This window comes from Rhodoblastus sphagnicola, assembly GCF_002937075.1.
In the GTDB taxonomy this organism is placed as follows: Bacteria; Pseudomonadota; Alphaproteobacteria; order Rhizobiales; family Beijerinckiaceae; genus Rhodoblastus; species Rhodoblastus sphagnicola.
In genome coordinates this window covers 1-57,169 of the sequence record NZ_NHSJ01000140.1, presented here as the reverse complement: position 1 = coordinate 57,169, position 57,169 = coordinate 1, and the positions used below count along the sequence as shown (strand labels likewise).

Below are 57,169 nucleotides of genomic sequence, written 5' to 3'. Positions count from 1 at the left end.
TCCGCGCCGTTCATTCGATCAAGGGCGGCGCCGGCGCCTTCAAGTTCGAGCGTCTCGTGCGCTTCGCCCACAAGTTCGAAACCGCGCTCGACCGCCTGCGCGACCATCGGATGGAGCCCTCGCCGGGGGTGATGAAGATCATGCTGCGCTCCGCCGACCTGCTCGCCGATCTGGTGCGCGAGGCGCAGGGCCAGCAGGAGGTCGAGGACGCGCGCCTCCAGGCGCTCTCCGCCGATCTCGCGGGACTCTCGGAGGACGAAGCCCCGGCGCCGGCGGCTGCGTCGGACGAAGGCGATTCCTTCGGCTTTCAGCCCCTGACCCTCTCGCTCGACGGTTTCGCGCCCGTCGCGGCGATGCAAGACTGGCGGATTTTTTTCCGGCCCATGCCCGACCTTTACCGGCGCGGCAATGAGCCTGCCCGCATTTTGCGCGAACTGGCCCAACTCGGCGCTGTCAGCACGCGCTGCGACGCCTCCGCGCTGCCCCTGCTCGACGCGTTCGACCCCAACGGCGCCTATCTCGCCTGGACCATCGACCTCGCCACCGCCGCGCCCCGCGACGCCGTCGAGGAGGTGTTCGACTTCGTGCGCGACGATTGCGAACTCACGATCGAGACCGTCGCGGCGGCGTCGGCGGCGAAAGATGAAGCGGCCAACGGCGACGGACTGGATTTCACGCCGCTGACCATCGACCTGCCCGCGCCTGAAGCCGCCGCGACACCGCGCGAAAAACCCAAGCCCGAGATCGCCAAACTCGAAACCGCCAAAGCGGAGGCGCCGGTTTCGCAAACCATCCGCGTCGATCTCGAACGGGTGGACCGGCTGGCCAATCTGGTCGGCGAACTCGTGATCAATCAGGCCATGCTGTCGCAAAGCATTCTCGACGCGGGCCTTCCTCGCGCGTGCAAAGCCTTCGACGATTTGACCTCGCTGGAGCAGCTCACGCGCGAAATCCAGGAAGGCATCATGGCGATCCGCGCCCAGCCGGTGAAGCCGCTGTTCCAGCGCATGACCCGCATCGTGCGCGAACTGGCCGACATGACCGGCAAGCAGGTGCGGCTGAAGACCGAGGGCGAGGCGACCGAAGTGGATCGCACCGTGTTCGAAAAACTGGCCGATCCCCTGACGCACATGATCCGCAACGCCATCGACCACGGCTTGGAATCGCCCGAGGAACGCCGCGCGGCGGGCAAGCCCGATCAGGGCGAGGTGCGCCTCAGCGCCGCGCATCGCTCGGGCCGCATCTTCATCGACGTCAGCGACGACGGCAAGGGCATCGACCGCGCCCGCGTGAAAGCCAAGGCGGTGGAGAAGGATCTGATCGCCGCCGACGCGCAGCTGTCCAGCGCCGAGATCGACAGCCTGCTGTTCCTGCCGGGCTTTTCGACGGCTTCGACGGTGTCGGACATTTCCGGGCGCGGCGTCGGCATGGATGTGGTGCGCAGTTCGATCCAGTCGCTCGGCGGCCGCATTTCCATAACGTCGCGGCCGGGACTGGGCACGACCTTTTCCATGAGCCTGCCGCTGACTCTCGCCGTTCTCGACGGCATGGTGGTGCGGGTCGCCGACCAGACGCTTGTCGCGCCGCTCACCGCCATCGTCGAGACGCTGCGGCCGAAAGCCCAGCAGGTGCATCGTCTCGGCGTCGAGACGCGGGTGCTGGCCGACCGTGGCGTGTTCGTCCCGCTGATCGATGTCGGCCGCGAGATGGGCTATCGCGACGACGAGGCCGACCCCACTTTGGGCGTGGTCATCATTGTCGAAAGCGAGGGCGGCCGGCGCTGCGCCCTGATCGTGGACGCCATCCTCGACCAGCGCCAGGTGGTGATCAAGAGTCTTGAAACCAACTACCAGCACATCCCCGGCGTCGCCGCCGCGACCATTCTCGGCGACGGCCGCGTCGCCCTGATCCTGGACATTGATATCTTCGTCGCAGGCGCATCCGCGCATGCGCAATCGCCGCTGGCCGCGGAGTGAGCCGAGCCATGATCGAACACAACGACAACAGCGCCGGCGTTTCCAAGGAATTCATCGTGTTCCGGCTCGGCGCGATGGAATTCGCCATCGACATCATGGCGGTGCGCGAGATTCGCGGCTGGACTCCCGCCACGGCCTTGCCGCACGCGCCCTCCTACGTGCGCGGCGTGATCAACCTGCGCGGCGCGGTGCTGCCCATCGTCGATCTGGCGGAGCGGCTGGGGTTCCCTCCGATCGAAATTTCCGCCCGCCGGGTGGTGATCGTGGTGCAGATCGGCAGCAGGCTGGTGGGGCTGCTGGTCGATGCGGTGTCCGACATCCTGTCGCAGCCGTCCGAAACCATCCAGCCGATTCCCGATGTCGCGTCCGAGGTGGTGAAACTCTACGTGCAGGGCGTGTTCGCTTTTGACGATCGCATGGTCGGCCTGATCCGCCTCGACCATCTGACGCCGCCCTCGATCGGAGAAGCCGCTTGAGCGCGCTCCGCAAGGGCAATCTGATCGAAGGCGACTACCCGCTCACGGGTGAGGATTTTCGCGACATCGCCGATATGCTCTATGCGGACGCGCGCATTTTTTTGACGGAGAACAAGGCCAGCCTGGTCTATTCGCGGCTGATCAAGCGGCTGCGGGCGCTGAACCTGGAGAGCTTTTCCGATTATTGCGCGCTGCTGCGCGAGGAGGACAACGGCGAGCGGCAGGAAATGCTGTCGGCGCTGACCACCAACGTCACCCGCTTCTTCCGCGAGCGGCATCATTTCGATCATCTCGAACATTCCGTGCTGCCGCCGCTGCTGGCGCGGGCGCGGCGCGGCGAGCGGGCGCGACTGTGGTCGGCCGCATGCTCCAGCGGCGAGGAGCCCTATTCCATCGCCCTGACCGCGCTGCATCTGGACCCGAGAGTGGCCGATCTCGACATAAAGGTGCTGGCGACCGACATCGATCCCCGCATGATCGCCCATGGCCGCGAGGGCCTCTATCCCGAGGCCGCGCTGGTCGAGGACGTTCCGCCCCAGGCCTTGCAGCGCTACTTCGCCAAGGAGGGCGCCGGCCGGCGCGCCGGCGCGGATTTGCGGCGGATGATCGCCTTCCGTCGCCTCAATCTCAACGCCGCCTGGCCGATGCGCGGCCCGTTCGACGCCATTTTCTGCCGCAATGTCGCGATCTATTTCGACGACGCCACCCAGCGCGCCCTGTGGGCGAAATTCGCCGCCATGCTCGCGCCCGGCGGCTGGCTCTATATCGGCCATTCCGAGCGGGTGGACGGACCCGCCGCCGCCTGTTTCGACAGCGCGGGCGTCACCAGCTACCGCCGCAATACCGCGACCGCGCCGGAGGTTTCGTCATGAAGCCGGTGCGCGTTCTCGTGGTGGACGATTCCGCGACCATGCGCGCCATGATCGCCGCGACGCTGTCGCGCGACGCCGGGATCGAAGTGGTCGGCATGGCCGGCGACCCGATCGAGGCGCGGGCGGCGATCAAGCAGCTCAACCCCGACGTGATGACGCTCGACGTCGAAATGCCGAAGATGGACGGCCTGAACTTTCTCGAAAAGGTGATGCGGCTGCGCCCCATGCCCGTGGTGATGGTTTCGAGCCAGACGGCGCGCGGCGCTTCCGCGACCCTCGCGGCGCTGGAGCTGGGGGCCGTGACCTGCGTCGGCAAGCCCACGATCGAACATCCCAACGCCTTCGACAGCCTGCCGGCCTGCGTGCTGGCGGCGGCGGGCGCGCGCGTGGGCGAGCGCATGACGCCTCAATCCCACCTTCGCCACTCCGCCTATCACTGGGATGGCAAGATCGTCGCCATCGGCGCGTCCACCGGCTGCGTCGAGGCCCTGCTCGCCGTGCTCGCCAGCTATCCCGCCGATTGCCCGCCGACCCTGGTCGCCGTGCATATGCCCGGCGCTTTCACCAAGAGCTTCGCCAAACGCCTGAACGCCGCCACGGAGGCGCAGGTGGCGGAAGCCGAGGACGGCGCCCCGCTCGAAACCGGACGGGTCTGGCTCGCGCCCGGCGGCGTCCACATCGAGGCCACCAATGGTTCGCGGCCGGCCTGCCGCTTGCGTCCGGGCGAACCGGGGGATGTGTTCCGCCCTTCCGTCAACGCGCTGTTTCACGCGCTGGCGAAAAATTTTGGCAAAAACGCGGTCGGCGTGATCCTGACGGGCATGGGCGACGATGGCGCGGACGGCCTGCTGGCCATGCGCGCGGCCGGGGCGCGCACGCTCGCCCAGGACGAGGCGACCAGCATGGTCCACGGCATGCCCCGCGCCGCGAAAAAATGCGGCGCGGTGGAAAGCGAGGCGCCGCTGCACGAGATCGGACGGCGCATCCTGGATTTGACTTTTTTGGAAAGGCGATAACATGGGCTCTTTGGCGGAACGACTGGAAGTCACCGTGGTGGACGACACGGCGGTGAGCCGCGCCCTCATCATCGACGCGCTCGAACAGATCGGCATCACGCGCGTCGTCCAGGCCAAGGATGGCGTGCAGGCCTTGAAGGATATCGTGGCCAAGCCGGGCCATCTGGTGATCTCCGACATGAACATGCCGGGCATGGACGGCTTGACGCTGCTGAAGAAGCTGCGCGAAACGCCCTCGACCAGCCGGATCGGCTTCATCCTGGTGACCGGCAGCGCCGACAAGACGCTGATCGATCGCGGCAAGGCGCTGCAAATGAACAATTACGTCGCCAAGCCGTTCACGGTCGAGGCCGTGCGCAAGGCCATCGAGGCGGTGGTCGGACGCCTGCAATGATCGAAGCGCCGCTGATCACGACGACAATCGTCCAGGGGGAGCGCGCCGTCAGCGCCGACCCTGCGACGGTGTTTTCGACGGTGCTCGGCTCGTGCGTCGCCGTCTGCCTGCACGATCCCGTGGCGCTGGTCGGCGGCATAAACCATTTTCTCCTGCCTGGCGAACAGGCCGAGGGGCGCAATCAGCTTCGCACCATGGAGCGCTACGGCGTCTATCTGATGGAAGTGCTGATCAACGACCTCATGCAGATCGGCGCCCGCCGCGAACGGCTCCACGCCAAAATCTTCGGCGGCGCCAATATGGTGCGCGGGCTTTCCAACATCGGCGCCGACAATGCCGATTTCGCCCGGCGCTTCCTGCGCCACGAGGGCATCCGGATCGTCGCCGAGGATCTCGGCGGCACACGCGCCCGGCGCGTGCAATTCTGGCCCGTCTCCGGCCGCGCCAGACAGATCTGTGTCGCGCCGGGGCCGAAACTGGCCGCCACCGAGGCGGCAAAGGCCAGCGCGTTTCCCTCCGCCGCGACTTCCACCGGGGGCGACATGGAGTTGTTCTCATGAAGGCGCGACGGGAAATCAACGATCTGGCGGGCGCGCTGGCGCGGGCCGCCGAAGCCCTGCGCCTGACCTCCTCGCGGCTGTCGCGGGTGGAGGTCGCCGTCGGGGAGATTTTGCGGCAATCGGAAACGCCCCCGGCGGGGCATTTCACCGATGTGCAGCAACTCGACCTCAGCGTGCAGGAGGTCGCGGCCATCGCCGAGTTTATCGGCCAGCTCGCGCGCCAGATGCAGCGCGGGGTCGCCGTTGATCTTGTCGGCGCCACGCAGCCGGTTCGGCTTCACGATCTCGCGGCTTATCTCACCGGGCGCCAGGCGCTTGCGTCGATGCCGCGCGACAGCGCCGACGACGAGGATATTTTCTTCACGTCGGGCGGCTGAAGCCCGTTCGCGTCCAGAGCATCTTCACGTTTCGTGGAAACATGAAAACACTCCAGATTCTTGTTTTAACGCATTTTTTCACGCGAACCGGTGTCCGCTTCGCTTGAAAATGCTCTAACGCCGACAAGATGAGGCCGCCGTCGCATGTCGCGTCCGTCAATCGGCCATGTCTGGAGCGTCGTCGAGCCATGCGTCGAGCATCCGCGCCGGCACGGCCGCTCCGTCCGGGCCTTCGACGCGCAAGACTTCGGCGCCATCCCGGTCAAGCGCGCGCGCATGCGTCAGCGCGCTGCGTTCCGTTGGGCAAGGCGGCGAACGCATCTCCTTGTTCATCGTCTTGTTGCGATAGACCACGAACCAGGGCATGCGAACTCCAATCGTCGCGTCAGGAACCCGTCGCGCGCGGTCGTGCGCCTTGCCGACCGCGCCCATGGCTGTCATACGCCCATTCTCGAGCGAATGCAGCAAATCCGCCAGGGTTCTTTCATTTTCGACGAGTCATGCGCCCAGTTCAAACACATCCAAGCCGAACGACGACCCGTCGCGTGGCGCCATCGTCGACCAGCGGCAGGCCGCGCGGCTCCAGATTGACCTCGCCGTCGATGGAGGCGGAAACGACGCCGCGCTCGACGCCGTCGGGATTCTCGACACGGATTTCGTAGCTGGAGTCGCCATGGCGCAGCGTGACCTCAAAACTGCTCCAGCTTTTCGGGATGCAGGGATCGACATGGAGCGTGTCGCCCTCCCGTCGCACGCCCAAAATGCTTTCCAGGCCGGCGCGCTGCATCCAGGCGGCGGAGCCGGTGTACCAGGTCCAGCCGCCGCGCCCGACATGCGGCGCCACGGTGTAGACATCCGCCGCGACGACATAGGGTTCGACCTTGTAGCGATGCGCGTCCGCCCGCGTGCGGGCGTGATTGATCGGATTGAGCATGGCGAACAGGCTCGCCGCCTTGTCGCCCTGGCCGAGTTCGGCAAAAGCCATCACCGACCACAGCGCGGCATGGGTGTATTGGCCGCCGTTCTCGCGTATGCCCGGCGGATAGCCTTTGATGTAGCCGGGATCGAGCGGGGTCTTGTCGAACGGCGGGGCGAACAGGGGCGCCAGGCCATCGCGCCGACGGATCAGCTCGCGCCCCACCGAAGCCATCGCCTGCGCCGCCCGTTCGGGCGAGGCCGCGCCGGACAGGGCGGCCCAGGATTGCGCGATGCAGTCGATGCGGCATTCCTCGCTCTGGCTGGAGCCGAGCGGCGTTCCGTCGTCGAAGAAGCCGCGCCGGTACCAGTCGCCGTCCCAGCCCTCGCGCTCGAGCGCGGTCCGCAAGGCGATGGCGTGCGCGCGCCATGTTTCCGCGCGCGCAAACTCGCCGCGCGCCTCGGCGAAGGGGGCGAAACGGTTGAGCGCCGCGAAGAGCAGCCAGCCCAGCCATACGCTCTCGCCGGCGCCGCCCGCGCCGACGCGGTTCATGCCGTCGTTCCAGTCGCCGGCGCCGATCAGCGGCAGGCCGTGGCCGCCCAGCTCCAGACTGCTGTCGAGCGCGAGGGCGCCATGTTCGTAGAGGCTGGCGGTCTCTTCGGTGATTGACGGCGTGAAGAAGCCGTCATGCTCCGACGGCTCCAGGCGCCGTCCCTCCACAAAGGAAATCTGCTCGTCGAGAACCGCGGCGTCGCCGCTGACCCGGACATAGTGGGCGATGGCGAAAGCCAGCCACGCCCGGTCGTCGGAAATGCGGGTGCGCACCCCCTGGCCGGAATGCGGCAGCCACCAATGCTGCACGTCGCCCTCGCCAAACTGGCGCCCCGCCGCGCGAAGAATCTGCGCGCGCGTCATGGCGGGGTGGGAGGCCGCCAGCGCCAGGACGTCCTGAAGCTGGTCGCGGAAACCATAGGCGCCGCTGGCCTGATAGAAGGCCGCGCGCGCCCACAGGCGGCAGGCGACGGTCTGGTAGAGCAGCCAGCCGTTGAGCATGATGTCCATCGACCTGTCGGGCGTTTTCACGGTGACCGCGCCCAGCAGGTCGTCCCAATGGCGGCCGACTTGCGCGAAAACCGCGTCGAGATCGGCGGCGCGATAGAATTCGACCAGATGACGCGCCGCCTGGGCGTCCTCGCCCTGGCCGAGCAGGAAGACGACCTCCACGCTGGCGCCGGGCGCGAGGGTGAGGCTGGACCGCAGCGCCGCGCAGGGATCGAGGCCGGCGCCCAGGGCGTTCGACAGGCTGGCGCCGCTGGCGATCGCCGCCGGCTGGCGCAACGTCCCGTTGCGGCCGATGAACTCGCGCCGGTCGCCGGTCCAGTCGGTCTGGCGCCCGCTGAAATCGGCGAAGGCGACGCGGGAGCCAAAGCCAGCGCTCCAGCGATTGCGGGCGAAGATCGCGCCGGAGGAATCCAGCGCGGTCGTCACGAAAGCGACGCCGGCCGAGCGCGACGGGCCGAGCGCCCATTCCACGAATGCCGTGACGCCGAGGCGGCGCACGCGCCCCGTGAGGTTGCGCAGTTTCAGGCGCGAGATCTTGATCGCCCCGTCGGTCGGAACGAATTGCAGCAGCTCGGACTGGATGTCGTGGCTGGTGTGTTCGAACCGGCTGTAGCCGCGGCCGAAGCGGGCGACATAGGTCGCCTCCTCCAGGCGGATCGGCAGCGCCGTCGGGCTCCAATAGTCGCCGTTGTCCTCGTCGCGCAGGTAGAACGCTTCGCCGGAACGGTCGGAGACCGGATCGTTGGACCAGGGCGTGAGCTGGTTCTCCCGGCTGTTGAGCGACCAGGTGTAGCCGCCGCCCTCGGTCGCCGCCTGGAAGCCGAAACTTTCATTGGCGACGACATTGATCCAGGGCGCGGGCGTCGCCTGCCCCGGTCCGAGAATGGTGACATATTCGCGGCCGTCGCGCGCGAAGCCGCCGAGCCCGTTGAAGAATTCCAGGTTTTTCGTGGACGGCGGCGCCGGCGGCGGGGCGAGTTCGACCGGGCGTTTCGCCTTCGCGCCGGCCGGCGGCCGGGCCGCTTCGACAATGCGTTCGAGCTGTTCGAACAGCCCGCCGCGCTGCGCCACGATCACGACGCGCGCGACGGAGGCCAGCAGCGCGGACGTCTCGGCGGGAATGAGATCGCTGCGCAGCACGAAGGCGGAGCCGCCGGACTCCTCGCCGCGCAGCCTGGGCCGCATCTGGCGGGCGCGGATCAGGGTTTCCAGAGCGATCTGAAGGTCCTGCACATAGGAGGACTGGCGCTCGTTGAGGATCACCAGATCGACGGCGAGCTGCTTCATGCGCCAATATTCGTGCGCTTGCAGCAATTCGCGGGCGACGTCGATATCGTCGGCGTCGGAGATGCGCAGCAGCACGATCGGCAGGTCGCCGGAAATCCCCTGCGGCCACAGCCCGGATTGCGCGCCGGCGCCGGCGACGATCGTCGGCGACGGCGGGCGCAGCGTTGCGTTGGCGTAGATCACGGGACTGGCCAGACGCTGGAACAGGCTGGCTTCGCCGGCGGTGACGCCGAGATGGTGCAATTGCACCTGCGCCTGCGTCCAGGCCAGCGTCGTCGCCCGCGCAAAAGCGGCGTCGTCGCGGTGCTTGTCGGCGATGTCGAGCAGCGTTTCGCGCGTCGAGGCCGCCATGGTCCAGAACGAAATGCGCGCGACCGCGCCGGGCGCGATGCGCACGCGGCGGCGCAGCGCGAAGATCGGGTCGAGCACGGCGCCGACGCCGTTCGACAGCCGTCGCCGGTCGCTCATGGCGAACGGCGTCCTTATGCCCTGACCGCGCCCGAGAAAGCGCGCGCGGTCGGTTTCGAACTCAAGCCCGCCGATGGTTTCGCCATCGACGATGGCGAGCTGGCCGACCCAGATTTCCGGCTCGTTGGGATCGCGCCGGCGCCGCGTGGCGACGAGCGCGCCGACATCAGGCAGGAACTCGGTCTCGACGAACAGTTTCGAAAAGGCGGGATGGGCGACGTCGGCCGCCTGCGGCGCCAGCGCCAGTTCGGCATAGGAGGTGATCTCGATCTCGCGCACGCGGGCGCCGCCGTTGGTCACGCTGACGCGCCGCACTTCGGAATTGTCCTCGGAGGACACCACCACATCGAGCGTGGTCGTCAGCGCGCCGTCGCGCCGCGTGAATTCGGCGCGATCCTCGTTGAAGGCGACATGATAGGAGTCGGGCTGGTCGCCGATCGGCTGGAACGCCGCCGACCACACCGCATCGCTGTGAACGTCGCGCAGAAAGACATAGGAGCCGAAATCGTCGCTGGTCGAGTCTTCGCGCCAGCGCGTCAGGGCCTGTTTGCCCCAGCGGCTGTAGCCTGAGCCGGCCGCCGTCAGCATGGTGGAAAAGAATCCGTTGGACAAAAGATGCGTCGCCGGATGGGCCTGATGCGCCGAGAAGATGCGCCGGCCGCCGAGCGGCTCGACATCGCGCCCCTTCCTTGCGGGCGACTTGATTTCCGAGGCCCAGGGATGGGTGACCGCGACATCGCGCGGCATGCGCTCCTGCAACAGAAGCTCGGTGGCCTGCACCATCGGCTCGCTGTGAAACCGCGTCCGCATTTTCGCGTCGAGCACGGCGTTGGCGATGGCGACGATGGTCATGCCCTGGTGGTGGGCCATGAAGGCGCGGACGATGGCGCAATCCTGCCCGAAGGGCACGCGCGCCGGCGTGTAGTCCAGCGCCTCGTAAAAGCCATAGCGGCCGCGCGCGCCGATGTTGGCGAGGCGCTCCAGATTGGCGCGCGCCGCATGGGGATCGACCATGGTCGCCAGCCCCGTCGCATAGGGCGCCAGCACGACGCTGTCCGCCAGTCCGCGTTTCAATCCAAGGCCGGGAATGCCGAAATTGGAATATTGATAGGTCAGTTCCAGATCGCGCGCGTTATAGGCGGATTCCGACACGCCCCAGGGCAGGCCCAGCCTGGTGGCGAAGGCGATCTGCTTGGCCACGACCAGATGGTTGGTATTGTCCAGCAGGCTGCCCGTCGGCGCCCGCATCACCAGCGACGGCATCAGATATTCGAACATGGATCCCGACCACGAGATCAGCGCGGCGCCATGGGCGACCGGGATCGCGGTGCGGCCGAGATGGAACCAGTGTCGGGCGGGCAGATCGCCCTTGGCGATGGCGAAGAAACTGGCGAGCCGCGCTTCGGAGGCCAGCAGATCGTAGCAATTGGCGTCGAGCGCGCCTTCGGGGGCGAGACAGCCGATCGACAACAGGTTGCGCTGGCGGTCGATCAGGAAGGCGAAGTCCATGTCGAGCGCCATCGACCGCGCGGCGTCCTCCAGCGCTTCCAGCCGCGCGTGAAGCGCAGCCAAGGCGGCGGCGCCGCGTGAATAATCGGCGCGATGCGCGGCGATGGCGTTGACGCCGGCCTGCGCCCAGAACAGCATGTCCGCGCCCGCCGCGTCGCCGCGCTCGCTGGCCAGCGCCCTGGCCATGTCGACCATGGTGGCGGCCTGGAGCGCGAGGTTGACGAGGCGGTTGGGGAAATCGTCGCGCGGGCAAGCCGGCTCGCTCAGCGCGCGCGAAAATTCCGCCAGCGCGGTGTCGAGCTGGCGCCAGGTCACGGTCTGCGTCTTCGGCCCGTCGCGCAGGCCGGCGGCTTCCTTGCGCGCCAGCGCCACGGCGTCGCGGACGCCGGCGAGCGCGCGGGCGTCGTCGGCCGGCGCGAAGCGCCATTCGCGGCAGGCGTTGGCCAGCGCGATCAGGTGCCCGGCGAGATTGCCGCTGTCGACGGAGGAGACATATTTCGGATCGAGCGGACGCAGGTCGCCGGTGTCGTACCAATTGTAGAAATGACCGCGAAACCGCGCCATGCCGCTCATGGTCGCCAGCGTCGCCTCAAGCCGCGCGACGGTCTCCTCAAGTCCGATCCAGCCGAAATCGCGGGCGCTGGCCGCCGACAGCAGATAAAGCCCGATGTTGGTCGGCGAGGTCCGCCGCGCCAGTCTTGGCGTCGGATCCTCCTGGAAATTGTCGGGCGGCAGCATGTGATCGGCTTCGGTGACGAAGGTCTCGAAGAAGCGCCAGGTGCGCCGCGCGGTGAGACGCAAGCCGTTGGCGTCTTCCTCCGACAGCGGCGCGCGCGCCGCGATGCGCGGCGGCAGGCTGACCCAGCGCGCGAGAGCCGGCGAGGCCAGCCAGAGCGCGGCGAAGACGCTCGCCAGCAGCGCATTGGCGCCGCCTGCGAAAGCACCCGCGACCAGGGCGAGCGCGGCGAAGACCGAGGCGCCGAACATGCGGCGGTAATAACCGCCGAGGTCGAGCCGGCGCGCTTGCGACGCCTGCGCGGCGGGAACCCATTCCAGCAGGTTTTTTCTGCTGGCCAGCAGACGGTGCAGCGTGCGCAGAATGGCGTCGCCCATCAGCCAGGCCTGATCGGCCAGGAAAGTGATGGTGAGCGCGGACAGGATCAGCGCCAGTTTAAAATCGCCGCCGAGCGCGCGAAAATGGCTCTTGAGCGTGATGCCCGGGCGCGGCGGCGAAGCCGCGGCGATGACCGGAATCATCGGCGGCAAGGCGATGGTCGCAACGACGAACAGCGTCCAGACAAGGGCGGCGGGAAACGGCAGCAGGAAGCCCGCGAGCAGGGCGAAAACCGCCAGGGGCGCCGAAAGGGTGCGGCGCAGGTTGTCGAGCATTTTCCAGCGCCCGATCGCCGGCATGGCGGCGGCGGATTTCGGCGCTCCCGGCGCGCGCGGCCCCATTCCGACAATCCACGGCAGCAACTGCCAGTCGCCGCGCGCCCAGCGATGATGACGCAAGGCCCCGACATCGTAGCGCGACGGAAATTCCTCGACCACCTCGACATCGGAGGCGAGACCGGCGCGGGCGAATATGCCCTCGAACAGATCGTGGCTCAGCAGCATCGAATCGGAGACGCGACCGGCCATGGCGGCCTCGAACGCGTCGATATCGTAAATGCCCTTGCCGGCGTAGGAGCCTTCGCCGAACATGTCCTGATAGACGTCGGAAACGGCGGAGGCGTAAGGATCGATGCCGCTCAGGCTCGAAAAGATGCGCTGGAACAGCGAGCCTTCGCGGCCGACCGGCAGCGACGGCGTCACGCGCGGTTGCAGCACGCCGTAGCCTTCGACGATGCGGCCGGCGGCGGCGTCGAAACGCGGCCGGTTGAGCGGATGCGCCATTTTGCCGATCAGGCGCCGCACGGTCTCGCGCGGCAGACGGGTGTCGCCATCGAGCGTCACGACATAGCGGATGTTCGCCGGCGCAACGGGCGCGACGCCATCGAAGGCGATAAAGCCGGCGCCATCAGCGCCGCGCAAAAACCGATTCAATTCGTGCAACTTGCCGCGCTTGCGCTCCCAGCCGATCCAGCGCGACTGGCTTTCGTTCCAGACGCGCCGGCGATGCAGCAGCAGGAAGCGCGGACCGCCGGGCGCGGGTCCATAACGCGCGTTCAGCCGCGCCACGCCCGCGACGGCGACCGCCAGCAGGTCTTCGTCGCCCTCGACGCTTTCGGCGTCGGCGTCGAGCCAGTCCGACAGCAGCGCGAAATGCAGGTCGCCCTCGGGGCTGGCGAGATGGTGGATTTCGAGACCCTCGATCTGCTCCTCGATCGATTGCGCATTGGTCAAGAGGGTTGGCACGGCGACCAGTGTGCGCAAATGCGCGGGAACGCCCTTGGCCAGCTCCAGAGCTGGCAGCAGGTTGGCGTGGAAGCCGAATCCAACCGCGCGATTGACCAGCGCGACGCCCGCGTCGATGGCGGGGATCGCGCCGAGACACGCCAGAAGCCCCAGCGTTCCCGCGCCGGCGCCGAGCGCGGCGAGCGCCAGCAGCGGCGCGGCGAGCAGGATGAGGGCGGCGCAAGCGATCACGCCCGCGTAAAGGCCGATGCCGTTCGCCCGATGCAGCCGCGCCCGCCACCGGCGCCGGCGCGGGTGATAGCCGATCTCGGTCTCGAAATCCCGGCGCCCCCCGCCGATCAGATGATAGCCGGGATCGCTCTTGCGCGCGTCGGTTTGCTCGGGCGGAAGCGTATCAAAGCGCCGGGCCGTCGCGACGGCCTGGCGGGCGATGTCGCGTTCGGCGCCATCGGAGCCGCGCGCCAGATCCTCGATGGCGGTGCGGTAGAGATTACGCGTCGGGAAATCCATGTCCTTGTAGGCGGCGTGTTCGCCAAGCGCCGCGTCGACGAGGCTGACCTCCTCGAACAGGTCTTGCCAATCGACGTCCGAGATCAGGCGCAGACTGGTGATGATGTTGCGCACGGTGACGCTGGCCGCGCCCTGGCGCCGGTGCACCTCGCGCACCACATCGTTGGCGCTGGTCTTTTGCGCGGCGAGGCGCTGGTCGAGCCAGTTGAGCGCCGGCGTGATCTTCGGATCCTGGTCGCGCAGCCGGTGGATCAACTGGACGGCGAAGGCTTTCGAGCGCGAGTCGTCCTCGTGGTCGGCGAGCACGACTCTTGCCGGCTCCGCTTCCTTGCCGGACACGCCGAGCAGGCGGTCGGCGAGAGCGTCCGCCAGATGGCGCGCCGCCCGTCCCTGGACGATCTCATCGGCGAGGCGCCGCAGGTTCTCGATCATCACGATGCGCAGCGTGATCGACACCGCCCACAGCTCGCCGATGGTCAGCGGCTGCACCTCCTGGTAGGCGCGCACATAGCCGACCAGCATTTCTGAGTCGAAACGGCTGTCGGTGTGGGCGACAAAGGCCCAGGCCATGCCGAACACGCGGGGATAGCCGGCGAACGGCCCGTCCAGGAGCTTTGGCAATTGCCGGTAATAGCCTGCGGGCAGGTCCGAGCGGATCTCGCGGATCTGCTTTTCGATGAGATGATAATTGTCGATCAGCCATTCGGCCGCCGGCGTGACCGCGCGGCCCTCGTCGGCTCCCAGCAGCAGGTTTTTGTAAGCGGCGAGCAGCACGGCGCCGTTTTGCGCGAGGCGGGCGGCGAGCGGATGTCCCTTGATCGGCTCTCGCGTCACGGTTTGCGCGGCCGCGAGGCTGCGCGCGTGCTCCTCGATGCGCTCGGCGCTGAACAACTCTTCGCGAACGGGTTCGGGATTGTCCCAGGCCGAGGGCGCGCGTGCGAACAGGTTGCGGACAAATGTCAAGAAGAGCCTCGAATCGAAGTCGGAACGGGTGTCGCGCCCTCATGCCCCCGCGCGACGACAGGCGTCCTCAAGCGCGAAAACAGGGGGCTTTGGTTGGGGGGCGTGTTGTTCACGCGACCCGGCATTTCCTTGGCTTGAAAATGCAGGCATGTTTGCGAAAAATGGTCCGGGCGTCCGCGGACGCGGACCTTCTCGCCGGACAACAATATGAAATAAAAATGGCGATCGCCCGGTGAACGGGCGTTCGCCGAACGAACCCTGGCGCGGAGTCGTTTTTCGCGCGGGAGCCCCCAAGATCGAGGGGGCCGGACCTTCAAGGTCCGGAGGCGGGCCGCCAGTACATCCGTGGTCGGCTCGCCTCCGGCGTGAAGGTCAGGTCACGATTTCAAGCTTTTCAGCCGACATCTTGCCGGTCCTGCGGTCCGCGACGAGTTCGAAGGAGACCTTGTCGCCCTCCCGCAACTGGCTGATGCCGGCGCGCTCGACCGCGCTGACATGGACAAAGGCGTCCTGACCGCCGCCATCCGGCGCGATGAACCCAAAGCCTTTTTCGAAATTAAACCACTTCACGGTTCCCTGAGACATGGAAACCCCTTTCTAGATAAGCCGGAAATGCGTGCCAGCGCGGTCGCCGGCAGTCGAATTTGCACTTTTTAGCAGGATATGTGTGGGGCGATCGCGAGTAGTTTCCTCGGAAACCATGCCTGAAAGCCACCGTTCGACTTCACCAATTTAGCGAGTCCCGTCAATTTTACAAGTGAAAAGCTATATAATATTTCATGCGCTCATTCATGGATTGCCGATCTGGCCGCGTGCGCGCTAAAACCCCTCCTCGACGCGTTGTCTTTACGCGAACCCACATTCCCTTGCGGTGAAAAGGAGAGTTTCTTGATCACGCTCAGGATCGCGCACAGGACGACCTATCGCTATCGCCACCCGGTGAGCCTGAACCCTCACCGCCTGATGTTGCGCCCCAGGGAGAGCCGCGACCTCCGGCTGATTTCGAGCGAGGTGACGATCACGCCGCCGGCCACGCTGACCTGGTCCCAGGACGTGTTCGGCAACAGCGTCGCCGTCGCCACCTTTTCCAACACGGCCGACACGCTCGTCATCGACAGCGTCGCGCAACTCCAGCTCGCCGACGACCCCTGGCCGATCTTCGACCTCGAGGTTCGCGCCATGACCTATCCGTTTCGCTACGCCGACGACGAGCAGACCGATCTCGGCGCCCTGATGTTCCAGCAATACCTCGATCCAACGGGGCGGCTGCGCGACTGGGCGTGGGCTTTCGTCCGTGGCGTCCAGACCGACACGCTGGCGCTGCTCAAGGATCTTAGCGCGGGCGTTTCCCTCTGGATCCGCTACCAGAGCCGCGAGGACGAAGGCGTGCAATCGCCGGTCGAGACGCTCGATCGCGGCTGGGGATCCTGCCGCGATTTCGCGGTGCTGTTTGTCGAGGCGGCGCGATGCCTGGGTTTTGGGGCGCGGATCGTTTCGGGCTATCTCTTCGTGGCGGAGGGGCTCAAAGGATCGGCCGACGCCGGCTCGACCCACGCCTGGGCGGAAGTCTATGCGCCCGGCGCCGGGTGGATCACCTTCGACCCGACCAACCGGAGCGTCGGCGGGCAAAATCTCGTCCCGGTGGCCGTCGCGCGCGACCTCAGGCAGGCGATGCCCGTCAGCGGCAGTTTTGTCGGCGCCTCCGACGCCTTCCTTGGGCTGTCGGTGGAGGTCGCGGTCACGGCCGAGGCGTGACGCTGTTTCGTTCCCGGAATTGGAAGCGCGCGTCGCGGATCAAGGGAAAGGGTCGAAACTGGCCTGAATCTCGACGCAGGCAAAGTTGAGTTAAAAGGCCGAAATTATATGCCGGTCTTAACCTTGCGCCCGTCAATTCATAAAGACTGACTTGATCTGTGACATACGGATTTCTTGCTTCCTGTGCGAAACTGGCCTTGACGACCGAAAATAACAAGACAATGCGGCGTCACGGGGAGCATGTGAATGGACAGCGAAATCGCGGAAATCATGGAACTGGCGCTCATTCACATGCTTTACGCGCGCGCCGAACTGGAAGTCTCGAGCATGGACGCGGTCGCCCGGCAAAGGGCCCGCGACCATGTCGATGAAGCCGTGAGACAGTTGCAAATGCTGGCGTCGCAAAGAGGACAGTCGCGCCAGGGCGACGCCGCCTGAAAGGCGGAGACCGGCCCGCGCCCGCCGTCGGGGCGGATGCGCTTTGACACTGGACCGATCCGATATACGCTTTGGGCGTGAAGCGCGCTGGAGGCGATCGATTGACGTTTGGTGAGCGGCGGACGCGTCCGCGTTTTGTTGTCTGGCGTTTCTTTGGCTGGCGGCGTCTGCATCGGACGGCGGCCTATCGCGCGGACAAGGCGGCGTGACGGCGCCCCCTCTGACCCACCACGAAATTCTCGGCCTGATCGAACCTTTCACCCGTCGCGGCCGCCATGTCGATCTCTCCGCGAGCAACCGCATCGAGCGGCGCCTCGCCTTCAAGCCGATCGTGCGCGACAGCGCAACGACGGGCTGCGCTGGCGCGAGCGAAATCCTTCAGCTTGAGAACCCACGCCCCCCGCTGTTCAGGCTGATCCGCGTCGTGACCCTTGCAAGCGGCGCGACAGCGAAGCTGACGACGGAGGGCGACGATCCCGGAGAGCTGCTGGCCCGCGTCGAGGCCGTTCCGCTGGAGCGCCAGTTTCGCTGGGTCGCGGATATTCCCATCGCCTTCAGCTACCGGCTGACGCCTAAGCCGGGCGATGCGACGCGGCCGATGCCGATGGCGCTCACATCGGCGCAAACCCGGCTCGATCGCCTCGATCTGGCCGTGAAGGCGGACACCGGAACAGGATATCCGGCGGAGATCGAGCTGTCGCCCCGGCCGGATTGTGCGCTGGCCATGCCGGAAGACTTGCCGGAAGACTTGCTGGCGATTTTAGGCTGGGATTGGCGGGTGCTGCGACCGCGCGGGGCCGGTTGGACCAGCTCCTTGCGCGCGCCGGGCAAGGAGCCCCGCCGCAGCCGCCACATCGAGAGCGCGCTGGAGCGAACCGTGGCGCATCTCGCTCGGACTTTTGCCGAGCCGCCGCGCCAATTCCACGACAGGTTTTTGCGGGCGCGCTGGGCCGTGGTGTTCCGGCGCCTGATCCCCCTGTTGGTGTCCGTCGCCCTGATCGCCGGCGCCGGGGCGCTGACCTTCGCGGGCATCCCCGAGGACTCCCCCTTCCGGTTTCTGATCTTCAACTTTCCGCCGGTGCTGCTTTTCATGCTGTTCGCCATGCGTGAACTGCCGCGTTTCGAAATTCCGCCGCTGCCGCGTCCTTCCAAGGCTCCGTCATGGTTTCCCTTGCCGGACGTTGGCGAAGGTCCGGAAGCGTCGGTTGAACCCCATCTCATCGATGAAGAAAGGGCCTGATGCGCGGCAATCCCATGAACATTCCCCCGATTTCGATCGCGACGGCGAAAGCCGCCTTGATCGAGCAATATTCAGACCCGGTGCTGCGGCGCCGCGCCTCGATGCTGTGGGGCGCGCGCGGCGTCGGGAAGTCGTCCGTCGTCCGGCAGGTCGCGGACCATTTCAAGATTCCGCTGGTCGATTTGCGTCTGACCACCATCGAGCCGGTCGATATTCGCGGCGCCATCTATGCCGACGACGCACTGGCGAAAACCGTGTGGTTCCCGCCTGAATTCCTGCCCTCGCCCGACGCGCACGATGGCATCCTGTTTCTCGACGAACTGACCGCCGCCGATCAACGGCTGCAAATCTCGGCCTATTCCCTGATCCTCGATCGCCGCGTCGGCAATTACGTTCTGCCCGATGGCTGGCAGGTGATCGCCGCCGGCAACGCCAGTTTCCATGGCGCGGTCGGCCACGATATGGGAACGGCGCTGGCCGACCGCATGTTCCACTTCAACGTGCAGACGGTGATCGAGGCTTTTCTCGACCACGCGACCTCCATGAATTTCGCGCCGGAGGTTATGGCTTATCTGAAAATCCGGCCGGACAAGCTCGACGATTCCCAGGCGCAGCTTGCGGGCGACCATCTGATCGGCGCCAGCCCGCGCGGCTGGGAGGACATTTCCAATGTGCTGAAATCCGGCCTGTCCGCCTCGGCCAAACGCGTGTTCGTGCAGGGGCGCATAGGCGCCGCCAATGCGGCGGAGTTTTTTGGCGTGCTGCGCGAGATCCAGGCCGGCGCCGACGTGGTGCGCCTGCTGGCGGCGCGTCCCGGCGCCGAGACCGCCGCCCTGCTGCCGAGATCGCTCGACGCCCTCTACGGCATGATCTACGGGCTGTTGGCCGCCTGCGCCGACGACCGGACTTTTTCGCGCGCGCTTGAGATTGTTGAGCAATTGCCCGATATCAAGGGGGCCACGCCGCTGCCGCTGCGCGAGGCGCAGACCCTGACGATGGAGCTGTTGATGCAGCGCGCGCTCGCCGCGGGGCTGGAGGCCGCGATTCTGGACAGTCCGTCCTACCGACGCTACGCCGAATTGCGCCGCCGGGATGGCGTCGATGCATGATCACCGGGGCGTCCGCGCGATCCAGCGCATGGTGGAATTCGCGCCGTCCACTGGCGGTCTCGCGCTCTGGGTCGGGCACCAGGACATAATCGACGACGACGCGCCCATGGTGATGACCGACGGCGACCGGGTGTTGTACGGCCCCGCCTTCGAGCGCCTCGGCCTGCCCGAACAGACGGGATTTGTCGCGCACGAGGTTCTGCACATCGCGCTGCGCCACCCGCAACGCGCGCTCGATCTGCGGCGCGTGCTTGGCGATCTCGACATGCAATTGTTCAACATCTGCGCAGACGCCATCGTCAACAGCGCGCTTGGGCATCTCGGCTGGCTGCGCCTGCCGGCTTCGTCCGTTTTCCTCGACGAGTTGCTGGCGCAGGCGCTGAATGTGAAACAGGATGTCGAAACCGCTTTGTTGCAATGGGATGTCGAGCGGCTCTACCGCAGCATCGACGATCGCGGCAAGGGCGCGCGGGCGGAGACCGGCGCCAAGGCGCGCGCGTCCCAGGCCGAGGGCGACGGTTCGCCACGCCAGACCGGCGACCCGCTTCAGCCGAGCGCCCAGCCAAGCGCCCAAGATGGCCCGCGCGCGGCGCGGGCGCGCGAACTCGGCGCTCAAATCGCTTACGACCTCGCGCCGAACCTCGACGCGGAATCCGCGCCGGAGCTTGAAACCGAACAGGCCCGCGAATGGAGCGAGCGCCTGTTGCGCGGCCATGCCGGCGACGGCGATTTTTCCATGCTGCGCGCCCTGATCGCCGATCTGCCGCGCACCCGCACCCCCTGGCGCCAGGTTTTGCGCACGCGGCTCGCCAGAGGACTTTCGCGAAAGCAGGCGGTGTCGTGGTCGCGGCCGACGCGCTCCTATATCGCCAACCAGGGACGCGCCGGCCCGAACCGGCGCCTGCCGTTCGAGCCCGGTTCCTGCGCCAACGCCAACGCGCCGCGCATCGCCGTGATCGTCGATGTGTCCGGCTCGATCGACGACGATCTGCTCAAACAATTCGCCACGGAGATCGCGGCGATCAGCCGCCGGCAGGAGGCTGGCCTCATTGTGGTGATCGGCGATGACCGGGTCCGTCGTGTCGAGGTCTTCGAGCCGGGCGCGTTCGACTTGCGCGACATTGATTTGGACGACATTGATTTCGCCGGCGGCGGCGGCACCGATTTCACGCCGCTGCTCGAGCGCGCCGACCTGTATCGGCCGGACATTGGCGTGGTCCTGACCGACCTGGAGGGACCGGCGCGCTTCCAGCCGGAATGGCCGGTGATCTGGGCCGTGCCGGACTCCCACGCGCGCGCCGCGCCGCCGTTCGGTCAAAAGCTGGCGCTGGCGCGGGATTGAGAAGAACGACCGCCTGTCGCTTGTCAGGGAACCAGGGCAATCAGGTGAATGAAGAAGAAGCACGCGCGGTCGTGTTTCCTTCTCCCCAAAGCCCATCGCAAGACGGGCGTCATGCGACGGGCTATGGGGGTCGGATGAGGGGTTCAAACGCAAGAACAAAGGCGTTTTTCCGTGACTGCCGACCCCCTCATCCGTCTCGCCGCCTGACGGCGGCGATCCACCTTCTCCCGCAAGGGGAGAAGGAGTCCCCGCCTAACCGCTATTTGCGTTCACCCGATTGCCCTGGTCAGGAAGCGTCAGCGCATTCTTTCCGGCTTGCTTGCGCAACAAAGTCCATGTTTGAGAAAAACGATCGCACCTCCGCCTCTGTCAGCCGGTCGGCGATGACAATGAGCCGCGAGCGGCGCTCCTGGTCCGGCCAGTCCGGCAGCGGTTCGGGCGGATGCAGGAAGTGTTGCACGCCATGGACGGCGACGGGGCGTCCGTTGAGGTTCAGCAGACCCTTGATGCGCAGGATGGCCTCGCCGTGCGCCTCGGTCAGGTCGCCGACGGCCCGCGCGAACGCCTCCCATGTCACGGGCTGGTCGAACCACAGGCAAAACGCGCCGATGCCGTGGGAATGGTCGTGATCGTGACCGGCGTGTTCGCAGATGGGGCGGGCGGCCCCCGGATCGAACAGCCAGGCGGCGTCCACGGCGCCGTGATTGGCCGTCGTCAGCGGCGCCCAGGGATTGATCTCGGCCAGCCGGTCCCGCAAACGCGTCACCGCCAGTGGCGCGGCGATGTCGCTCTTGCTGAGGAGGATGCGGTCGGCGAGCGCGACCTGCTTGACGCAAACCCGCTGCCTCCCGAGTTCGCGCAGGCCTTGCAAGGCGTCCACCACCGCCACCACGCCATCCACGCGGAACAGACCGGTCAGCTCCGGCGCCTGGACCAGCGGCGCCAGGATCGGACCGGGGTCGGCCAGACCGCTGGTTTCGATCACGACCCGCTCGAACGGTTTTTCCGCGCGCAGCGCGTGCAAGCCCAGAAGGGTCGAGACCACGTCGCCGCCGATGGCGCAGCACAGGCAGCCGCCGCTCAACACGACGACCTGGCCTTCGGTGCGCCCGATCAACGCCTGATCAAGCGGAACCTCGCCGAATTCGTTGATGACGATTGCGAGGCGCCCCGGTTCGGGCTGGCGTAGCAGGGCGGACAGCAGGGTGGTCTTGCCGCTGCCCAGAAAGCCCGTGACCAGCGTGACCGGAATACGCGAATCCGCGCCGCTCACGCCACGGCTTCCAGTTCAGGGCGGTTGGGGCGGGGAAACGCCATGGCGGCGACGAACACTTTGGTAAAGGCGTCGTCATTGGCCAGCTCCACCGCTTCGACCGCGCGCACCAGCCGCGCGAGCGACTCCCGGCTCGGCGCGTGGGTCAGCAGGGCTTCAGCGCCGGTCTGCGAGGTGTTGCCGACATATTCCGCCTTGCCGTCGAATTCGGGCGGGAACAGGCCGATATCCAGCAGGCTGCGCACCGTCAGGTGATAGCCGAACGAACCCGCGATCAGCGCGCGGTCCACTTGCGCCGCGATCAGGCCGTTGCGGCGCAGCAGCACGTCGATGCCGGCGCGCACGGCGCCCTTGGCGAGCTGCACCTGGCGGATGTCGCCCTGCGACAGAAAGACGGTTTCGGTGAGATGAAACACAGGCTTGCCGTCGCGCTCGCCAAAGCGGGCTTGCAGGCCCGGCGGCAGCGCGCCGCGATTTTTGGTGAAGCGGCCGGAGCTTTCGATCACGCCATGCACGGCCAGTTCGGCGATGGCGTCGAGCAGGCCGCTGCCGCACAGGCCGACAGCTGGCGCGTCGCCGATGGTTTGCACGCTGACGTCGCCGCCTTCGAGACTGACGCGCTCGATGGCGCCTTGAGCCGCCCGCATGCCGCAGGCGATGTTCATGCCCTCGAAGGCCGGGCCGGCGGCGGTGGAGGTCGCCTGCAAATGGCCGTCGCGGGCCAAGACCATCTCGCCGTTGGTGCCGATATCGACGAACAAGGTGACGCCCTTGGCCTCGGCGAGGCTGGCGGACAACATGCCGGCGGTGATGTCGGCGCCGACGAAGCCGGAGACGATCGGGGGCACATAGACCAGCCCGGATTTCGAAATCGCCAGCCCCAAGGCCCGGGACGACAGATGGCGGTCGCCGGTCAGCGTCGGCGTGTAGGGATAGCGGCCCAAGGGTTCGGGATCGACCTTGGCGGCCAGATGCAGCATGCAGGTGTTGCCGGCGATCACCGCTTCGTAGATGCGCCGGCGCGGGATGCGGGCCTCGGCGACGAGTTCGCCGATGAGACGGTTGATCTCGCCAATGACCTCGCCCGCCAGCAAGGCCAGCCCCTCCGGCGTCGAGCCCAGTTTGATGCGCGACAGCACGTCCTGGGCATGGTGCGCCTGCGGATTGAGGGCCGAGGCCGAACCAACCCGCGATCCCGTCCCCAGATCGATCAGCGAGGCGACGATGGTCGTGCTGCCGATGTCGATCGCCAGGCCATAGCTGTAGGGCGTGGTGTCGCCGGGCTCCTGCGCGATCACATCCGCGCCGGACAGGACTTCGGTGGCGTTCAACTCGGGCCGGTGGCGTTTGCCGATCCACGGCGCCAGCGGCAGGTCGATCTGCTGGCCGTGCTCCAGAATCTTCAACCCGTGCTCGGCGCCGACCGGCATGTCGAGGGCGAGGTCGCCTTCGACCAGCGTCGTGCAGAGCAGCACGAAACCGTCGCGACGGTCGGCCTCCGACAGTTTGTCGGAGGCTACGATGCGGGCGGCGTCGCGGGCGTCGTCGTCGAGGCGCACCTTGCATTTGCCGCATGTGCCCGCGCCATTGCAGGGGGCGTCCAGCCGGATACGGCCGCGCCGCGCCGCGTCGAGCAGCGAGGAGCCCTTCTCCACTTCAATGCGCAGGTCATGGGAGCGGAAATGAACCTGCGCCATCACGCGTTTCCCTTCACGGTCTCGGTGAGGGCGCGGATGTTGTGCAGGCCGGTCGAGGTGCTCAGGCCGCAGGCCGGCGAGATGATGTCGATGCCGTCGCGCACGAGACGGGCGGTGTTGCGCGACACTTTTTCCGCATCGCCGAATTCGAGCAGGGAGGTGCTGACGTTGCCCATTGTGTTGATCTGGGGGAAGTCCGCCTTCAACTGCTTGAGATTGACCAAAGCGTCGACGCTGATGGCGTCGGCGTGGATCGCGGCGAGCTGGTTGCGGCTCTTGGACATGTCGCCGCAAATATGGACGATCACCTGCTTGCCGTTGGCGTGGACCGCGTCGCACACCTGATTGATGTAGCGCACGGCGAAATCTTCAAAGATGCGCGGTCCCAAAATCTCGCCGGTGGCGGTGGGGTCGCCGATGGCGATGACATCGGCGCCGTTGTCGATGACTTCGCGGGCATATTCCACCAGCAGCCGCGTCACATAGTCGAGCACGCGATGGGCGTCTTGCGGGCGGGTGCGCAATTCCTTGAGAAAGGTCAGCGGCGTCACCACCGATGCGGCGGTGCTGACCGGGCCGGACAGGCTGGCGATCACGGGGGTGTCGGGGTTGCGCTTTTTCAGGTGGTGGGCGGCCTGGACGACGGTGGCGATGCGGCCCTCGCGGATGATTTTCTTCACATCGCGGATTTCGACCGCGCCGCAGGAGGCGAACGCCTCTTCGGCGATTTTGGGTTCGCAGGACAGCGTGCCCGGATCGATGCGGCTGCCGAGAATTTCCGGCTCGACGGTCATGCAGAACGGCACGCCGAGATTTTCGAAGCCGGTGGCGGCGTGGACGCGCTGGGCCAGTTCGGCCATGCCCTCGGCGTCGAAATGCGCCGCCGGCAGGGTCGGGCCGTTTTCGTCCATGACCTGGGTCACGGCGGCGTTCATCATCCCGCCGGTGCAGATCACCGGGGCGCGGTCCACCGGCTGGTTGGCGAGAACGCGACTCAGACGTTCGCTTGGAGCGATGTCAGACATTTGCGACCTCCTGTTCGGGCGATTGGGTTGTTGCGCCGGTCATGGCGCGAATGTTTTGGAGCGGCGTGATGCTGGACATGCCGCAGGTCGGCGACAGCGCGTCGAAGCCGCCGGGACCGGACAGCCGCGCCGCCAGTTTGGCGATCGGCCCCGGCTGGCCCTGGTGCAGCAGGAAGGTGCTGATGTTGCCGACCAGGGCGACATCCGGCAGGCTTTCGCGCAGTTCGGCGGCGGTGAGCGAGGCGTCGGGGATATAGGCGTCGACGCCCAGACGCGCCACGGTTTCGGCCGACTTGCCCAGCGCGTTGCACATGTGCAGCAGGACTCGCCCGCCGGCTTCGTGGATGGCCGCGACCAGCCGTTGCAGATGCGGAAACACCGCCGTCTCAAAAGTGCGCGGTCCCACCAGCGCGGGCGTGGTGGTGTCTTCATGGATGGCGATGGCGTCGGCGCCGGCGGCGATCAACTGGCGCGACCAGGCGATCAGGAAATCGGTGACATGGGCCGACAGCACCGCCGTTTCGCTCGGCCTGGTGCGCAATTCGCGCAAGAAAACGGTCGGCTCGACCACGGAGGCCGCGATGCTGACCGGACCGATCAGATTGGCGATGATCGGCAGGTCGCCGGCCGTCGCGGCCAGTCGGCGCACCGCCTCGACCGTCACTTTTACGCGACTGCGCCGCAACAGGTCGTCCACCGAAGGCACGGTGACGTCCACGATCGACGCGAAGGGCTCCTGGACGATGCGGGCTTCGGTGCGGGCGTCGCCCAGATCGATCTTCACGCCGAACGCCTCGGCCTCGACGGTGACGCACAGCGGAACGCCGACCGATTCAAAGCCGGTGATGCGGGCCGCCGCCAGGGCCAGTCCAGCCATGGCGGCGGCGTCGCAATGGGCTTCCGGCAGGGCAAAACCCGAAAGCGCCACCACGTCCTCTGGGGTCGCGGTCATGCTGCCGCCGGTGCAGATCACTGGCGCGCGGTCCACTGACTGGCGCGCCAGGGCGCGCAAGAACCGTTCCCGACGATCGAGGCCCATCTCAATACCGGCCATAGAGGCGGGCGGCCTGCACCATGGTGCGGGCGCTCAGCAGATTGCCGTTGGGCGGGAACTCGCAGCCGCTGGACAGGATGAACCCGCCTTCGGCGACTTTGAACGTCTCGATCTGCTGGCGGCTGTCTTCCAGCACCTGCGCCTGGGAAAATTCGTGGCCGACCTTGGCGGGATCGGCGACTCCGATGGTGACCACCTTTTTGGCCCAGTTGGCGGCGTGTTCTTCCCAATTGGCCGAGCCATGGGCGGGATAGGCGTGGGAAATGGCGATGGGGTTGATGTGCTCCAGCACGGCGTCGAAATAGACGCCGCCGCCGCAATTGTGCACCAGCACCGGCACGCCGGCGTCGCGAATGGCGTCGGACACGGATTTGAAGATTTCGGCCTCGAATTTGACCCAGGTCGATTTCTTCAAAATGCTGGCCGAGGAATAAAGCGGATCGAGCACGATGGCGTGCGCCCCGGCCTCGATCTGGGCCAAGGCGTATTCGACCAGCACCTTGTTGATGGTGTGCACGGCCTCCAGCACCCGGTCGGGATGCCTGATGATGTCCTTGAACAGTTCGGCATGGCCGCGAATCTGCGAGAGAACGCCGAGCGGGCCGTAAACAAAACCCATGGTCGGCACCGTGTCGCCCTTGGCTTCGACCAGCCCGCGCACGATTTCGATCACCGTGGACATGCGCCGCGACTTGCGCGGATCGACCGCCTTGACCTTGGAATAATCGTCGGCGGTCTTGATGAAGGGATTGTCGAAATTGGGCAGCGCCGTGCTGCGTTCGGGGAAGATCAGCTCCTGGCCGAAATCTTCCGCCTCGACCGACAGATCGACCAGGGTGAGGAAGCCGTCGAATTCGATCAGCTCCTGCGCGGCGACCAGGCTGGCGATGGCGATCCTGGGGTCCTGCGACCAGCGGTCGTAGGAATAGCCGAGCACGCGGCAGGAGGCGCCGCAGACCAGCGGGGCGGCCGGCACACGATCCGGCTTCTTGTATTGCAGCGCGAGCACCACCCGCTCCAGCGAGGAGAGTTCCTCGCTCTGTTCGGTGCGAATGGCGATGGTCATGCCGCGTTCACCAATCCAACGAGACGTTTGGTCAACTCCACCGCCTGAGCGGCTTTGGGCGCATAGCCGTCGGCCCCGATGCGGTCTGAGAATTGCTGCGACAGCGGGGAGCCGCCGACGATCACCTTGAAGCGGTTGCGCACCTGCTCGGCTTCGAGAATGGAGACCACTTCGCCCATGCGCTCCATGGTGGTGGTCATCAGGGTGGAGAGGGCGATGACATCGGCCTTCAAGGCGATGGCGGCCTCGACGAATTTGCGCGGCGGGACGTCGCGGCCGAGGTCGTGAACCTCGAACCCGGCGACCTCAAGCATGATGCGGACCAGATTCTTGCCGATGTCGTGGGTGTCGCCCTGGACGACGCCGATCACCACCTTGCGGTTGAAGCCGCTGTCATGCCCCTTGATGTGCGGGCGCAGGATCGCCAAGCCGGCATACATGGCGTCGGCGGCGATCAGCAGTTCCGGCACGAAATATTCTTCCTCGTCGAACAGCTTGCCGGCCCGGTTGACGCCCGCGAGCAGCCCGTGCTCGACCGCGTTCCAGGCGTCGTAGCCGCGATCGAGCACTTCCTGCGACAGCTTGGCGGCAAGCGCCTCGTCCAGTTCGAAAACGGCGGTCGCCAATCGTTCAAACAATTCTTCCTGGTCGGCGGACATTCATTCACTCCATTGTGGGGCGCGGGACGGGCTGGATTCAGGTGTGTTGGGCTTGCCCTCCGGGAAGACGATGCGGGCGACGCCGTCGTGCAAGCGGATGAAGCCGAATTCGCAAGCGGGGACGCAGGCGCCGCATCCGGCGCAGTTGGCGGCCTCGATCTCGACGCCGCCGCCGGACGCGGCGACGATGGCCTCATTGAAGCAGGCGTCGAGGCAATCGGCGGGACAGGCGTCGCACTGGGCGGCGGAGGGCTGTTCGGTTTGTGTTTGCGATGGGGAGCCGATCATGTTCGCGCCTGATGGTCCTTTCGCAGGTTTTGCCAAGCCGTTCCGCCTATTAGTCCACTAATTCTATAGACGCAATCTTTCTAGAAGTCGAGGAGATTTCTTGCGCGCTTTGAGTCAGTTGAGAAATTGCCGGCGGCGCTTGCTTCCGCCGCTCGGACCTCCCGTTGTTCAGCGGATCGCAGATCGCGATCTCGCGGAAACCGTGTGACAAGACGGGCGCGTTTTTTCGCGGCGCCGCGAGGGTGAAGGTCGCTCAGGTCCCGGTCCAGACCGGCTGGCGCTTGTCGAGGAAGGCGCCGATGCCCTCGCGCGCGTCCCGCGCCTTCAGATTTTCGGCCATCACCTCGCGGGTGAAGGCATAGGCGTCGGCGAGCGGCAATTCCGCCTGACGGTAAAAAGCCTTCTTGCCGATGGCGAGGGTCAGCGGCGATTTCGCAGCGATTTTCCGCGCGAAGGCGAGCGTGGTCGCCTCAAGCTCCGACGGCGGGACGATCTCGTTGACGAGGCCGAAGTTCTTGGCCGTCGGCGCATCGATCAGATCGCCGGAGAGCAGCATCTGCATGGCGTGCTTCTTGCCGACATTGCGCGACAGCGCCACCATCGGCGTCGAGCAGAACAGGCCGATGTTGACGCCCGGCGTGGCGAAGCGCGCGTCCTCGCTCGCGAAGGCCAGATCCGCGCTGGCGACCAGTTGCGCGCCCGCCGCCGTGGCGACGCCATGCACGCGGGCGATCACCGGCTTGGACAGATTGACGATGGCCTGCATCACCTCGGCGCACACGGCGAAAAGTTCGTCCACATAAGAGGGGTCGTAATTTTTCGCGCGCAATTCCTTGAGGTCGTGGCCGGCGCAAAAGGCCGGGCCGGCGCCGGCGATGACGACGACGCGCGCATCGGGATCGGCGTCGATCTCGGCCAGCGCCTCGCGCAAAACCTGCAACAGGCCGAGCGAAAGGCCGTTGCGCGATTGCGGCCGGTTCAAGGTCAGCGTGACGACGCCCTGGTCGTCCGCGCGCAACAGCAAGGGAGCCTCTGTCATGGCTGCATCTCCATCATGGGTGAATGTCTGAAACGGTCACTTCTTGCGCAAGGCGCCGGTCTCATCGACTTTGCGCAAATTGGCCAGTTCGGTCGCGCTCGGCGCGGGAATTTCGCGCGCGTTGGGGGCGACGCGCAAATCCCAGCCGGTGTTGGCCTTGATCTCCTCGACGCTTGAGAACGGAAACCAGCCATCGAGCACGAATTCATTCGCGCCGGGCTCCGGGCGCAAAATGCCGAGCGTGGTGATGATGGCCGAGGGGCCGCCGCCGACAAAACCGTAAGACGCGCGCGCATCGCCGCCGTCGAGATAGCCGGGCGAGCTGATGTAGGTCACCTTCTCCGCAAAACGCTTGGGCTCGTGCGTCACCATGATGAGGAAACGCTTGGCGCCGCAGGCGATGTCATTGGCGCCGCCGGCGCCGGGCAGCCGCGTCTTCGGCGGACGGTAATGCGGGCCGATGTCGCCGTCCCAGACGCCGGTGGTGTTGACATTGCCGAACTTGTCCACTTGCGCCGCGCCGATCACGCCGACATCGCAGCGGCCGGAGGCCACCAGAAAGCCGAGCGCGTCCAGCGCCGAGGTAAAGCTGGTCGCGTTGACGGCGAGGCGGTTGCACTCAATGCCCCAGGGCAGGCCGCCGACCGGCGTCGCGCCGAAAACCCCGCCTTCGGTCATGGTGCGCAGGTTGGGCGCGTGGTCGGCCTGGGCGAAAAAGCCGGCGAGCATGGACAGGCCGACGCCGAAAATCGCCAGTTCGCCGTCGCGGATTTCGCGCCCCGTTGCGATGGCCATCATTTCCTGGCGGGTGTAGTCGAGGACCGCGCTCATGTTGAAAGCCCCTGCGCGGTCAGACTTGCAACGTCCTCGGGCGCAAAAATCCAGCGGCGATAGGGATCGAGCAGGAAGCTGGACCCGCTGGCCGAAAGCGTCTTGATTTTCTCCCGGCCGATCAGATCGAGATAGGAGTCGAGGTCGGAATAGCTCTCGACGAAATCGCGGATGTAGTCCGCCGTTCCCTGTTCGCTCGCCAGCGCCTTGTTCATGAAGAACGTGTGCTCTTCGTCCATGTCGTACATGCCCGGCGAGGAATGCGGCCAGGCGGCGAAGGGCCAGTACACCACCGCCTCCACCAAAATGTCGGGGATGCGGACGAGATTGGGATATTGGCGGATGCAGGCGGGATCGACCAGCGCGTCGGCGATCACCACCACCTTTTTCGCCGCCCGCGACAGTTCGAACCGGCTCCATTCCGTGCCGAGCAGGATGGAATTGCCGTTGGGGTCGGCCAGCGTCACGTGGATGGCGGCGACATCCGGCCTGAGCGGGCTGAACGCGCCGATTTCCCGGCCGCTGAACGGATCGGTCACGCTGGGGATTTTCGACCGCGCCGGAAACTCGTCGGGCGAAAAGGCGCTGCGATATTGCAGGTCGGAGCCGATGTTCACCGTCGCCGGCACGAAGGGCCAGTTCAGCGCGCCGCCGAGCAGGCGCAGGGTCATGGCGAGGTTGGAATAATCCTCCAGCGCCAGCCGGCCGCTTTCGACGGCGCGGCGCAGGCCATTGGCGAAGCCGACCACTTCCAGCGCGGCGAAGCCGCATTCCGCCTTGGTCGCCGCGCCGGCCGCCGCCAGCAGGTTGAGCTGCTGGCCGCTGCAATGGAAGATGGCGTGCAGGTCCTTGCGCTTCTGGCGCAACAGTTCGCGGCCGAACACGATGGCGTCCGAGCCGATCGGCAAGGCCGCGCCGCTGGCGTATTGCATGCCGTCCCAGCTGAAACGGCGGACCGCTTCGGCCAGGGAGATCAGTTTGTTGGGCATGTGGAAATCACCAGGAGTCGTGAAGGCCGAGCAGGCCGAGGATTTCGCGGCGGCGCGCGATGAGGTCGGGATCGTCGCGGTGGCGCGGGTAAGGCTTGTCGATGGCGATGTCGGCCTTGATCGAGGCCGGGCGCTCGCTGAACACGATCACCCTTGTGGCCATCAACAGGGCTTCCTCGACGTCGTGGGTGACCAGCAGCGCGGTAAAGCCGGCGCGCCGCCAGAGGTTGACGATCTCGCCCTGCATCGACAGACGCGTCAGCGAGTCGAGCTTGCCGAGCGGTTCGTCGAGGATCAGCAGGTCGGGATCGTTGACGAGCGCGCGGGCCAGCGCGACGCGCTGCGCCATGCCGCCGGAGAGCTGGTGCGGATAGGCCTTGGTGAAATTCTCAAGGCCGACCAGCCGCAGCGTCTCGTCGATGCGCGATCGCCTGGTCTTCAGCAGGCCCTGCGCCTCCAGGCCGAGCGCGACATTGTCGCGCACATTGCGCCAGGGAAACAGGGTCGGGTCCTGGAACACAACGACGCGCGAGGGGTCCGGCCCCGAAATGCGCCGCCCGTTTTCGGTGATCACCCCGCTGGTCGGCGGCTCCAGGCCCGCGACGAGGCGCAGCAGCGTGGATTTTCCGCAGCCGGAGGGGCCGAGCAGCGCGACGAACTCGCCGCGCGCGGCGGCGAAACTGACGCCGTCGAGCACGGGCAAAGGCGCGCCTTCGAGATCGAAGCTATGGCTGACCTCCTCGACGGCGATTTCCACGCCCGGCTCAAAAGCGGCGCGCTCCCGCGCGGAAGTTTGCGCGAGACTCACCATTGCACGTCGGCCTTCTGGTATGAGAGCAGGCGGTCGCGGACGCGAAACAGCAGCGTCACCAGCCCGGAGCACATCAGCGACATCACCAGCAGCGCCGCATACATGTTGGCGTAGGCCGCCCAGCCCTGCGACCATTGCAGGTAGAAGCCCAGACCAGCCTTGACCCCCATCATTTCGGCGACGACCAGCACCGCGAAGGACGCGCCGAGACCCATGAACAGGCCCACGAACACATGCGGCAGCGCGGCGGGAATGGCGACCTTGAACACCAGGAAGGCGCGGCTGGCGCCAAGCGTGCGGGCGACGTCGTAATAGGCGGAATTCACGCTGGCGACGCCCGACCACGTCAGAACCGCGACGGGAAAGGCCGTCGTCAGGCCGATCAGGAAGATCGAGGCGGACCAGCTCGACGGAAAGGCGAAAAAGGCGATCGGCAGCCACGCGATCGACGGCAGCGGCCCGATCAGCCGCATCACCGGATGCACCCAATAGCCGAAGGCGCTGAAACAGCCGAGCAGGACGCCGATGATGAATCCCGCGCCCGCGCCGGCGGCGAAGCCGAGCAGTTCAAGCTGGGTCGAGGCGACGACGCTGGTCCAGAGCTTGGCCCAATCGTCGACGAACACTTCCAGCAGGGCGTGCGGCGGCGGGAAGAACGGCTGCGGCAGCCAGGCGAATTTGGCGGTCGCCGCCTGCCAAAGGGTGAAGAACAGGCCGAGCGCCAGCAGCCAGGGCGTCGAGCGGCGCAGGCGCGCCGCGCCGCGCGGCCACAGACCGCCGAGAACGCCGGCCAGCGCCAGCGCCCCGCCGAGAATGCCGGCGGCGGCGGCCAATTCCGATCCGTGTCCCCAGTCGCCCTGATCCGGCCAATAGGCGGTGAGGCCGGCGAAAGCCAGCCAGGCGCCGCCGGCGGCGACAGCCAGGGCGACGCGCGCAAGCGTCGCCCGCGATGGCAGGCGATATCGAACATCGGCCTTGTCGGCTCGCGGGGCGTCGAAAGTGAGCAGCGACATGTCCCCTCCTCAGCCGAACACGTCGGCATAGATGCGTTCGGCGAATTTCGCCGGATCGGTCGAAGGCTTGAAGATCGAAACCAGTTTCAGCTCCTCGGCGTAGAGCGCCAGTTGTTTCTTCAGATCGGCGCCGACGGGGTGATGGGCGTGGGTGTGGTATTTGGCCAGGGTCACGAGGTCGGCGAGTTCGACCTTGCCGGGGCCGTAGGGCGCATAGGTCGCGGCGGCCTCCTCGGGATGGTGGGCGGCGAATTCCGCCGCCTCGATCAGCGAGCGGGCGATGGCCGCCGCCGTCGGCTTGTCGTCGCGAATGAGACTCCCGCGCACGCCGATGATGCAGCACACGCGCGAGGCATATTCCCCGTCGAGATTGGACGAGACCTCGCGGAAGGCGCCATCCTTCTGGAACAGGAAGGTGATCGGGTCATTGTCGGCGAGCGCATGGGCCTCGCCCTTCTCGACCGACACGCGCAGCAGCGGGCCGGGAAACTGCTTGAACTCGACGTCCTTCTCGGGGTCGAGGCCGGCCTTCTTCAGGCGGATCGAAAAGAAATTCTTGCCCGGCGAATTCATGTCGCTGACGGCGATGATCTTGCCCTTGAGATCCGTCAGGGTCTTGATGGCGGAAGCGGTGGGCGCGAGCAGGCGCAGGCAGCCGCCATGCGTGCTGGCGATGATTTTCACGTCGAACCCCTGCTCCATCGGCTTGAGCCAGCGCAGCGCCATGCCGGCGGCGGCGTCGGCCTTGCCGGTCGCCAGGGTTTCGAGCAACTGGTCGGTCGAGCCGGAATAATTGACCAGATCGACGTCGAGACCGTTGCGGGCGAAAAACCCCTTCTCCTTGGCGACGGTCACGCTGAGCAGGCAGGGCGCCCCGGCGTTCCAGGCAAAGGAGATTTTCTTGAGCGGCCCGGCCGAGGCCGCCGCGGCGCCGGCGGCGGTCGTGCAGATCGGCGCGTCCGCGAACGGCGCCGGCAGGATTTGAGGAGTCGCGAACACCTTCTGGCCCATCAGGCCCAGCGGGACCGCGGCGCCTGCAGCCGCCGCGCCGGCGAGAAAGGCGCGGCGCGATCCCGGATTATGGCTGTCTTTCATCGTCCTGTTCCTTGTTCGGCGATGGACGGCCCCGGACGCATCGGCGGTCGGGAGACGATCCTCGGAAGTGGGAGCAGGCTATAGTCTATTAGTTTTATAGACAAGATTATTTATTTTGAGCGCGACGGGAGCGCCGATGGGATCCACGCCAAGCCATGCGGACCCCGAGTCCCGCGCCGCGACAGGCGCGCGGCGCAACCGTTTGCGAGGCGTGTGTGTGCGCCGTCTTTTCAAGCCACGACGACGCGCGCACGCTCTTGGCCCAAAGCTTCAAGCGCCTGTTCGAGATCGCCGATCAGATCCTCGACATCCTCGATGCCGACCGACAACCGGATCAATTGCGGCGTGATGCCGGCGGCGCGGCGCAGCGGTTCGGGAATCGAGCCGTGGCTCATCGACCAGGGATGCCCGACCAGGCTCTCGACGCCGCCGAGCGATTCGGCCAGCGCGAAATAGCGCAAGCTTTCGAGCACGCGGATCGTCTGTTCCGGACTGCCCTTGACGAAGAACGACACCATGCCGCCGCCGCTGCTCATCTGCCGGGCCGCCAGATTGTGTTGGGGATGGCTGCGCAGGCCGGGATATCTGACCTGAGCGACCTTGTCGTGGCTTTCGAGGAATTCGGCGACCGCCCGCGCGTTGGCGGCGTGGCGCGCGATCCGCAGCGGCAGGGTTTTCAAGCCCCGCAAAGCCAGGAAGCTGCTGAAGGGATCGAGCACGCCTCCCGTGGCGTTTTGCAGGAACTTGAGCCGGTCGATGAGGTCAGGCGCGTCGCGCACGATGGCCGCGCCGCCGATAATGTCGGAATGGCCGCTGACATATTTGGTCACGGAATGCACGACAATGTCGAAGCCATGCTCCAGCGGCCGCTGCACCACCGGCGAAGCGAACGTGTTGTCGGCGACGGTGATGAGGCCGCGCCTTTTGCCGATCTCGGCAATGCCCGGGAGATCGGCGATGCTGAGCAGCGGATTGCCCGGCGTCTCGATCCAGATCAGCCGGGTTTCCGGCGTGATCGCCGCCTCGACCGCGGCGGCGTCGCTGGCGTCGACATGGGTGATCTTCAGGCCCGCCGTGCGCTCGCGCACGCGATGCAACAGCCGCCACGAACCGCCATACAGATCGTTGGAGGCGATCACATGCGCGCCCTGATCGAGCAGATCCAGCACGGCGGCCTGCGCCGCCAGTCCCGAGGCGAAGGCGAAGCCCGCCGCGCCGCCTTCGAGTTCGGCCAGCGCGGCCTCGAACGCGGCGCGGGTCGGATTGCCGGAGCGGGAATATTCCCAGCCCGAATGCACGCCGGGCGAGGATTGCACGAAGGTCGAACTGGCGTAGATCGGCGGATTGACCGCGCCAGTCAGGGGGTCGGGATGCTGGCGGCCGTGAATCGCCCGCGTCTGCAAGCCGGGCGTCTTCTTGTCCGCAGAACTTTTGGTCATAATTGTTCCTTGCGACGACGGAGATGATTGAGAAGGTCGATGCGGGTGATCAGGCCGAGGAAATTCGGCCCGTCGACGATGACGGCGACAAACCCCTTGTCGAACACCGGGATCAGCGCCTGGATGGGCTGGCTGGCCCCGACCGTCTCGATGTCTTTGACCATCGCGGCGCGGACCAGATCGTGAAAGCCCAGCGCGCGCTCGAACACCGCGAGCAGCAGGTCGGATTCGTCGATCAGGCCGACGACGCGATCGCCTTCGAGCACCGGCAATTGCGAGACGTCGTAGAGCTTCATGCGCGCATAGGCGACCTGCAAGGTGTCGTCGGGGCCGACCGTCACCGACGCGCCCTGGTCGTGACGCCGCCCGATCAGATCGCGCAAATCGCCGCGGCGCGCGTTCTCGATGAAACCCTGGTCGCGCATCCAGTCGTCGTTGAACATTTTCGACAGATATTTGTTGCCGCTGTCGGGCGACAGCACCACGATTCGCTGCGGCTCGGTTTGCGCGTGGGCGAATTTGAGCGCGGCGGCGAGCGCCGTTCCGGTCGAGGAGCCGGCGAGCAGGCCCTCGGCTTTCAGCAGCGCGCGCGCCGCCGCGAAGGATTCGGCGTCGGTGATGGTATAGGCGTGCGTCACGCGCGAGAGATCGGCGATGGCCGGCACGAAATCCTCGCCTATGCCTTCGACCAGCCAGCTTCCCACCGGCCCCGGCGTGCGCTTCTCGACGACGTCCTTGAGGATCGAGCCGGCGGGATCGGCCAGCACGAATTTGGTTTGCGGCGAATGTTCGGCAAAGAAACGGCTCAGGCCGGTCAAGGTGCCGCCCGACCCGACGCCGAGAACGATGGCGTCAACCTTGCCTTCGAGCTGGGCGAGAATCTCCGGCCCGGTTCCAATCTGGTGCGCGAGCGGATTGGCGGGATTTTCGAACTGGTTGATGAAAATGGCGCCGGGCGTCGCCTCCGCGATCTGACGCGCCTTGTCCTGGTAATAGTCGGGATGACCCTTGCCGACGTCGGAGCGGGTCAGCACCACCTCCACGCCCATCGCGCGCAGGTGCGAGATTTTTTCGCGGCTCATCTTGTCGGGAATGACCAGCGTGAGCTTGTAGCCCTTGGCGTTGGCGACCAGGGCGAGCCCCAGGCCGGTATTGCCGGCGGTGGCTTCGACGATGACGCCGCCGGGCTTCAACTGGCCCGCGCGCTCGGCCGCCTCCACCATGGCCAGCGCCGGGCGGTCCTTGATCGAGCCGCCGGGATTGGCGCTTTCGAGTTTCAGGAACAGCCTGGACGACCCGACGTCGAGTTTGGTGAGTTCAACCAGCGGCGTGTTGCCGATCAGCGGCAGCAGCCCCCGCGCGACCGGCGGCGGCGCCGCGATCGGCGAATGAGAAACCGGCAAGGTCATTGGCGCCCCCAAAGTGGAACAGGTCGAAAATCGTCGGCGCCTTGCGCTGCGCGTCTCAAGCCTTTGCCTGCGCTGGACATGGCGCCTCCGATCCCGGTTGACGAATCAACAGCCCCCCAAACGGGGCGTTGTTAGTTAACTTACTCGATAAACTAAATAGTATTCAACGGTCCATGACGCTTTGCCGGCGATTTTGCTCATTTTCGCACAACGTCGGCCGCGCCCGGACGCCCGCGCTCGCGGAATCCGGTGCGGAATCCGCGAGCAGGTGAAACCGGATGCGTCAAGGATTCAGACGGCGTCCAAAGCCTGGGCGAGATCGGCGAGGATATCGTCGATATGTTCGATTCCGACGGACAGGCGGACGTAGCCCTCGGACACGCCGGTCGCCAGTTGGTCTTCCGGCGACAGTTGCGAATGGGTGGTCGTCGCGGGATGGATGGCGAGGCTGCGGGCGTCGCCGATATTGGCGACGTGGTAGAGCAGTTTTAAAGCGTCAATGAAGGTCTTGCCGGCCTCCTTGCCGCCTTCCAGTTCGAAACCCACCAGCGCGCCGTAGCCGCCCTTGAGCACGGCGTCGGCGCGCCGCCTCGGCTCGCCCGTCTGCACGCTGGGATGGATCACCTTTGTCACTTTGGGGTGTTTTGACAGGTATTCGGCGACGGCGAGCGCATTCTTGTTGTGCTCGCGCATGCGCAACGGCAGGGTTTCGAGGCCCTGCAGGGTCTGGAAGGCGTTGAACGGGCTGACGGCCGCGCCGATGTCGCGTTGCAGGATGACGCGGGCGCGCAGGATGTAGGCGATCGGCCCCAGCGGCTTGACGGCCTCGGTCCAGATCGCGCCGTGATAGCTGGGATCGGGCTGGGTCAGCAGCGGGAAGCGTTCGGCGTGTTTTTCCCAGTCGAACTTGCCGGAATCGATCAACGCGCCGCCGATGGCGACGCCGTGGCCGCCAATGTATTTGGTGGTCGAATAGACGATGATGTGGGCGCCATGATCGAACGGGCGGGCGATGATGGGAGCCGAGGTGTTGTCGATGATGAGCGGAACGCCCAGCTCTTCGGCGATTTTCGCCACTTCGGGAATCGGGAACACCTGCAGCTTCGGGTTCGGCAGGGTTTCGGCGTAATAGGCGCGGGTTTTCGCATCCGTCGCGCGGCGGAAGTTTTCGGGGTCCGACGGATCGACGAAGCGGGCCTCGATGCCGAGTTGCTTGAAGGTGTTGGCGAACAGATTCCAGGTGCCGCCATAGAGGTCGGTGGAGGTGACGAAATTGTCGCCGGCCTGGGCCACGTTCAGGATCGAGAAGGTGCTGGCCGCCTGACCGGAGGCGACGGCGAGCGCGGCGACGCCGCCTTCGAGCGCGGTCAGGCGTTTTTCGAGCACATCATTGGTGGGGTTCATGATGCGCGAATAAATATTGCCGAGTTCGGCCAGTCCGAACAGTTTTTCCGCGTGCTCGGTGTCGCGGAACTGGTAGCTGGTGGTCTGGTAGATCGGCACCGCCACCGAGGTGGTGGTGGGATCGCTGCGGTAGCCCGCGTGCAGGACCAGGGTTTCGGGTTTCAGCGTCATGGCGCGTCTCTCTGTTGTTCAGGAGTCAGGGCGGCCGCGAGGTCGGCCAGAATGTCGTCGGCATGTTCCACGCCGACCGAAAGCAGGATGCGGCCGTCGGCCAAAACCGCGACCGAGCTTGTGAGGCCTCCGAGGTCTTCGCCGCGCCCGAACAGCGCAAGCCCGGCCACGAATTTCTTGGGATCGGGGAGGTCGAGGGCGACGAGTCCGCCCTCGGTTTTCAGGCCGGTCACTTCGGGTCTGGACGCCAGAAACGCAGCCGCCTTCGCGGCGTTTTCGGCATGGGCGCGCATGCGCAGCGGCAATGTTTCCAGCCCTTGCAGGATCTCGAACACCGCCATCGGGCTGATGGCGGCGCCGAGATCGCGCAAGATGCCGCCGCGCGCCCGGGCGATCAGGGGCGAGGCGTTCCATTGCTTGACCAGTTCGGTCCAGACCACGCCATGATAGGACGGGTCGGGCGTGTGGAGGGTCGGGAAGCGTTCAGTCTCCCAGGAGAACGTCCCGCCATCGACCAGAACCCCGCCAAGCGACGCCGCGCGGCCGGTCAGGTAAGCGGCGGTGGAATAGACGGTGACGGCCGCCCCCTCCTCGAACGGGCGGACGAGGAAGGGCAGGTTGGAATTGTCGATCACCAGCGGAACGCCCAGCGTCCGGCCCGCCTTCGCGGCGGCGGCGATGGGAAAGCGCTCCAGGCTGGGGACATCAAGGCTTTCGGCGAACCACAGCCGGGTGCGCGCATCGGTGGCCGCGACAAAATCCTCGACCGTGGCGGCCTCGCGCACGTCGATGCCGAAGCGGCGCAACTGGATCGCCAGATCGCGCCCGCCGCCGTCAAGGGTCCGGCGCGCGACCACGATATTGTCCCCGGTCTGGGTCAGGGCCAGCAGCGCGTTGCCCACGGCCGCCACGCCCGAGGCCATGGCCAGCGCCGCCTTGCCGCCCTCGATGGCGGCCACGCGGCGCTCCAGCACGTCGCGGGAGGGATTGCTGGTGCGGGTGTAGGTGTAGCCGACCACCTCCAGGGCGAACAGGCTGCGCGCATATTCGGCGCTGGGATAGTGATAGGAGGTGGTGAAATAGATCGGCGCCGCCGCCGCCCCGGTATGCGGGTCGGCGCGATGGCCGGCGTGCAGCGCCTGGGTTTGGGGATGCAGGCTCATGACGGCGCGCTCCAGACCGAGGGAGAGACGACGTCGCCGCTCCATGTGTAAAGGGCGAGCAACGGTTCATCACCGGCGCGCATGGCGTGCTCCTGGTTGGTTTCGTGAAGGATGAAGGCGCCGGGCGGGCGCCAGTCGCCGCTCCATTCGGCGGCGCCCGTGAGCACATGATAGAGCTCCACGGCGGGATGGCGATGGGCCGGGTAATGGGTGTGGGGGCCGATGAGGGTCAGGCCGAGACAGACCTCGTCGCTGCGCAACGGCGCGGCCGGACCGACGAACTCCGCCCACCCCATGTTGAGATGCAGATCCGGCAGGTCGGCGCGGGCGTCATAGCCGTAGCGCCAGGGCAGGCCTTGGGCGAGCGGGCCAAGCAAGGCGGCGATGTCCGGGGCGTCGCGCTCCAGTCCGGCCAGCGCGGCCGGCAGATGGCGGACCAGCGGATGCGCGCTCGCCGCATAGGGGGCCTCCGCCGACGCGCGGTCGAGCAGGCCGCTCACCTTGGCCGCCTCCGCGCCCGCCCTGCCCTCGGCCCGTGTCAGCCGGCCCCGCAGCAGCGCCACGAGGGCGGCGAGATCGGCGCTCATCTGTTCGGCTCCGACAGCAGCGCCGCGACGGTGTGGCCGATGCGCCGACCCTGGCGCAACCCCGCCAGCGCCGCTTCCGCATCCAGTTGATGCGGGCGCAGGGCCTGTTCGATCGACAGGGCGTCGCGGCCCGCCTGTTCCAGCTCCAGCCCGGCGAAGGCGGCTTCCAGAACGTCCACCTCGTAGAAGTGAAACGGCCCCAGACCCTGGCGCCGCCATTGGGCATAGGACCCGACGATCGCTTCAGGATCGACCTGCGCCTTCCACCAATAGCCCAGGAAACGCGCGACATACCCGGCCGCCTCGGCCATGTCCGTCAGCGCCGACAGCGGCACGCGGGCGCCGATGGTGGACAGCACCGCGCCCCCCGGCCTCAGGAACTCATGGGCCTGGACCAGCGCAACATAGTGCAGCGCCAGCAGCGCGTCGCGCGCCGCCTGGGGAACGGACTCGTCGCGCGGGGCGAGAAACGTCGCGCTGGTGCTGTCGGCCTCGACCTTGGCGCCGTCGGCCAGGGGCAGGTTGGGCAGATTCTCGTAGATCAGGTCGAATTTGACGCCGCTTCCGCGCAGCGGCTGCAGCAGGTCGCCGGCCCCGGCGTGCAGGGCGACCGAACTGTTTGGCGCGAGGTTGCGGCGGATATTTTCGGCGGCCGCCTCGACCACGTCGGGGAACAGGTCGGTCACGCCGACCACCTCCGCGCCCAACAATTCGACGGCGGCCAGGGCGTCGAGGCCGACGCCGGTTCCCAGCGCGCAAAACGCCTTGCAGGCGGCTTCACCGCGTCGGGCGCGCAAAATCTTGAGCGCCGGAGCGACGATGCTGGACACCCAGTCGCGCTGGCGGTCCTCGACCGGGGGCCGCCAGGCGCGGTCGGCCACGTCGATTTTTACGCGCGGGCGCAGATGGCGGGGCTTGTCGATGTCGAGATAGGCGGCGATGTCCAGGGACAGCGACGCGGACGTTTCAAGATCGGTCATAAAACAAACTTTCGGCGGTCGAACAGCGTTGAGGGTCACAGGCTTTGCAGTCGCTCCTTGTCCAGCAGATGGGCGCTGTAGGAGCCGACCGTGTAAAGCGCGGCGACCGGGTTGTGGCCGAGCACGCGGTCCTTGACGACAAGCGTGGTCACCGGCGCTTCGGAATGCTTGATGAACAGCGAATCGTGGCCGACGCACAGGCCCATGATGATGTTGAGGCCGGTCTGTTCGCGGTTGAGCAGGCGCGCCTGCAGGATCGGATTGCAGCCGGCCTCGTAGCTGTCGCACTTGATCTTCAGATCCTCGGGAACGCCCATTTCGGTCTTGTCGATCGACCCCACCTTGCACAGCGCGGTGAACGTGTGAAATCCGGCGAGACGCAGGATTTTCACCAGGGTCCGGGTCTCCTCGATCAGGCCGAAGCAGGTGGCGATACCGATGCGGGCGGCGCCGATGCGCCGCGCGAAGGCGATGGTTTCCTCGACCCGGTTGATCTTGCCGTAATACAGGCCCTCGACCTCGGCGGCGGCCTGGGCGATGAAGGAATCCGCCCGGTCCGCCTCTTGCGCGCCGGCGTAGCGCGCCGCCAGCTCCGCGCGTTCGCTGTCATCCAGCGCGGTGGTGAGGCAGAATTTCGGGTAATGCTTGTCGTGGCGGTAGCAGTGCAACTGCCGGCAGTCGGAGCAACTCAAGACATCGGTGTCGGTCATGTCATCCTGTCTGGGCGATGGTTCGCGCGGGGTGGGGGCGACCCGCCGCCGGCGTGGCGCGATCGCTTGGCCTTTCGCGCGGCATGATTGGTCATGTTCAACGTCCCGTTGCTCCGGACGAACATCGCGTTTCTCGCAATCCCGAGCGGAAAACGCGGGCGCCATGAAGACGGGGCCGGACGCAACTGATAATATCCATAAAACTAATAGACAATAAAAATCTTGCGCGGCGCGGGACCGGGCGAACGGAGACAGGCCATGAGTGTTTGACATCTGTCGCGGAACGTCTTGCCGCCGCCCTACTTATCCGTTAGTCTGGATTTATGGATGATGAAAAAGTTCTCGCCGCCCTGGCGGCCCTGTCGCAGGCGACTCGCCTGCACTGTTTTCGTCTGCTCGTCGGCGCCGAACCGACCGGCGTCGCCGCCGGCGAATTGGCGCGTCGGCTGGGCGTGCCGCAGAACACCCTTTCCGCGCATTTGTCGATCATGGCCAACGCGGGCCTTGTCAAAGGCGAGCGCCACAGCCGCTCGATCATCTACCGCGTGGATCTCGCTCATTTCCGAGAGCTGGTCCTGTTCCTGCTCAAGGATTGTTGCGGCGGCCGCGCTGATGTTTGCGCCGCGCTGATCGCTGACATCACCCCCTGCCACCCGCCAGAGGCGCCCGTTCATGGCTGACCGCAGCTCCAACGCCGACCGGCTGAACCCGCCTCCAAATCCTTCAATCGGTCGCCCGTGACGGCGCGGAGTCAATCCATGTCCCTGTTCGAACGCTATCTGACCCTCTGGGTTTTGCTCTGCATTGTCGCGGGCGTCGCCCTCGGCCATTTCCTTCCCGACGCGTTCCAGATCATCGGCGCCGCCGAGATCGCCAAGGTCAACCTGCCGGTGGCGGGGTTGATCTGGCTGATGATCATCCCGATGCTGGTCAAGATCGATTTTGCCGCGCTGTCTCAGGTCGCCGCGCATTGGCGCGGCATTGGCGTGACCTTGTTCATCAACTGGGCGATAAAACCTTTCTCGATGGCGTTGCTCGGCTGGCTGTTCATCGGCGGTCTGTTCAGAACCTATCTGCCCGCCGACCAGATCGACTCCTATATCGCCGGGCTGATCCTGCTGGCGGCGGCGCCCTGCACGGCCATGGTGTTCGTCTGGAGCAATTTGTGCAAGGGCGAGCCGCATTTCACCTTGAGTCAGGTCGCGCTCAACGACGTCATCATGGTGGTCGCCTTCGCGCCCATCGTCGGCCTGCTGCTCGGCCTGTCGGCGATCACGGTCCCGTGGGAAACGCTGCTGCTGTCGGTCGCGCTCTATATCGTCGTTCCCGTGATCATCGCCCAGATCGTGCGCAACATCCTCATCGCCAAGGGCGGCGAGGCGGCGCTGGGGCGCCTGCTGAAAACCTTGCAGCCGCTGTCGCTGGTCGCCTTGCTGGCGACGCTGGTCCTGCTGTTTGGGTTCCAGGGCGAACAGATTCTGGCGCAGCCGCTGGTCATCGTCCTGCTCGCGTTTCCCATCCTGATCCAGGTCTATTTCAACGCCGGGTTGGCCTATCTGCTCAATCGGGCGAGCGGGGAAGCCCATTGCGTCGCCGGGCCTTCCGCCCTGATCGGCGCCAGCAATTTCTTCGAACTGGCCGTCGCCGCCGCCATCAGCCTGTTCGGCTTCCATTCCGGCGCGGCGCTGGCGACGGTCGTCGGCGTGCTGATCGAAGTGCCGGTGATGCTGTCGGTCGTGGCCATCGTCAACCGGACGCGCGGCTGGTACGACTCCGGCGCCGCCGTCCGCCGCGTCGCCGCCGAAAATCTCAAGGAGAAGACCATTGGCTGAGGACATGAAGGTGGTGATCCACCACAATCCGGCTTGCGGCACGTCGCGCAACGTTCTCGCCATTATCGAGGCCGCCGGCTACAAGCCGACCGTGATCGAATATCTCAAGACCGGCTGGACCCGGCCGCAACTCGAAGACCTGTTCGCGCGCGCCGGCCTGACTCCGCGCGCGGCGCTGCGCACATCGAAATCGCCGGCGCAACAGCTTGGGCTGCTCGATCCCGCCGTCACCGATGACGCGCTGCTCGACGCGATGGTCGCGCATCCCGTCCTGGTCAACCGACCCATCGTCTGCACCGCCAAAGGCGTGCGCCTGTGCCGCCCCAGCGAGCTTGTGCTCGACCTGCTCGACCGCCTACCGCCGGGACCGCTGGCCAAGGAAGACGGTCAGGCGGTGATCGACGCCGAGGGCAAGCGCGTCGGCTGAACCGCTCGACCGGCAGCGAACACAACATGCGCCGCGCATCCTGTCGCTTCATGGCGCATTTTCTTGACGAGACCCGGTGTCCGCTTCGCTTGAAAACGCCCTGTCAGTTCCGCGCTGTCCGGCTCTCGCGAGAATGACAACCCGCAGCCTTTGGCCGTGAGTATTTTCCGACCCTGTCGGCTCAACGCCGTCACGCTAGGTTGTGACGGCGCCGATCACTCGGCCCCGCGGTTGGCCGGAGATCGCCGGCAGGACTTCCCTTGCGATTGATGCGTCCGGAATGGGGAGCAAACCCGACTTGGCGTTTACTTGAGGCGATGTCGCGCGTCGGCGGTTTTCCTCGCCGCCGCGACGAGCCGACATAGGGAAACCGGCGCCGAAGCCTGGCTGAAGCGCGCGGCGACGCGCAGGGGCAGCCGTGGTCATGCCGCCCGGCGCCTGATGAACCGAGGTCAATCGTGAAAAGAATTGCAAGCGCATGGTGGTTGATCCTTGCTCTGACCAGCTTGCTTTGGCTGGCGTCCGAGCCGGATGTTTTCAAGAGCGCCGACTTCATCCATGCGCGCAACCTCATGGTGCAGTACAGCGGCCTTGTCGCGATGGTCTGGATGAGCGTCGCCATGGTTCTCGCCGCGCGGCCCCGATGGCCGGAGCAATGGTTCGGCGGCCTCGACAAAATGTATCGCTTGCACAAATGGCTTGGCGTCGGCGTGCTCGCCATGACCATTTTCCACTGGTTCTGGAGCAACGCGCCGAAATGGGCGAGCGCATGGGGCTTGATTGAGCGCGGTCCCCACGGGCCGCATCCCGTGCTCGCCAATCCGATCGCGCAGTGGCTTTCGACCTTCCGCGGAAGCGCCGAGTTTGTCGGCGAGTGGACGTTCTATGCGACGACCGCGCTCATCGTCGTCGCGCTGGTGAAATGGTTTCCCTACAGGCTGTTTTACAAGACGCACCGCTTTTTGGCGCCGGCCTATCTCGCCCTTGTGCTCCACACCGTCGTCCTGACCAAATTCTCCTATTGGATTACGCCTGTCGGACTGCTGTTGATCGCTCTGCTGCTCGTCGGCGCGTGGGCGGCCGTCATGATTCTGGTCGGCCATGTCGGCGCCGATCGCCAGGTCCGGGGCCGGATCGCGTCCAAGCGATTTTTCCCGAGCATTCGAACGCTTGAGGTCGCCATCGATGTCGCGGAAGGGTGGAAAGGCCACAAGCCCGGACAGTTCGCGTTCGTCACCTCCGATACGTCCGAGGGCGCCCATCCCTATACGATTGCCTCGGCATGGAACGCCGGCGACAAACGCATCACCTTCGTCGTCAAGGCGCTTGGCGACCACACCGGGCGCCTGCGCGGCAGGCTTGGCGTCGGGCAGGAGGTGGAGATCGAGGGCCCCTACGGCTGCTTCACATTCGAGGACACTTGCCCGGAACAGATCTGGGTGGGAGGCGGCATTGGCATCACGCCATTCATCGCCCGCATGAAGCATCTGGCCGCCCAGCACCCCCGCCCGGCGCAGATCATAAATCTGTTCCACGCGACGGCCGAACAAAACGAAGAGGCCCTGGCCAAGCTGGCTGCGGATGCGGAAGCCGCCGGCGTGCGCCTGCATGTGCTGATCGACCAACGCGACGGGTTTCTCGATGGCGACCGGATTCGCGCGGCCGTTTCGGACTGGCGGCGCGCCAGCATCTGGTTTTGTGGGCCGACTGGGCTCGGCCAGGCGCTCAGTCGGGATTTCGGGGCCGCAGGCATGGTCCTGGAACGACAGTTTCATCACGAACTGTTCGCGATGCGTTGACCCCTCGACCGCCAGGGCAAGCGCGACGGCGAGGTGTCTCCGGCGCCTCCGGGGCGTCATGCTGGCGGGCGCTTGCCAGCTTCGTCGCCTCCCCATGCGAGCCGCGCCGGCCCGGACGGGGTAAGTAGATTCCGAACCTGTCTCGGCTGATGACGCTGCTGATAATCTTCACCTGCCGCCCTATGCGGCGCGCCCAACCGCATGATCGGCGTTGCGCTTTGTCGTCGCGTCGCAATCGGCGGTAGCTGCTCATCCAGAAAAGGGAAACGCGATCATGTCTATTGGGACAATCCTGCTCGTCATCCTGATCATCGCCTTGTTGGGCGGCTTTTCCGGACTCGGCGGCGGTCGGTTCTACGGAACAGGCTATTACGGCGGCGGTGGCCTCGGCCTCCTGGTTATCATCTTGCTGGTCCTGGTCGTGCTCGGCAAGCTCTGACTCGACCAAGGTCGTGTTTTCACGCGGAGAGAACGGGGCGGGCAAGGGGCGCGGGCGTAACATTGCGCGGCGCGGTCCATGCCGCCCTCTGGCGTCGGTTGGCCGAGAAGGCGAAGCCGGCGCCGCGCGCGGTCCATTGATCGGTCGCCAGCGACCCGATGGATGAGGCGAGTCGGGGATCGCCGGCGGCAAATCGCAAATGAGTAGTTTCCGAACCTGCCTGGGTTCCATCGCGGCGCGGTAGCTTCCAGGATCGATCTGGGCCGGTGTGACAGAGAGCTGCGGCTTTGCTCCCGCCTTGAGGGAGAGGGAGTCGTCCATGGTTGCAAAGCTCAAGGTTCTTATCGTCGAAGACAATTTCATGATCGCCGACATGACGGAGGATCTGCTGGTCCAGTCCGGCTACGAGGTCTGCGGGATCGCCCCCACGGTCAATGAGGCGGTGACCCTTGGGCTGCTGCATAAACCCGACCTCGCGCTCATCGATCTGCGGTTGGCCGATGGCGGCCTGGGGACCGAGGTTGCGGCCCGGTTGCGCGCCGCGGGCCGGATTGGCGTCCTCTTCGCCACCGGCAATGATGCGAGCGCGGGGATGCCCGACGCGGACGGCGACGCTTACCTCAGCAAGCCCTACCAGACCAAGGATCTCATGCGCGGCCTGGAAATCGTCGCCGAAATCGCCGCCACCGGCGCGGTCGCGCCGCCATTTCCGCATGGGTTCAAGGTGCTCGGCCGCGCCTATTCCAAACCGGCGGAAACCACGATTGGATAACGCGGCCGAGGTCAAGAGGCTGCTTCGGCAGCAGGCGGCGGTGGCGAGCTTTGGCAGCTTCGCCCTCCGTCAAACCGACTTGCAGAAAGTGTTGACGGAAGCGGCGCGGGTTTGCGCCGAGGGACTCAGCGTAAAGTTTTGCAAGGTGTGCCAGTACCGGCCGGACACGGAAGACCTTCTCATCGTCGCCGGCTGCGGCTGGAAAACCGGGGTCGTCGGCCATGTCGTCTCCCGGGCCGACATAAGTTCGCCCCAGGGGCGCGCGTTCGTCACGGGGGAGCCGTCGATCTGCAACGATCTGCGCGGGGACCGGCAGTTCAAGCTGCCGTCGTTTTATGCCGAGCATGGCATCGTCTCGACCATCGACGTTTTGATCAAGGGCGTGCTGCGGCCCTTTGGCGTTCTGGAAATCGACAGCGACCAGCAGCAGACCTACGACCAGCAGGACGTCATTTTCCTGACCGGCTTCGCCAATGTTCTGGCGGAAGCCGTCGCCACGGCCGACCGCACCGCGGTGCTGCGCACGACCATCGCGCAAATGAAGCTGTTGGTCGAGGACAAGGACCGCCTGCTGGAACAGAAGAAGGTGCTGGCCGAGGAATTGCAGCACCGGGTGCGCAACAATCTGCAATTGATCTACGGCATGTTGACGCGGCAGTTGGACGAAACTTCCGACGCGGGCGGCCAACGCGGCATCAAGGCGATCGCGCGCCGGGTTTCGACCCTGGCGCAGGTTTACGACCATCTGCTCGGCGCCGAGATGACGCGGACGACCGATTTTGGAACCTATGTGAAGTCGCTGTGCGCCAACCTCGGCGAAATCCAGGCTTCGCCCGCCAAAGTGACCCTGACCTGCGACAGCGACGTCGTCATCCTCGACCTCGATGTCGTGACGGCCTTGGGGATTGTCGTCGCCGAACTGGTCACCAACAGCTACGATCACGCCTTCCCCAACGGCGCAGGGACGATTGACGTGTCCGTCCGGCGCGATCCCGACAATGGCGCGATGGCCACCATGATCATCAAGGACGATGGCCAGGGCTTCGAGGTCAAGACCGGGAGCAAGCGGCACGGACTCGGCCTGGTGCGCCGGCTTGCGGAACAGGTTCGCGGAACCGCTGATGTCGCTTCGAGCGGCGGCGCCACCTGGACCATCACTTTCCCTGTGGCCGAGGTGGCCGCTTAATGGGTTTGCACGCGAAGCGGACGCCGGCTCGCGTCAAGGCGACAGACTGGAGCGCGCGCGTTGAACGCGGGGTCGCCGACGCCGCGCGTAACACGATCTCAGGAACCCAAGCGCTCAAGCACGCGTTATCGATCGCGTGAGCGCCGCGTCTCGGCGAAGGGACAGGACGTTTCTGTTCCGATGGCTTGCGGATTTTGGAGAGATGAAAATGACGCCTCTGAATCTTTTGCGCAATAGCGTGATTGCGAGCATCCTGCCGGTGTTGCTGGCGACCTACGCCTTGTCCGAGTCCAGGATTACCGCCACACTTTCCGGCGCCAATGAGGTTCCGGCGGTGCAAACCCCCGGCAAGGGAACGATTGTGCTCGCCTTGAATCCCGCGACTCGCGAATTGTCCTGGACGCTCGAATTCAGCGATCTCACCGGGCCAGCCACGATGGTGCATTTTCATGGTCCCGCCATCCCCGGCAACAATGCGCCGCCCGTGCTCTGGGTCGTCGAGAAAGGCGCCGTTCCCATCAGTCCGGTGCAAGGCTCGGCGATCCTGACGCCAGAGCAGGCCAAGAACCTCGCCGATGGCGAATGGTACGTCAATGTCCACACGCAAACGAATCCTTCAGGCGAAATCCGGGGTCTGATCGCTCCGCTGAAGTGAGGCGTGCACGACAAATCCGGATCGCGCCGTTCGGCGCGGCGGGCGGGGGCCGGAAAGCGCTCCATGCCGCGTCTTGACGACGGGGGGAATTGAACATGGCTGAAGATCATGCGTCGCCTGCGGGCCCGGACCTCGCGCAGGGTGTTTCGCGAAACGATTTTTCCGGCGAAACCTTGCTCGGTCACGTCGGCGATCAGGATGTCTTGCTGGTGCGCTCCGGCCCGGAGATTTTCGCCATCGACGCCTGTTGCAGTCATTACCACGCGCCGCTCGCGGATGGCCTTGTGGTCGGGAGCGAAATCCGCTGTCCCTGGCATCACGCCTGTTTCGACCTGAGAACCGGGGAAGCCACCCGCGCTCCCGCGCTGAACCCGCTCGCCGTCTGGCGGGTCGAGCAACAGGGCGAGCGCATCTTCGTCCGGGACAAGCGCGCGCAACCGGCAGCGCTCGGCAAAAGCCCCGCCGACGCGCCCGAAAAAATCGTGATCGTCGGGGGCGGCGCCGCCGGGTTCGCGGCGGCTGAAATGTTGCGGCGGCTGGAGTTTCGCGGCGACATCGTGATGTTGAGCAGCGACAGCGCGGCGCCGGTCGATCGTCCCAATCTGTCGAAGGATTATCTTGCCGGCAGCGCGCCGGAAGACTGGCTGCCGTTGCGCCCCGATGAGTTTTATCGCGAGGCGGGCATCGACCTGCGGTTAAGGACCGAAGTCGTTTCCATCGATACCAAGGCGAACAAAGTCGTGCTCGCCGATGGCGGCGCCGTTTCCTACGATCGCCTGTTGCTGGCGACAGGCGCCGAACCGGCGCGGCTGCCGATTCCGGGCGCCGACCAGCCGCATGTTCATACGTTGCGCGCGCTCGCCGATTGTCGCGCCATCATCGCCTCCACCGTCGGCGCGCGCCGCGCTGTTGTGATCGGCGCGAGCTTCATCGGGCTGGAGGCGGCGGCGGCGTTGCGCGCGCGAAATATCGAGGTCCATGTGGTCGCGCCGGAGCAACGCCCGATGGAGCGCGTGCTTGGGCCTGAAATGGGCGATTTCGTGCGGGCGCTGCATGAGGAGCATGGCGTCGTCTTCCATCTCGGCGACACCGTGGTCGCCATCGACGGCAAACGCGCGACGCTCAAGAGCGGCGGCGCGCTGGAGGCCGATGTCTTCGTCGTCGGCGTCGGCGTGCGGCCGCGACTGGCTCTGGCCGAACAGGCCGGCCTCGCGCTCGATCGCGGCGTTGTCGTCAATGAATATCTCGAAACCAGCGTCCCCGGCGTGTTTGCCGCCGGCGATATCGCGCGCTGGCCCGATCCGCATTGCCGGGACAACATCAGGGTCGAGCATTGGGTGGTGGCGGAGCGACAGGGCCAGACCGCCGCGCGGAACATGCTGGGGCGGCGCGAGCCGTTCGACGCCGTGCCGTTCTTCTGGAGTCAGCACTACGATGTGCCGATCAACTATGTCGGTCACGCCGAAAACTGGGACGAGATTGCGATCAGCGGCGACATAGCGGGACGGGACTGCATGCTCAAATACAGAAAACAGGGGCGTGTGCTCGCCGTCGCCTCGATTTACCGCGACCTCGAAAGTCTCAAGGCGGAACTGGCGATGGAACAAAATGCGGTGTGCTGAAAGGTTTTACGCATTTGATCGAACAAGGGCAAAAACGCCGAAGATCTTTTCCCAGTTGGCCGGGTTGAGCGAGCATGATGAAATGGAATGAAACCAACCTCCTGTTGGCGCTGAATGCAGCGGAAGTCGCGCTCTGGTCCTGGAATGTCGACACCAACAAGATCATGCTGGACAGACGGGGGTGTGATCTGTGGGACGTTCCTGAAAATCAGGAAGTGACCTTCGAGGATTTGTCCGCGCACATTTTCCCCCACGATCTGGACAGGGTCAGGGCGGCGTTCGCCGCCACCCGCGCGATCGCGGGTCGCTACGAAATTGACTTCCGTATCACCGCCCGAAAGAAGATTCGCTGGATTTCCGCCCGGGGCCAAGGCTCGGACGCGAACATATTCGACCGCAACATGTTCGGCGTTTTCCTCGACGTCACCGGCCGCAAACAAGCCGAAGAGGGCAACGAGCTTCTCGCCGGCGAGATGAGCCATCGGGTCAAGAACCTGTTGTCGATCGCCGCCGCCCTCACCACCATCACGGCCCGGTCTTCGACCACGGCCGTCGAAATGGCGCGCGATCTGAGCCACCGTCTGACAGCGCTTGGGCGCGCGCATGATCTTGTGCGGCCTGGTCCCGGTCAATCAGCGCAGGCCGCGCTTCTGGGAGACCTGCTGACTGTCCTGCTGACGCCTTATGACGACACAGACGCGTTCGCCGGACGCATCCGCGTTTCCGTGCCGCGCCAGGGAGTCGGCGAGGCCGCGGCGACGCATCTCGCGCTCATCGTGCATGAACTTGCGACCAACTCCATCAAATATGGCGCGCTCTCGATCCACACCGGCACACTGGACGTCTCCTGCGTCGACCATGACAGTGAGCACGTGGTGGTCGTCTGGACGGAGCGCGGCGGCCCTCCCGTCGCGCAGAACCCGAGCACAGGCGGTTTCGGCAGCAAGCTCTTGACGCGAAGCATTTCCGAGCTTGGCGGGTCCGTAGAAATGAACTGGGACGGAGCCGGGATCATCGTGACGCTGCAGATGACCAAGGCTGCGCTGATGGCGTAAGCGTCGGGCCGCATCGCGCCGGGTCGTGATGAAGCCCGGCCTTGCAAACACGTATTTGCGGACTGGAGAGTTTCCGATCCTGCCTGCGCCTTCAAGTCATTCGGCCGCTGACGGCGTCGTCTCACGTTGGAGCCGCGCGCGCAACCATGGCGCTATCCCCCACGACACGGGCGCCGAAACGATGGCGCTGACGCCGACGACCCAAGCCATCCAATTGATCGCAAGGGCCGACAGCGGCGTCGCCAGCGCCAAGACAATCCCGGGGCCATTCGACCTGGATCGGATGACCCGCCTCAAACGGCGCAAGGACGCCGCGTTCAGGCCGAAGCCTTCGCCTCGGGGCGCGCCGTGGCGTGATCGGGCGCCAGCGCCGGGTAATCGGTGTAGCCGCGAGCGCCGCCGCCGTAGAACGTTTCCGGTCCCATCAGCTTGTTGAGAGGCGCGTCCTGGCTCAGGCGCTCCGCCAGATCCGGATTGGCGATGAACGGGCGGCCAAAGGAGACGAGATCGGCGCGGCCGCTGACGACCGCGTCGATCGCCATCCGCCGGTCGTAGCCGTTATTGACCATCCAGGGGCCGTCGAAACGCGCGCTGAGCGCTTCATAGTCGAAAGCGATGCTGTCTCGGGCGCCGCCCGTCTCGCCCTCGACCACGTGGAGATAAGCCAGACCAAGCGGGTTGAGGCTTTCGACGACATGATTGAACAACGCCTGTGGATTGCTGTCGTGGGAATCGCCGGCGGTCGAGACCGGCGAGAGCCGAACGCCCAGCCGCTCGGCGCCGATCGCGCCCGCGCAGGCCGTGGCGACATCGAGCAGCAGCCGCGCGCGGTTCTCTATCGAACCGCCATAGGCGTCGGCGCGATGGTTCGTCCCGTCGCGCAGAAAGGCGTCGAGCAGGTAGCCATGGGCGCCGTGCAATTCCACGCCGTCGAATCCGGCCTCGATGGCGCGGGCGCAGGCGTTGCGGAAGTCCTCGACAATGCCGGGAATCTCTTGCAACTCCAGCGCGCGGGGCGTGGAGACGTCGACAAAACCCGTGCCGGCGATGAAGGTTTTTGTGTTGGCGCGGATGGCGGAAGGCCCGACGGGCGCCTGCCCGTCCTTCTGGAAACTGGTGTGCGAGACGCGGCCGGTATGCCACAGTTGCACGACGATGGTCCCGCCCCTGGCGTGCACGGCGTCGGTGACTTTCTTCCAGCCCTTGACCTGCGCGTCGGTGTAGCAGCCGGGCGTGTTGGCATAGCCTTGCCCCTGCGCCGATACCTGCGTGGCCTCGGCGATGATCAGGCCCGCCGAGGCGCGCTGCGCGTAATATTCGGCGGCGAAAGGTCCGGGGCTCAGGTCCTCGGCGGCGCGGTTGCGGGTGAGCGGCGCCATGACGATGCGATTGGCGAGTTTGAGCGCGCCCGCCTGCGTGGGTTCGAACAAGGCGCGCGCGGAACGGATCTGGTGGGGTCTGGTCATCAAGCGGCTCCTGATCGTCGTTTCCTGAAAAATCGCCCGTCAGCCCGTTGCGACAGGTTGACGGGAACGTCGTATTTCAACGGACGGAGATGTTGTTCTCGACCAGCACCGTGCCCGGCGCGGCCCAGGCCGCGGCATCGGCCTCGTCGCGCTCGACCAGGGAATGGACCTGTCCGGTCAGCTTCACCGTCCCGCCCTCGGCGGACACATCGATCTTCGCCGGATCGAACCACGACCGGTTCAGCGCGACCATGATCTTCTCCTTGATGTTCGACACGTTGGGCTTCGGCTTGAGGGTGGTCTCATTGGAAACGCCCACGACTCCCAGAAGTTCCCGAACGTCGTTGGTCGCGGCGTTCTGCTGGTAACGCCAATCGACTTCCCCCGTCAGCGTGACCCAGCCTTTTTCCACCTTCACCTTGACGGCGTCGCGAGGAATCGTCGAACTCCATTTCAGCCGGTCAACCGCCGCGGCGGCGATGTCCGCGTCGCAATGTTTCACGTCGATGGGCAGGCGCACCTCGATTTCCTCGGCGACCCCCTTGACATCATTGACCTTTCGCGTCGCCTTCTCGGCGGCGGATTTTTCAAAATAGGACTCGACGTGGCCCATCAGGGTCACGATTCCATTTTGCGCGGATACGCCGATATGCGAGGCGTTCACGCTCGGCTCCCACTCCAGTTCATCGAGCACGGCCTGTTTCAGAACCCTGTCGTTGGACATGGCTTCCTCCCGGTTTGAAATCAAAGCGGTGACGCACATCGCTTCATGATCGCACTTGGATACGAACAGCGACGGCGCGCGGAAAGGTTCGGAAACTACCCCCATCGCGGTGGGAGTGGCGGGTGATCGTCATCCCCCCGCCCCCCTCGGCGACCGGACGGCGCAAATGGCCCGGCCATGGGCTCGTCCAGCGCCAGGAATTTGGCGCCCCGCGCAAGCGCGGGCGATTTGCGCCAAGCGCCGCCCGGCGCCGGAAAGCGCGGTGGAGTCGCTTTCAGCCGAATGACTTATGCGCAACATGGCGAGAGCCGAAACCGCGAAAGTCCCACGAAACGCCAACAAGGTTGTGGCAAGGTTCATCGGCGACTGTGTCGAGGTCGCGCCCCGGAAGACGGCGTATCCAGATTTGGGATGGAAGCCTTCATGACCGAGACCAAGGCCGCGCTCGACCCGGCCTTTTTTCTGGCCGTCCATGACCAGTTCGAACAGGCGCGCCGTGAGATCGAACAGCGTTTCCTCGGCGCCGGCGACGTCCTTGTCGAGGTTCGCGAGCATATTCAGGTCTTGATCCAGGCCCTTGACCGGATCGCCGGCGCTTTCGACGAGAAGCGGACCGATCGGACGATCGGCACGATGCAAGATGCAATTTCGGATTTGCAAGGCCGGGTCGGGAGCGAAACCGCGCGCGGCGACAAGCTTTCCGCGATGGCGCATAAATTGACGGAGATCCAGAAGGAAATCTCCAAGATCCACGCCGTTCTCCGGTATCTCGCCGCCTGCGCGGTCTCGACGCGGGTCGCCGCCGCCGGCAACGACAAGTTCATGTCCTTCGCCGAGGAAATCGCCCGTTACGTCCAGAGCGCCGAACATGAAGTCGCGGGCTTCCTGCGCAAGGTCACGCAGATGGAGTCCGAGCTCGCGCGCATGGGCGAGGAGCACCAAAATGTCGTCGCCGTGGTGGGAAGCGCCGTCGGCGCCGCCGCGCCGCAACTCATGGAGGCGGCGCAAACCATCGATCGCCGCCGCGTCGAGCTTGAAAGACTGGCGGCGCGGGCGGCGCCGGTCATGCACGCGGCGGGACGCAAATTCACCGACACCCTGTCCGCCCTGCAAATCGGCGACATGACCCGCCAACGGATCGAGCACGTGCAGGAGATCATCCAGGCGTTGCTCGAACGGATGCGGACGGAGCCGGACTCTGCGGGACTTTGCGTTCCCGCCTTGCACCTGTTCGATGTCCTGACCGCTTCGCTGTCCGCCGATTTCGACAAGGACGCGCGCAACGTCGTCGGGACGCTTCAGGGCGTCGCCAGCGACGCGCGCAACATTCACACTCTGGTGCAAAATTTCGCCACGCAGGCCGAGAGCCGCGCCGATCCGACCAAGCCGTCCGTCAAGGATCGGTTTGGATCCATGCGCGAACTGGTCGTGGAGATCGAGGAGGCGGGACAGCGATCCGCCAGCGTCGACGCGACCATAAGACGGCTCGCCCGCGAATTGCTCGACAACAGAAGCGACATCGGCAATTTGCGCAATGTCCAGGGCGACATTCGCCTTCTGGCCATCAACGCCTATCTGCATTGCTCGCGGATGGGCGACCTCGGACGGACCATCGGGGCCATCGCCACGGAGATCAATCTCGAAGGCGAAAAGCTCGGCCGAAGCGCGACCGCCGTGCTTCGGACCTTGGCGGAGCTTGGCGCGGGCGGCGAAGATCCCGACGGCGCCAACGCCGATCGCGATTTGGTCGCGGACCTCGATGAGGTCGGGGGCGCGCTTCAGGACATGGACGCGGACTCCGGCGAGAGCGTGCAGTTGATCGCGGCAAAGGGCGAGGCGATCGCCCGGCGCATTGAAACGGTCGCCCAGGATCTCGATTTCAGCGGGCGATTGGGCGAACAATTGGTGGCGTGCTCAACCGCATTGCGCCAGGCCCTGGCCGGCGCCGGGCCCGTCCAGACGCCGGTCCGCCCCGAGGCGTTGACGACGTTTTCCGACGAGGCCTATGCGCGCTACACCATGGATAGCGAGCGAGAGCTGCATTTGACCGTGTTCCCCGACATGCGGGCGCGGGTCCAGATCGGCGACCAGGGCGCGCGCCCGACCAGCGCCTCCGAAGACGAGGTCGAGGACTTCTTCCTTTAGGTCAGCGCCGTCGGGGCTCAAGCGAGAAAGCATGGCGCCGAAGGATCGGCGCGGCTGTCCGCGCCGCCACATGCGTGGCTTTCGCCTGGCGCGGATCAGGGGCTACATGTAGCACATCAACCTAACGCACGTAATATAGATGACGCTCCGTGTAATATTGGGTGATATTCTCAAATAGCTGATCTGCAACATTATGTAATGTCAGCGCCGTCATACTTTTTTTTGTTAAGAAAAATTTCACGGATAGCCGTGAATATGAAAACAGAATTCTGGAGTAGATGCGCATGCAAGGTCCACCTTTGGAGCTATCGAGCGCAAACGTTTGTTTTAGCGACGACATTACAATTCGCGCGATTCAGGATGTCTGGCGCGACTTGCTTGGCCGCTTCGAAGCGACGGACGCACTTACGCTGATCATCGACGACGATTCCTTCGTCGATCTGAGCTTTGTCCAACTGATCGCTTCGGCGCGCCTATACGCACAAGACCGTGGCAAGACCATCAGCCTTGCCCGCCCGGCGACAGGGGGTCTTCGGCGTGTCCTCGACCGCGCCGGCTTTTTGACGAATGCGCCGCCCGACGCCGTTCGTTTCTGGCTTCACGAGGAGCAAGCGCAATGACCGCGAATATCCTGACCGTTGACGATTCCGCATCCATGCGCATGACGACGCGCCTCGCCCTTTCGGGCGCGGGCTACGCCGTCACGGAAGCCGTCGATGGCCTCGATGGACTGGAAAAGGCCAAGACCCGCCGCTTCGACGCCATCATCACCGACATCAACATGCCGCGCATGGACGGGTTGCGGATGATCGAGGAATTGCGGCGCCTGCCCACCCAGCTTGGCGTGCCCATCGTGTTCCTCACCACCGAATCCGACGCCGGCATGAAGGCCCGCGCCAAGGCGGCCGGAGCGACAGCCTGGCTGACAAAACCGTTCGACGCCGGGCAATTGCTGAAACTCGTTTCCAAGGTCGTAGGCAAATGAGCACACTCGATCCGATCGACGTCTTCCGGATCGAAGCCGGCGAATTGCTTGAGCAGATCGAGCAGGGGCTGCTCGATCTCGAACAGCGTCTCGACGATCGCGACCAGATCGACTCCGTGTTCCGTGGCTTGCACACGCTGAAGGGCTCGGGCGCGATGTTCGGCTTCGACGCGCTCGCGGCCTTCACCCATCATTGCGAAACCGCCTTCGACCAAGTGCGCAAGGGCCTTGTTCCCGCCACCCTCGAACTGGTGGCGGCGGTGCTGGCGGCGCGCGACCACATGCGGGCGCTGGTGGAAGACGCCAACGGCGATTACGCCAAGCAAGAGATCGCCTTGCTCGCGCAACTCAACGCCGCCATAGATATCGGCGCGCGCAAGGCTTCGCCCCCGAGCCAGACGGAAACCGTCGCGCCGCCCGAAAACGCCGGCGCGCCGCCAAGGCGTTGGCGCATTCGTTTCACCCTGCCGCCGAACGCGATGATCAACGGGGTCAATCCCCTGACCTTCCTCGACGATCTGCGCGAGCTGGGGCCTTGTGAGATTGTCGTCGACGCCGGCGGCGTTCCCCCGCTCGATCAACTGGACCCGACCGCGCTGTATCTGCGCTGGACCGTGGTGCTCGACGCGGACGCCAGCCGCTCCGAGATCGAGGACGTGTTCCTGTTCGTCATGGACGACATGACGCTCGAAATCGACGACATTCGCGGTCTGAGCGAGGTCGCGGAACCC

Annotated in this window: 51 protein-coding genes (1 of these 51 cut by a window edge); 26 read left to right on the top strand and 25 right to left on the bottom strand. The window is 65.8% G+C overall.

Annotation, left to right across the window (positions count from 1 at the left end; all coding sequences use genetic code 11):
• The 7 genes in view from CCR94_RS24105 to CCR94_RS24075 are tightly spaced (at most 8 nt apart) and all read left to right on the top strand, a layout consistent with a single transcriptional unit that may run on beyond the window.
• Positions 1–1,976 carry the 3' portion of a chemotaxis protein CheA gene (locus tag CCR94_RS24105; RefSeq protein ID WP_244594219.1) on the top strand. It extends 136 nt beyond the left edge of the window, so 1,976 of the gene's 2,112 nt are visible here — the last part of the coding sequence; its start codon lies off the left edge, out of view; it ends in the stop codon at positions 1,974–1,976.
• Positions 1,977–1,984: 8 nt separating this feature from the next.
• Positions 1,985–2,452: a chemotaxis protein CheW gene (locus tag CCR94_RS24100; RefSeq protein WP_104510817.1), complete on the top strand. Its 468-nt coding sequence runs from the start codon at positions 1,985–1,987 to the stop codon at positions 2,450–2,452.
• Positions 2,449–3,324 carry a CheR family methyltransferase gene (locus CCR94_RS24095; protein WP_244594218.1) on the top strand — a complete coding sequence of 292 codons (876 nt, stop codon included), beginning with the start codon at positions 2,449–2,451 and terminating at the stop codon, positions 3,322–3,324. The genes CCR94_RS24100 and CCR94_RS24095 overlap by 4 nt, the downstream gene beginning before the upstream one ends.
• Positions 3,321–4,340 carry a protein-glutamate methylesterase/protein-glutamine glutaminase gene (locus CCR94_RS24090; RefSeq protein ID WP_104510816.1) on the top strand — a complete coding sequence of 340 codons (1,020 nt, stop codon included), beginning with the start codon at positions 3,321–3,323 and terminating at the stop codon, positions 4,338–4,340. The genes CCR94_RS24095 and CCR94_RS24090 overlap by 4 nt, the downstream gene beginning before the upstream one ends.
• Before the next feature lies 1 nt (position 4,341).
• A complete protein-coding gene (locus CCR94_RS24085; RefSeq protein WP_104510815.1) occupies positions 4,342–4,734 on the top strand; it encodes a response regulator in 393 nt (130 codons plus the stop codon).
• Positions 4,731–5,294, top strand: coding sequence for a chemotaxis protein CheD (locus CCR94_RS24080; RefSeq protein ID WP_104510814.1), 564 nt, complete (start codon positions 4,731–4,733; stop codon positions 5,292–5,294). Before CCR94_RS24085 ends, CCR94_RS24080 begins: the two co-directional genes overlap by 4 nt.
• Positions 5,291–5,671, top strand: coding sequence for a hypothetical protein (locus CCR94_RS24075; protein WP_104510813.1), 381 nt, complete (start codon positions 5,291–5,293; stop codon positions 5,669–5,671). Before CCR94_RS24080 ends, CCR94_RS24075 begins: the two co-directional genes overlap by 4 nt.
• Positions 5,672–5,827: 156 nt before the next feature.
• On the opposite strand, the gene CCR94_RS24070 is transcribed toward CCR94_RS24075, so the two are convergent.
• From CCR94_RS24070 to CCR94_RS24060, 3 genes are all read right to left on the bottom strand, one after another.
• The gene (locus CCR94_RS24070; RefSeq protein WP_146090174.1) at positions 5,828–6,037 is read right to left on the bottom strand and encodes a hypothetical protein; all 210 of its coding nucleotides are present in this window, start codon (positions 6,035–6,037) and stop codon (positions 5,828–5,830) included.
• 145 nt (positions 6,038–6,182) lie between these two features.
• Positions 6,183–14,744: a glycoside hydrolase family 94 protein gene (locus CCR94_RS24065; RefSeq protein WP_104510811.1), complete on the bottom strand. Its 8,562-nt coding sequence runs from the start codon at positions 14,742–14,744 to the stop codon at positions 6,183–6,185.
• 372 nt (positions 14,745–15,116) lie between these two features.
• Positions 15,117–15,329: a cold-shock protein gene (locus CCR94_RS24060; RefSeq protein ID WP_104506760.1), complete on the bottom strand. Its 213-nt coding sequence runs from the start codon at positions 15,327–15,329 to the stop codon at positions 15,117–15,119.
• 303 nt (positions 15,330–15,632) lie between these two features.
• On the opposite strand from CCR94_RS24060, the gene CCR94_RS24055 reads away from it, so the two are divergent.
• The 5 genes from CCR94_RS24055 (at position 15,633) to CCR94_RS24035 (ending at position 20,628) form a co-directional block, all read left to right on the top strand.
• The gene (locus tag CCR94_RS24055) at positions 15,633–16,499 is read left to right on the top strand and encodes a transglutaminase family protein (protein WP_104510810.1); all 867 of its coding nucleotides are present in this window, start codon (positions 15,633–15,635) and stop codon (positions 16,497–16,499) included.
• A gap of 246 nt (positions 16,500–16,745) precedes the next feature.
• The gene (locus CCR94_RS24050; protein ID WP_104510809.1) at positions 16,746–16,937 is read left to right on the top strand and encodes a hypothetical protein; all 192 of its coding nucleotides are present in this window, start codon (positions 16,746–16,748) and stop codon (positions 16,935–16,937) included.
• A gap of 205 nt (positions 16,938–17,142) precedes the next feature.
• On the top strand, positions 17,143–18,177 hold the full coding sequence (locus CCR94_RS24045) for a hypothetical protein (protein WP_104510808.1): 1,035 nt from the start codon (positions 17,143–17,145) through the stop codon (positions 18,175–18,177).
• The gene (locus CCR94_RS24040; protein WP_104510807.1) at positions 18,177–19,286 is read left to right on the top strand and encodes a P-loop NTPase family protein; all 1,110 of its coding nucleotides are present in this window, start codon (positions 18,177–18,179) and stop codon (positions 19,284–19,286) included. Before CCR94_RS24045 ends, CCR94_RS24040 begins: the two co-directional genes overlap by 1 nt.
• Entirely contained in the window at positions 19,279–20,628 is a 1,350-nt protein-coding gene (locus CCR94_RS24035) for a vWA domain-containing protein (RefSeq protein WP_104510838.1), read from the top strand. The genes CCR94_RS24040 and CCR94_RS24035 overlap by 8 nt, the downstream gene beginning before the upstream one ends.
• Before the next feature lie 286 nt (positions 20,629–20,914).
• On the opposite strand, the gene CCR94_RS24030 is transcribed toward CCR94_RS24035, so the two are convergent.
• The 20 genes from CCR94_RS24030 to CCR94_RS23935 all read right to left on the bottom strand — a co-directional run bounded on the left by CCR94_RS24030 (position 20,915) and on the right by CCR94_RS23935 (position 41,331).
• Positions 20,915–21,901, bottom strand: a complete 987-nt coding sequence (locus CCR94_RS24030; protein ID WP_104510806.1) for a CobW family GTP-binding protein — start codon at positions 21,899–21,901, stop codon at positions 20,915–20,917.
• Complete coding sequence (locus tag CCR94_RS24025; protein ID WP_104510805.1) at positions 21,898–23,598, bottom strand: ASKHA domain-containing protein; 1,701 nt, start codon at positions 23,596–23,598, stop codon at positions 21,898–21,900. The genes CCR94_RS24030 and CCR94_RS24025 overlap by 4 nt, the downstream gene beginning before the upstream one ends.
• Entirely contained in the window at positions 23,598–24,623 is a 1,026-nt protein-coding gene (locus CCR94_RS24020) for a uroporphyrinogen decarboxylase family protein (RefSeq protein WP_104510804.1), read from the bottom strand. Before CCR94_RS24020 ends, CCR94_RS24025 begins: the two co-directional genes overlap by 1 nt.
• Positions 24,616–25,662: a uroporphyrinogen decarboxylase family protein gene (locus CCR94_RS24015; RefSeq protein ID WP_275112842.1), complete on the bottom strand. Its 1,047-nt coding sequence runs from the start codon at positions 25,660–25,662 to the stop codon at positions 24,616–24,618. Before CCR94_RS24015 ends, CCR94_RS24020 begins: the two co-directional genes overlap by 8 nt.
• A gap of 1 nt (position 25,663) precedes the next feature.
• Positions 25,664–26,743 (bottom strand): uroporphyrinogen decarboxylase family protein, encoded by a 1,080-nt coding sequence (locus CCR94_RS24010; RefSeq protein WP_104510802.1) that lies wholly within the window; start codon positions 26,741–26,743, stop codon positions 25,664–25,666.
• Positions 26,740–27,402, bottom strand: coding sequence for a corrinoid protein (locus CCR94_RS24005; protein ID WP_104510801.1), 663 nt, complete (start codon positions 27,400–27,402; stop codon positions 26,740–26,742). The genes CCR94_RS24010 and CCR94_RS24005 overlap by 4 nt, the downstream gene beginning before the upstream one ends.
• Positions 27,403–27,690, bottom strand: a complete 288-nt coding sequence (locus CCR94_RS24000) for a 4Fe-4S dicluster domain-containing protein (protein ID WP_104510800.1) — start codon at positions 27,688–27,690, stop codon at positions 27,403–27,405.
• A 253-nt stretch (positions 27,691–27,943) separates the two neighbouring features.
• On the bottom strand, positions 27,944–28,729 hold the full coding sequence (locus CCR94_RS23995) for an enoyl-CoA hydratase (protein WP_104510799.1): 786 nt from the start codon (positions 28,727–28,729) through the stop codon (positions 27,944–27,946).
• A gap of 36 nt (positions 28,730–28,765) precedes the next feature.
• Complete coding sequence (locus CCR94_RS23990; RefSeq protein ID WP_104510798.1) at positions 28,766–29,560, bottom strand: CoA-transferase subunit beta; 795 nt, start codon at positions 29,558–29,560, stop codon at positions 28,766–28,768.
• The gene (locus CCR94_RS23985; protein ID WP_104510797.1) at positions 29,557–30,549 is read right to left on the bottom strand and encodes a CoA transferase subunit A; all 993 of its coding nucleotides are present in this window, start codon (positions 30,547–30,549) and stop codon (positions 29,557–29,559) included. Before CCR94_RS23985 ends, CCR94_RS23990 begins: the two co-directional genes overlap by 4 nt.
• 7 nt (positions 30,550–30,556) lie before the next feature.
• A complete protein-coding gene (locus CCR94_RS23980; protein WP_104510796.1) occupies positions 30,557–31,360 on the bottom strand; it encodes an ABC transporter ATP-binding protein in 804 nt (267 codons plus the stop codon).
• Entirely contained in the window at positions 31,354–32,373 is a 1,020-nt protein-coding gene (locus CCR94_RS23975; protein WP_104510795.1) for an ABC transporter permease, read from the bottom strand. The genes CCR94_RS23980 and CCR94_RS23975 overlap by 7 nt, the downstream gene beginning before the upstream one ends.
• A gap of 9 nt (positions 32,374–32,382) precedes the next feature.
• A complete protein-coding gene (locus CCR94_RS23970) occupies positions 32,383–33,468 on the bottom strand; it encodes an ABC transporter substrate-binding protein (protein ID WP_104510794.1) in 1,086 nt (361 codons plus the stop codon).
• A gap of 230 nt (positions 33,469–33,698) precedes the next feature.
• A complete protein-coding gene (locus CCR94_RS23965) occupies positions 33,699–34,907 on the bottom strand; it encodes a trans-sulfuration enzyme family protein (RefSeq protein ID WP_104510793.1) in 1,209 nt (402 codons plus the stop codon).
• Positions 34,904–36,316, bottom strand: coding sequence for a pyridoxal-phosphate dependent enzyme (locus CCR94_RS23960; protein WP_104510792.1), 1,413 nt, complete (start codon positions 36,314–36,316; stop codon positions 34,904–34,906). The genes CCR94_RS23965 and CCR94_RS23960 overlap by 4 nt, the downstream gene beginning before the upstream one ends.
• A 291-nt stretch (positions 36,317–36,607) precedes the next feature.
• Complete coding sequence (locus CCR94_RS23955; RefSeq protein ID WP_104510791.1) at positions 36,608–37,891, bottom strand: O-acetylhomoserine aminocarboxypropyltransferase/cysteine synthase family protein; 1,284 nt, start codon at positions 37,889–37,891, stop codon at positions 36,608–36,610.
• Entirely contained in the window at positions 37,888–39,054 is a 1,167-nt protein-coding gene (locus tag CCR94_RS23950) for a PLP-dependent transferase (protein ID WP_104510790.1), read from the bottom strand. Before CCR94_RS23950 ends, CCR94_RS23955 begins: the two co-directional genes overlap by 4 nt.
• On the bottom strand, positions 39,051–39,641 hold the full coding sequence (locus tag CCR94_RS23945) for a dimethylsulfonioproprionate lyase family protein (protein ID WP_158254891.1): 591 nt from the start codon (positions 39,639–39,641) through the stop codon (positions 39,051–39,053). The genes CCR94_RS23950 and CCR94_RS23945 overlap by 4 nt, the downstream gene beginning before the upstream one ends.
• Complete coding sequence (locus CCR94_RS25365; RefSeq protein ID WP_158254890.1) at positions 39,638–40,621, bottom strand: class I SAM-dependent methyltransferase; 984 nt, start codon at positions 40,619–40,621, stop codon at positions 39,638–39,640. Before CCR94_RS25365 ends, CCR94_RS23945 begins: the two co-directional genes overlap by 4 nt.
• Positions 40,622–40,656: 35 nt before the next feature.
• The gene (locus tag CCR94_RS23935; RefSeq protein ID WP_104510788.1) at positions 40,657–41,331 is read right to left on the bottom strand and encodes a DUF1847 domain-containing protein; all 675 of its coding nucleotides are present in this window, start codon (positions 41,329–41,331) and stop codon (positions 40,657–40,659) included.
• A gap of 323 nt (positions 41,332–41,654) precedes the next feature.
• On the opposite strand from CCR94_RS23935, the gene CCR94_RS23930 reads away from it, so the two are divergent.
• From CCR94_RS23930 to CCR94_RS23880, 10 genes are all read left to right on the top strand, one after another.
• On the top strand, positions 41,655–42,011 hold the full coding sequence (locus CCR94_RS23930) for an ArsR/SmtB family transcription factor (RefSeq protein WP_104510787.1): 357 nt from the start codon (positions 41,655–41,657) through the stop codon (positions 42,009–42,011).
• A gap of 78 nt (positions 42,012–42,089) precedes the next feature.
• Positions 42,090–43,163: an ACR3 family arsenite efflux transporter gene (arsB, locus tag CCR94_RS23925; RefSeq protein ID WP_104510786.1), complete on the top strand. Its 1,074-nt coding sequence runs from the start codon at positions 42,090–42,092 to the stop codon at positions 43,161–43,163.
• A gap of 4 nt (positions 43,164–43,167) precedes the next feature.
• A complete protein-coding gene (gene arsC, locus CCR94_RS23920) occupies positions 43,168–43,590 on the top strand; it encodes an arsenate reductase (glutaredoxin) (RefSeq protein ID WP_104510785.1) in 423 nt (140 codons plus the stop codon).
• A 458-nt stretch (positions 43,591–44,048) separates the two neighbouring features.
• Entirely contained in the window at positions 44,049–45,389 is a 1,341-nt protein-coding gene (locus CCR94_RS23915) for a ferredoxin reductase family protein (protein WP_244594217.1), read from the top strand.
• 274 nt (positions 45,390–45,663) lie between these two features.
• On the top strand, positions 45,664–45,828 hold the full coding sequence (locus CCR94_RS23910) for a DUF3309 family protein (protein ID WP_104510784.1): 165 nt from the start codon (positions 45,664–45,666) through the stop codon (positions 45,826–45,828).
• Positions 45,829–46,147: 319 nt separating this feature from the next.
• Positions 46,148–46,600: a response regulator gene (locus tag CCR94_RS23900; RefSeq protein ID WP_104510782.1), complete on the top strand. Its 453-nt coding sequence runs from the start codon at positions 46,148–46,150 to the stop codon at positions 46,598–46,600.
• On the top strand, positions 46,593–47,786 hold the full coding sequence (locus tag CCR94_RS23895) for a histidine kinase dimerization/phosphoacceptor domain -containing protein (protein ID WP_206605896.1): 1,194 nt from the start codon (positions 46,593–46,595) through the stop codon (positions 47,784–47,786). The genes CCR94_RS23900 and CCR94_RS23895 overlap by 8 nt, the downstream gene beginning before the upstream one ends.
• Before the next feature lie 208 nt (positions 47,787–47,994).
• On the top strand, positions 47,995–48,441 hold the full coding sequence (locus CCR94_RS23890; protein WP_104510836.1) for a CHRD domain-containing protein: 447 nt from the start codon (positions 47,995–47,997) through the stop codon (positions 48,439–48,441).
• Positions 48,442–48,536: 95 nt separating this feature from the next.
• Positions 48,537–50,063 carry an FAD-dependent oxidoreductase gene (locus CCR94_RS23885; protein WP_104510835.1) on the top strand — a complete coding sequence of 509 codons (1,527 nt, stop codon included), beginning with the start codon at positions 48,537–48,539 and terminating at the stop codon, positions 50,061–50,063.
• A 74-nt stretch (positions 50,064–50,137) separates the two neighbouring features.
• Positions 50,138–51,118, top strand: coding sequence for a sensor histidine kinase (locus tag CCR94_RS23880; protein ID WP_104510780.1), 981 nt, complete (start codon positions 50,138–50,140; stop codon positions 51,116–51,118).
• A gap of 317 nt (positions 51,119–51,435) precedes the next feature.
• On the opposite strand, the gene CCR94_RS23875 is transcribed toward CCR94_RS23880, so the two are convergent.
• The gene (locus CCR94_RS23875; protein WP_104510779.1) at positions 51,436–52,584 is read right to left on the bottom strand and encodes an alkene reductase; all 1,149 of its coding nucleotides are present in this window, start codon (positions 52,582–52,584) and stop codon (positions 51,436–51,438) included.
• A gap of 76 nt (positions 52,585–52,660) precedes the next feature.
• On the bottom strand, positions 52,661–53,308 hold the full coding sequence (locus CCR94_RS23870) for a BON domain-containing protein (RefSeq protein ID WP_104510834.1): 648 nt from the start codon (positions 53,306–53,308) through the stop codon (positions 52,661–52,663).
• A gap of 423 nt (positions 53,309–53,731) precedes the next feature.
• On the opposite strand from CCR94_RS23870, the gene CCR94_RS23865 reads away from it, so the two are divergent.
• The 4 genes from CCR94_RS23865 to CCR94_RS23850 form a co-directional block, all read left to right on the top strand.
• Positions 53,732–55,453, top strand: coding sequence for a hypothetical protein (locus tag CCR94_RS23865; protein WP_146090173.1), 1,722 nt, complete (start codon positions 53,732–53,734; stop codon positions 55,451–55,453).
• A 278-nt stretch (positions 55,454–55,731) separates the two neighbouring features.
• Positions 55,732–56,073, top strand: a complete 342-nt coding sequence (locus CCR94_RS23860) for an STAS domain-containing protein (RefSeq protein ID WP_104510777.1) — start codon at positions 55,732–55,734, stop codon at positions 56,071–56,073.
• Entirely contained in the window at positions 56,070–56,438 is a 369-nt protein-coding gene (locus CCR94_RS23855) for a response regulator (RefSeq protein WP_104510776.1), read from the top strand. The genes CCR94_RS23860 and CCR94_RS23855 overlap by 4 nt, the downstream gene beginning before the upstream one ends.
• Positions 56,435–57,169, top strand: a 735-nt coding sequence (locus tag CCR94_RS23850; protein ID WP_193938459.1) for an Hpt domain-containing protein, incomplete at its 3' end; no start/stop codon positions are given. The genes CCR94_RS23855 and CCR94_RS23850, both read left to right, overlap by 4 nt.

Excerpts from the sequence above, each read along its gene's own strand:
- CCR94_RS24060 (WP_104506760.1), bottom strand. The coding sequence starts at position 15,329 with ATGTCTCAGGGAACCGTGAAGTGGTTTAATTTCGAAAAAGGCTTTGGG.
- CCR94_RS23970 (WP_104510794.1), bottom strand. The coding sequence starts at position 33,468 with ATGAAAGACAGCCATAATCCGGGATCGCGCCGCGCCTTTCTCGCCGGC.
- CCR94_RS24035 (WP_104510838.1), top strand. The coding sequence starts at position 19,279 with ATGCATGATCACCGGGGCGTCCGCGCGATCCAGCGCATGGTGGAATTC.
- CCR94_RS24025 (WP_104510805.1), bottom strand. The coding sequence starts at position 23,598 with ATGGCGCAGGTTCATTTCCGCTCCCATGACCTGCGCATTGAAGTGGAG.
- CCR94_RS23935 (WP_104510788.1), bottom strand. The coding sequence starts at position 41,331 with ATGACCGACACCGATGTCTTGAGTTGCTCCGACTGCCGGCAGTTGCAC.
- CCR94_RS24020 (WP_104510804.1), bottom strand. The coding sequence starts at position 24,623 with ATGTCTGACATCGCTCCAAGCGAACGTCTGAGTCGCGTTCTCGCCAAC.
- CCR94_RS23860 (WP_104510777.1), top strand. The coding sequence starts at position 55,732 with ATGCGCATGCAAGGTCCACCTTTGGAGCTATCGAGCGCAAACGTTTGT.
- CCR94_RS23875 (WP_104510779.1), bottom strand. The coding sequence starts at position 52,584 with ATGACCAGACCCCACCAGATCCGTTCCGCGCGCGCCTTGTTCGAACCC.
- CCR94_RS24015 (WP_275112842.1), bottom strand. The coding sequence starts at position 25,662 with ATGGGCCTCGATCGTCGGGAACGGTTCTTGCGCGCCCTGGCGCGCCAG.
- CCR94_RS24070 (WP_146090174.1), bottom strand. The coding sequence starts at position 6,037 with ATGCCCTGGTTCGTGGTCTATCGCAACAAGACGATGAACAAGGAGATG.
- CCR94_RS23985 (WP_104510797.1), bottom strand. The coding sequence starts at position 30,549 with ATGCCCAACAAACTGATCTCCCTGGCCGAAGCGGTCCGCCGTTTCAGC.
- CCR94_RS23885 (WP_104510835.1), top strand. The coding sequence starts at position 48,537 with ATGGCTGAAGATCATGCGTCGCCTGCGGGCCCGGACCTCGCGCAGGGT.
- CCR94_RS25365 (WP_158254890.1), bottom strand. The coding sequence starts at position 40,621 with ATGACCGATCTTGAAACGTCCGCGTCGCTGTCCCTGGACATCGCCGCC.
- CCR94_RS23980 (WP_104510796.1), bottom strand. The coding sequence starts at position 31,360 with ATGGTGAGTCTCGCGCAAACTTCCGCGCGGGAGCGCGCCGCTTTTGAG.
- CCR94_RS23890 (WP_104510836.1), top strand. The coding sequence starts at position 47,995 with ATGACGCCTCTGAATCTTTTGCGCAATAGCGTGATTGCGAGCATCCTG.
- CCR94_RS23975 (WP_104510795.1), bottom strand. The coding sequence starts at position 32,373 with ATGTCGCTGCTCACTTTCGACGCCCCGCGAGCCGACAAGGCCGATGTT.
- CCR94_RS24010 (WP_104510802.1), bottom strand. The coding sequence starts at position 26,743 with ATGACCATCGCCATTCGCACCGAACAGAGCGAGGAACTCTCCTCGCTG.
- CCR94_RS24090 (WP_104510816.1), top strand. The coding sequence starts at position 3,321 with ATGAAGCCGGTGCGCGTTCTCGTGGTGGACGATTCCGCGACCATGCGC.
- CCR94_RS23900 (WP_104510782.1), top strand. The coding sequence starts at position 46,148 with ATGGTTGCAAAGCTCAAGGTTCTTATCGTCGAAGACAATTTCATGATC.
- CCR94_RS23910 (WP_104510784.1), top strand. The coding sequence starts at position 45,664 with ATGTCTATTGGGACAATCCTGCTCGTCATCCTGATCATCGCCTTGTTG.
- CCR94_RS24005 (WP_104510801.1), bottom strand. The coding sequence starts at position 27,402 with ATGTCCGCCGACCAGGAAGAATTGTTTGAACGATTGGCGACCGCCGTT.
- arsB (WP_104510786.1), top strand. The coding sequence starts at position 42,090 with ATGTCCCTGTTCGAACGCTATCTGACCCTCTGGGTTTTGCTCTGCATT.
- CCR94_RS23950 (WP_104510790.1), bottom strand. The coding sequence starts at position 39,054 with ATGAGCCTGCATCCCCAAACCCAGGCGCTGCACGCCGGCCATCGCGCC.
- CCR94_RS23960 (WP_104510792.1), bottom strand. The coding sequence starts at position 36,316 with ATGACCTTGCCGGTTTCTCATTCGCCGATCGCGGCGCCGCCGCCGGTC.
- CCR94_RS23990 (WP_104510798.1), bottom strand. The coding sequence starts at position 29,560 with ATGAGCGCGGTCCTCGACTACACCCGCCAGGAAATGATGGCCATCGCA.
- CCR94_RS23865 (WP_146090173.1), top strand. The coding sequence starts at position 53,732 with ATGACCGAGACCAAGGCCGCGCTCGACCCGGCCTTTTTTCTGGCCGTC.
- CCR94_RS23945 (WP_158254891.1), bottom strand. The coding sequence starts at position 39,641 with ATGAGCGCCGATCTCGCCGCCCTCGTGGCGCTGCTGCGGGGCCGGCTG.
- CCR94_RS23995 (WP_104510799.1), bottom strand. The coding sequence starts at position 28,729 with ATGACAGAGGCTCCCTTGCTGTTGCGCGCGGACGACCAGGGCGTCGTC.
- CCR94_RS24000 (WP_104510800.1), bottom strand. The coding sequence starts at position 27,690 with ATGATCGGCTCCCCATCGCAAACACAAACCGAACAGCCCTCCGCCGCC.
- arsC (WP_104510785.1), top strand. The coding sequence starts at position 43,168 with ATGAAGGTGGTGATCCACCACAATCCGGCTTGCGGCACGTCGCGCAAC.
- CCR94_RS24050 (WP_104510809.1), top strand. The coding sequence starts at position 16,746 with ATGGACAGCGAAATCGCGGAAATCATGGAACTGGCGCTCATTCACATG.
- CCR94_RS23855 (WP_104510776.1), top strand. The coding sequence starts at position 56,070 with ATGACCGCGAATATCCTGACCGTTGACGATTCCGCATCCATGCGCATG.
- CCR94_RS24040 (WP_104510807.1), top strand. The coding sequence starts at position 18,177 with ATGCGCGGCAATCCCATGAACATTCCCCCGATTTCGATCGCGACGGCG.
- CCR94_RS24100 (WP_104510817.1), top strand. The coding sequence starts at position 1,985 with ATGATCGAACACAACGACAACAGCGCCGGCGTTTCCAAGGAATTCATC.
- CCR94_RS23870 (WP_104510834.1), bottom strand. The coding sequence starts at position 53,308 with ATGTCCAACGACAGGGTTCTGAAACAGGCCGTGCTCGATGAACTGGAG.
- CCR94_RS23965 (WP_104510793.1), bottom strand. The coding sequence starts at position 34,907 with ATGACCAAAAGTTCTGCGGACAAGAAGACGCCCGGCTTGCAGACGCGG.
- CCR94_RS23880 (WP_104510780.1), top strand. The coding sequence starts at position 50,138 with ATGATGAAATGGAATGAAACCAACCTCCTGTTGGCGCTGAATGCAGCG.
- CCR94_RS23955 (WP_104510791.1), bottom strand. The coding sequence starts at position 37,891 with ATGACGCTGAAACCCGAAACCCTGGTCCTGCACGCGGGCTACCGCAGC.
- CCR94_RS23930 (WP_104510787.1), top strand. The coding sequence starts at position 41,655 with ATGGATGATGAAAAAGTTCTCGCCGCCCTGGCGGCCCTGTCGCAGGCG.
- CCR94_RS24085 (WP_104510815.1), top strand. The coding sequence starts at position 4,342 with ATGGGCTCTTTGGCGGAACGACTGGAAGTCACCGTGGTGGACGACACG.
- CCR94_RS24075 (WP_104510813.1), top strand. The coding sequence starts at position 5,291 with ATGAAGGCGCGACGGGAAATCAACGATCTGGCGGGCGCGCTGGCGCGG.
- CCR94_RS24080 (WP_104510814.1), top strand. The coding sequence starts at position 4,731 with ATGATCGAAGCGCCGCTGATCACGACGACAATCGTCCAGGGGGAGCGC.